The 57,020-nt window shown below is 62.8% G+C and carries 57 protein-coding genes and 1 pseudogene (1 of these 58 only partly in view); 47 read left to right on the top strand and 11 right to left on the bottom strand.

Annotated features, from left to right (window positions below; all coding sequences use genetic code 11):
- Nucleotides 1–3: 3 nt before the first annotated feature.
- The 15 genes from QWI75_RS16790 to QWI75_RS16720 all read left to right on the top strand — a co-directional run bounded on the left by QWI75_RS16790 (nt 4) and on the right by QWI75_RS16720 (nt 16,877).
- Complete coding sequence (locus QWI75_RS16790; protein ID WP_289269910.1) at nt 4–384, top strand: response regulator; 381 nt, start codon at nt 4–6, stop codon at nt 382–384.
- Between the two features lie 161 nt (nt 385–545).
- On the top strand, nt 546–2,504 hold the full coding sequence (locus QWI75_RS16785) for a hybrid sensor histidine kinase/response regulator (RefSeq protein ID WP_289269908.1): 1,959 nt from the start codon (nt 546–548) through the stop codon (nt 2,502–2,504).
- Nucleotides 2,505–2,771: 267 nt separating this feature from the next.
- Nucleotides 2,772–4,241 carry a sigma-54-dependent transcriptional regulator gene (locus tag QWI75_RS16780; protein ID WP_289269906.1) on the top strand — a complete coding sequence of 490 codons (1,470 nt, stop codon included), beginning with the start codon at nt 2,772–2,774 and terminating at the stop codon, nt 4,239–4,241.
- Between the two features lie 104 nt (nt 4,242–4,345).
- Complete coding sequence (locus tag QWI75_RS16775) at nt 4,346–6,565, top strand: tetratricopeptide repeat protein (protein WP_289269904.1); 2,220 nt, start codon at nt 4,346–4,348, stop codon at nt 6,563–6,565.
- Nucleotides 6,528–7,826 (top strand): two-component system sensor histidine kinase NtrB, encoded by a 1,299-nt coding sequence (locus tag QWI75_RS16770; protein WP_289269902.1) that lies wholly within the window; start codon nt 6,528–6,530, stop codon nt 7,824–7,826. Before QWI75_RS16775 ends, QWI75_RS16770 begins: the two co-directional genes overlap by 38 nt.
- The gene (locus QWI75_RS16765; protein ID WP_289269901.1) at nt 7,820–9,253 is read left to right on the top strand and encodes a sigma-54-dependent transcriptional regulator; all 1,434 of its coding nucleotides are present in this window, start codon (nt 7,820–7,822) and stop codon (nt 9,251–9,253) included. Before QWI75_RS16770 ends, QWI75_RS16765 begins: the two co-directional genes overlap by 7 nt.
- Nucleotides 9,254–9,423: 170 nt before the next feature.
- On the top strand, nt 9,424–9,831 hold the full coding sequence (flgB, locus tag QWI75_RS16760; RefSeq protein WP_289269899.1) for a flagellar basal body rod protein FlgB: 408 nt from the start codon (nt 9,424–9,426) through the stop codon (nt 9,829–9,831).
- A gap of 245 nt (nt 9,832–10,076) precedes the next feature.
- On the top strand, nt 10,077–10,526 hold the full coding sequence (flgC, locus tag QWI75_RS16755) for a flagellar basal body rod protein FlgC (protein ID WP_289269897.1): 450 nt from the start codon (nt 10,077–10,079) through the stop codon (nt 10,524–10,526).
- Nucleotides 10,527–10,542: 16 nt separating this feature from the next.
- The gene (gene fliE, locus QWI75_RS16750; protein WP_289269894.1) at nt 10,543–10,845 is read left to right on the top strand and encodes a flagellar hook-basal body complex protein FliE; all 303 of its coding nucleotides are present in this window, start codon (nt 10,543–10,545) and stop codon (nt 10,843–10,845) included.
- A gap of 22 nt (nt 10,846–10,867) precedes the next feature.
- Nucleotides 10,868–12,268, top strand: coding sequence for a flagellar basal-body MS-ring/collar protein FliF (gene fliF / locus QWI75_RS16745; protein ID WP_289269892.1), 1,401 nt, complete (start codon nt 10,868–10,870; stop codon nt 12,266–12,268).
- Nucleotides 12,265–13,260, top strand: coding sequence for a flagellar motor switch protein FliG (gene fliG, locus QWI75_RS16740; RefSeq protein ID WP_289269890.1), 996 nt, complete (start codon nt 12,265–12,267; stop codon nt 13,258–13,260). Before fliF ends, fliG begins: the two co-directional genes overlap by 4 nt.
- A 44-nt stretch (nt 13,261–13,304) precedes the next feature.
- Entirely contained in the window at nt 13,305–14,396 is a 1,092-nt protein-coding gene (locus tag QWI75_RS16735) for a response regulator (protein ID WP_289269888.1), read from the top strand.
- Complete coding sequence (locus QWI75_RS16730) at nt 14,393–15,700, top strand: FliI/YscN family ATPase (protein WP_289269886.1); 1,308 nt, start codon at nt 14,393–14,395, stop codon at nt 15,698–15,700. The genes QWI75_RS16735 and QWI75_RS16730 overlap by 4 nt, the downstream gene beginning before the upstream one ends.
- Nucleotides 15,697–16,128, top strand: a complete 432-nt coding sequence (locus tag QWI75_RS16725; RefSeq protein ID WP_289269884.1) for a flagellar export protein FliJ — start codon at nt 15,697–15,699, stop codon at nt 16,126–16,128. Before QWI75_RS16730 ends, QWI75_RS16725 begins: the two co-directional genes overlap by 4 nt.
- Nucleotides 16,128–16,877 carry a MotE family protein gene (locus QWI75_RS16720; protein WP_289269882.1) on the top strand — a complete coding sequence of 250 codons (750 nt, stop codon included), beginning with the start codon at nt 16,128–16,130 and terminating at the stop codon, nt 16,875–16,877. Before QWI75_RS16725 ends, QWI75_RS16720 begins: the two co-directional genes overlap by 1 nt.
- Before the next feature lie 21 nt (nt 16,878–16,898).
- On the opposite strand, the gene QWI75_RS16715 is transcribed toward QWI75_RS16720, so the two are convergent.
- The 11 genes from QWI75_RS16715 to cheY form a co-directional block, all read right to left on the bottom strand.
- Nucleotides 16,899–17,966 carry a protein-glutamate methylesterase/protein-glutamine glutaminase gene (locus QWI75_RS16715; RefSeq protein ID WP_289269880.1) on the bottom strand — a complete coding sequence of 356 codons (1,068 nt, stop codon included), beginning with the start codon at nt 17,964–17,966 and terminating at the stop codon, nt 16,899–16,901.
- A 176-nt stretch (nt 17,967–18,142) separates the two neighbouring features.
- On the bottom strand, nt 18,143–18,751 hold the full coding sequence (cheD, locus tag QWI75_RS16710; RefSeq protein WP_289271658.1) for a chemoreceptor glutamine deamidase CheD: 609 nt from the start codon (nt 18,749–18,751) through the stop codon (nt 18,143–18,145).
- Between the two features lie 4 nt (nt 18,752–18,755).
- Complete coding sequence (locus tag QWI75_RS16705; protein ID WP_289269878.1) at nt 18,756–19,574, bottom strand: CheR family methyltransferase; 819 nt, start codon at nt 19,572–19,574, stop codon at nt 18,756–18,758.
- A gap of 146 nt (nt 19,575–19,720) precedes the next feature.
- Nucleotides 19,721–22,027 carry a methyl-accepting chemotaxis protein gene (locus QWI75_RS16700; protein ID WP_289269876.1) on the bottom strand — a complete coding sequence of 769 codons (2,307 nt, stop codon included), beginning with the start codon at nt 22,025–22,027 and terminating at the stop codon, nt 19,721–19,723.
- A gap of 111 nt (nt 22,028–22,138) precedes the next feature.
- Nucleotides 22,139–22,630 (bottom strand): chemotaxis protein CheW, encoded by a 492-nt coding sequence (locus QWI75_RS16695; RefSeq protein WP_289269875.1) that lies wholly within the window; start codon nt 22,628–22,630, stop codon nt 22,139–22,141.
- A gap of 106 nt (nt 22,631–22,736) precedes the next feature.
- The gene (locus QWI75_RS16690; protein ID WP_289269873.1) at nt 22,737–24,938 is read right to left on the bottom strand and encodes a chemotaxis protein CheA; all 2,202 of its coding nucleotides are present in this window, start codon (nt 24,936–24,938) and stop codon (nt 22,737–22,739) included.
- The gene (locus tag QWI75_RS16685) at nt 24,935–25,306 is read right to left on the bottom strand and encodes a response regulator (protein ID WP_289269872.1); all 372 of its coding nucleotides are present in this window, start codon (nt 25,304–25,306) and stop codon (nt 24,935–24,937) included. The genes QWI75_RS16690 and QWI75_RS16685 overlap by 4 nt, the downstream gene beginning before the upstream one ends.
- A 34-nt stretch (nt 25,307–25,340) precedes the next feature.
- A complete protein-coding gene (locus tag QWI75_RS16680; RefSeq protein ID WP_289269870.1) occupies nt 25,341–26,051 on the bottom strand; it encodes a hypothetical protein in 711 nt (236 codons plus the stop codon).
- Nucleotides 26,052–26,167: 116 nt separating this feature from the next.
- Nucleotides 26,168–26,473, bottom strand: a complete 306-nt coding sequence (locus QWI75_RS16675; RefSeq protein WP_289269868.1) for an STAS domain-containing protein — start codon at nt 26,471–26,473, stop codon at nt 26,168–26,170.
- 54 nt (nt 26,474–26,527) lie between these two features.
- Entirely contained in the window at nt 26,528–27,118 is a 591-nt protein-coding gene (locus tag QWI75_RS16670) for a protein phosphatase CheZ (protein WP_289269866.1), read from the bottom strand.
- A gap of 55 nt (nt 27,119–27,173) precedes the next feature.
- Entirely contained in the window at nt 27,174–27,554 is a 381-nt protein-coding gene (cheY, locus tag QWI75_RS16665) for a chemotaxis response regulator CheY (protein WP_289269864.1), read from the bottom strand.
- Nucleotides 27,555–27,914: 360 nt separating this feature from the next.
- Here cheY and fliK point away from each other — a divergent pair, with 360 nt between their 5' ends.
- From fliK to QWI75_RS16505, 32 genes and pseudogenes are all read left to right on the top strand, one after another.
- Complete coding sequence (gene fliK, locus QWI75_RS16660) at nt 27,915–29,384, top strand: flagellar hook-length control protein FliK (protein ID WP_289269862.1); 1,470 nt, start codon at nt 27,915–27,917, stop codon at nt 29,382–29,384.
- 43 nt (nt 29,385–29,427) lie between these two features.
- Nucleotides 29,428–29,769, top strand: a complete 342-nt coding sequence (locus QWI75_RS16655) for a flagellar hook assembly protein FlgD (protein WP_289269860.1) — start codon at nt 29,428–29,430, stop codon at nt 29,767–29,769.
- 134 nt (nt 29,770–29,903) lie between these two features.
- Nucleotides 29,904–31,130: a flagellar hook protein FlgE gene (gene flgE, locus QWI75_RS16650; protein ID WP_289269849.1), complete on the top strand. Its 1,227-nt coding sequence runs from the start codon at nt 29,904–29,906 to the stop codon at nt 31,128–31,130.
- A 313-nt stretch (nt 31,131–31,443) separates the two neighbouring features.
- Nucleotides 31,444–31,989 (top strand): flagellar basal body-associated FliL family protein, encoded by a 546-nt coding sequence (locus QWI75_RS16645; protein ID WP_289269848.1) that lies wholly within the window; start codon nt 31,444–31,446, stop codon nt 31,987–31,989.
- 64 nt (nt 31,990–32,053) lie between these two features.
- Nucleotides 32,054–33,037: a flagellar motor switch protein FliM gene (fliM, locus tag QWI75_RS16640; RefSeq protein WP_289269847.1), complete on the top strand. Its 984-nt coding sequence runs from the start codon at nt 32,054–32,056 to the stop codon at nt 33,035–33,037.
- Between the two features lie 124 nt (nt 33,038–33,161).
- Nucleotides 33,162–33,413: pseudogene (fliN, locus tag QWI75_RS16635) on the top strand (flagellar motor switch protein FliN); the annotation flags it as partial.
- Nucleotides 33,414–33,455: 42 nt separating this feature from the next.
- Entirely contained in the window at nt 33,456–33,794 is a 339-nt protein-coding gene (locus QWI75_RS16630; RefSeq protein ID WP_289269845.1) for a FliO/MopB family protein, read from the top strand.
- Between the two features lie 92 nt (nt 33,795–33,886).
- A complete protein-coding gene (gene fliP / locus QWI75_RS16625) occupies nt 33,887–34,609 on the top strand; it encodes a flagellar type III secretion system pore protein FliP (RefSeq protein ID WP_370693648.1) in 723 nt (240 codons plus the stop codon).
- A gap of 134 nt (nt 34,610–34,743) precedes the next feature.
- Nucleotides 34,744–35,013: a flagellar biosynthesis protein FliQ gene (gene fliQ, locus QWI75_RS16620; RefSeq protein ID WP_370693582.1), complete on the top strand. Its 270-nt coding sequence runs from the start codon at nt 34,744–34,746 to the stop codon at nt 35,011–35,013.
- A 12-nt stretch (nt 35,014–35,025) separates the two neighbouring features.
- A complete protein-coding gene (gene fliR, locus QWI75_RS16615) occupies nt 35,026–35,808 on the top strand; it encodes a flagellar biosynthetic protein FliR (RefSeq protein WP_289269843.1) in 783 nt (260 codons plus the stop codon).
- Nucleotides 35,801–36,886, top strand: coding sequence for a flagellar biosynthesis protein FlhB (flhB, locus tag QWI75_RS16610; protein ID WP_289269842.1), 1,086 nt, complete (start codon nt 35,801–35,803; stop codon nt 36,884–36,886). The genes fliR and flhB overlap by 8 nt, the downstream gene beginning before the upstream one ends.
- 92 nt (nt 36,887–36,978) lie before the next feature.
- Entirely contained in the window at nt 36,979–39,006 is a 2,028-nt protein-coding gene (flhA, locus tag QWI75_RS16605) for a flagellar biosynthesis protein FlhA (RefSeq protein WP_370693647.1), read from the top strand.
- Between the two features lie 12 nt (nt 39,007–39,018).
- Nucleotides 39,019–40,425, top strand: a complete 1,407-nt coding sequence (locus tag QWI75_RS16600) for a flagellar biosynthesis protein FlhF (protein ID WP_289269838.1) — start codon at nt 39,019–39,021, stop codon at nt 40,423–40,425.
- Nucleotides 40,410–41,267, top strand: a complete 858-nt coding sequence (locus tag QWI75_RS16595) for a MinD/ParA family protein (RefSeq protein ID WP_289269836.1) — start codon at nt 40,410–40,412, stop codon at nt 41,265–41,267. The genes QWI75_RS16600 and QWI75_RS16595 overlap by 16 nt, the downstream gene beginning before the upstream one ends.
- Nucleotides 41,268–41,284: 17 nt before the next feature.
- Entirely contained in the window at nt 41,285–42,058 is a 774-nt protein-coding gene (locus QWI75_RS16590; protein ID WP_289269834.1) for a sigma-70 family RNA polymerase sigma factor, read from the top strand.
- Between the two features lie 208 nt (nt 42,059–42,266).
- Entirely contained in the window at nt 42,267–43,037 is a 771-nt protein-coding gene (locus tag QWI75_RS16585) for a flagellar hook-basal body protein (RefSeq protein ID WP_289269832.1), read from the top strand.
- A gap of 309 nt (nt 43,038–43,346) precedes the next feature.
- Nucleotides 43,347–44,138 (top strand): flagellar basal-body rod protein FlgG, encoded by a 792-nt coding sequence (flgG, locus tag QWI75_RS16580; protein ID WP_289269830.1) that lies wholly within the window; start codon nt 43,347–43,349, stop codon nt 44,136–44,138.
- Between the two features lie 5 nt (nt 44,139–44,143).
- The gene (gene flgA, locus QWI75_RS16575; RefSeq protein WP_289269828.1) at nt 44,144–44,968 is read left to right on the top strand and encodes a flagellar basal body P-ring formation chaperone FlgA; all 825 of its coding nucleotides are present in this window, start codon (nt 44,144–44,146) and stop codon (nt 44,966–44,968) included.
- Between the two features lie 12 nt (nt 44,969–44,980).
- Entirely contained in the window at nt 44,981–45,730 is a 750-nt protein-coding gene (locus tag QWI75_RS16570) for a flagellar basal body L-ring protein FlgH (protein ID WP_289269827.1), read from the top strand.
- Between the two features lie 60 nt (nt 45,731–45,790).
- On the top strand, nt 45,791–45,997 hold the full coding sequence (locus QWI75_RS16565; protein WP_289269825.1) for a hypothetical protein: 207 nt from the start codon (nt 45,791–45,793) through the stop codon (nt 45,995–45,997).
- A gap of 39 nt (nt 45,998–46,036) precedes the next feature.
- On the top strand, nt 46,037–47,185 hold the full coding sequence (locus tag QWI75_RS16560; RefSeq protein WP_289269823.1) for a flagellar basal body P-ring protein FlgI: 1,149 nt from the start codon (nt 46,037–46,039) through the stop codon (nt 47,183–47,185).
- Between the two features lie 210 nt (nt 47,186–47,395).
- Nucleotides 47,396–47,842 (top strand): rod-binding protein, encoded by a 447-nt coding sequence (locus tag QWI75_RS16555; protein WP_289269822.1) that lies wholly within the window; start codon nt 47,396–47,398, stop codon nt 47,840–47,842.
- Between the two features lie 149 nt (nt 47,843–47,991).
- On the top strand, nt 47,992–48,294 hold the full coding sequence (flgM, locus tag QWI75_RS16550) for a flagellar biosynthesis anti-sigma factor FlgM (protein ID WP_289269820.1): 303 nt from the start codon (nt 47,992–47,994) through the stop codon (nt 48,292–48,294).
- 41 nt (nt 48,295–48,335) lie between these two features.
- Nucleotides 48,336–48,848: a flagellar export chaperone FlgN gene (gene flgN, locus QWI75_RS16545; RefSeq protein ID WP_289269818.1), complete on the top strand. Its 513-nt coding sequence runs from the start codon at nt 48,336–48,338 to the stop codon at nt 48,846–48,848.
- 2 nt (nt 48,849–48,850) lie between these two features.
- The gene (gene flgK / locus QWI75_RS16540) at nt 48,851–50,242 is read left to right on the top strand and encodes a flagellar hook-associated protein FlgK (protein WP_289269816.1); all 1,392 of its coding nucleotides are present in this window, start codon (nt 48,851–48,853) and stop codon (nt 50,240–50,242) included.
- Between the two features lie 41 nt (nt 50,243–50,283).
- Nucleotides 50,284–51,174, top strand: a complete 891-nt coding sequence (flgL, locus tag QWI75_RS16535; RefSeq protein WP_289269814.1) for a flagellar hook-associated protein FlgL — start codon at nt 50,284–50,286, stop codon at nt 51,172–51,174.
- A 67-nt stretch (nt 51,175–51,241) separates the two neighbouring features.
- Entirely contained in the window at nt 51,242–51,583 is a 342-nt protein-coding gene (gene csrA, locus QWI75_RS22535; RefSeq protein WP_370693581.1) for a carbon storage regulator CsrA, read from the top strand.
- Nucleotides 51,537–52,025 carry a flagellar assembly protein FliW gene (gene fliW / locus QWI75_RS16525; RefSeq protein ID WP_289269812.1) on the top strand — a complete coding sequence of 163 codons (489 nt, stop codon included), beginning with the start codon at nt 51,537–51,539 and terminating at the stop codon, nt 52,023–52,025. Before csrA ends, fliW begins: the two co-directional genes overlap by 47 nt.
- An 86-nt stretch (nt 52,026–52,111) precedes the next feature.
- Nucleotides 52,112–53,533 (top strand): cyclic di-GMP phosphodiesterase, encoded by a 1,422-nt coding sequence (locus QWI75_RS16520; RefSeq protein WP_289269810.1) that lies wholly within the window; start codon nt 52,112–52,114, stop codon nt 53,531–53,533.
- A 200-nt stretch (nt 53,534–53,733) separates the two neighbouring features.
- On the top strand, nt 53,734–54,807 hold the full coding sequence (locus QWI75_RS16515) for an NAD-dependent epimerase/dehydratase family protein (RefSeq protein WP_289269808.1): 1,074 nt from the start codon (nt 53,734–53,736) through the stop codon (nt 54,805–54,807).
- Nucleotides 54,792–56,117, top strand: coding sequence for a B12-binding domain-containing radical SAM protein (locus QWI75_RS16510; RefSeq protein ID WP_289269806.1), 1,326 nt, complete (start codon nt 54,792–54,794; stop codon nt 56,115–56,117). Before QWI75_RS16515 ends, QWI75_RS16510 begins: the two co-directional genes overlap by 16 nt.
- Nucleotides 56,118–56,270: 153 nt before the next feature.
- On the top strand, nt 56,271–57,020 hold the 5' end (the start) of the coding sequence (locus QWI75_RS16505; RefSeq protein ID WP_289269803.1) for a glycosyltransferase. The gene runs 3,453 nt beyond the window's last position; the window shows 750 of its 4,203 coding nt (coding positions 1–750); the start codon lies at nt 56,271–56,273; its stop codon lies off the right edge, out of view.

Here is a 57,020-nt window from a genome sequence, read left to right as displayed (position 1 = left end):
AGTATGGCCAAAGTCCTGGTGATCGATGATGAGCCGTTCGTCCTCGAACTCTTAAAAACAGTGTTGAAACGCAAGGGACATCAGGTCCTCTTAGCCACTGCCGCGCAGCGTGGCATCGAATCGTTCGTCCAGGAGTCGCCGCAGGTGACCATCCTGGATCTCAATCTCCCCGATATGGACGGGATTTCCGTGCTCAAGCAGATTCGGACCGTCAACCCGGCGGCCCCCGTGATCATTCTGACCGGTGGCGGAACGGAAACCGCACAGGATGAGGCGAGGGAACTGGGCGTCGTCGATTTTTTGCCGAAAGAATTCTCTCTGCATCGGCTGGGAGATGCGCTGACTCGCGCATTGGCTCAGGGCAAGCAGGCCAGGCCGGCGTGAATCGGTTTTGCAGGCGAGGCCGGCTCACGGTCTCGTGCCTTCCACTGCATACTCGCGACGATCGTAACCGGACCAGAAGAACGGCGCAGGCTTAATCTGCGCTGCGGGAACCCACGCGTCGTCGCTCGACGCACTGATGCTTAGCCAGGCTTGAACGAACGATGCCCTTATTTGGCGCCGCCGATTGTGAACTGGCTACGGCCCTGCTGGACCGGCATCCGGCCAAGCTGTTCGTTCTGGCAGGAAACGGGAGCCTGTTGTATGCCAACCCTGCCTTCCTGTTGAAATTCGGGCGACTGGTTGTCGCCAGCGCCGGTCACGGAACGCCGGAACCTTCTCCGCAGCTTCAGGCCTGGTGGAAACATGTCCAGGCGCAGGCTGCGCAGATAGTGGCGGAGGGCGCTTCCGAAAAGACGATCGCCCCTTTGTACCTTCCGGACGGCACCGAGCTCGCTCCGACCGTCAAGGTCTTCCCGGTCCGCCTGTCCACGGCGCCGCTCCTGGTGGGAGGCTTGATCGCCGATGGCGATCCGTGCCGGGATCACGTTGGAGTCCACGGCCAGGGATACGAATGGTACCGGCGTCTGCTGGACCTGTTTCCCGATGCCATCGTGTTAGTGCAGAAAGGGCGTGTCGTCTCCGCCAATCGCGAGGCCGCCAATCTATTCGGCGCGGCGAACGCCGAGATGCTCGTCGGACGATCCCTCTGGGATTTTGTGCATCCCGACTATGATCGAAGCAAGCTCGACCAGATCCGTGGCAGCCTGGAACGGAGCGAACCGGTCGGCGGAGCCACCGTCAAATGCCTTCGCCTGGACGGCAAGGGGGTGGATGTGGAACTGCGGGCCGCCCCCTCGGCTGGCACAGGCGATGAGGTCGCGCAAGTCCTCCTTCGCAATCTCAGCAAGCAACAACAACTGGAAGAGCAAGTCCGGCAATCTCAGAAGATGGAGGCGGTCGGCAAGCTGGCCGGCGGCGTCGCGCACGATTTCAACAACATGCTGACGGTCATCAACGGTCACGGTTGCTTGTTGGCCGAAGACGGCACCTTGACGGAGGACCAGCGCCAGAGCGTCGATCAGATCCTGCAAGCCGGCGAGCGAGCGGCGGGCTTGACCTCGCAACTGCTCGCGTTCAGCCGCCGCCAGGTTCTGCAGCCGAAGGTCATTGACGTGAACCAGGTGCTGCAGGGAATGATGCAGATGTTGCGCACGCTGGCCGGGGATAACATCGAACTGCTTGTCCGTTCCTGTCCCGGCCTCGGGACGATTCGAGTTGATCCCGGCCAGCTTGAGCAGGTGATCCTGAATCTGGCCGTGAACGCGCGCGATGCCATGCCGGAAGGCGGCCGGATCATGATCGAGCCTGGCAACATCGATCTTGGGCCGCAGGAGCTCGGCGAGCGGCAACTCGACGCGGCTCCCGGCCGGTATGTGCAGGTCGTCGTGGCGGATACCGGGACCGGGATCGATCCCGGCGTGCTCTCCCATATCTTCGAGCCGTTTTTCACGACCAAGCCGAAGGGCAAGGGAACCGGATTGGGGCTCTCCACGGTGTACGGCGTCGTCAAGCAAAGCGGCGGGCTCATTACCGTGGCCAGCGAACCGGGGCGGGGGACGACCTTCACCATGTACTTCCCTCGCATTGAAGGACCGGTGACGTCGGACCATACCGAAGATCACGACGTGTCCAAGCAACGGGGGACCGAAATCATTCTCGTGGTCGAGGACGAGCCGGCCGTCCGGGCCCTGGTGCGCGATACGCTTCGATCGCGAGGGTATCGCGTGCTGGAGGCCAATGATGGAATGGAAGCGCTCTTGCTTGTCAGCCAGTATCGGGATGCGATCGATCTGCTTTTGACGGACATCGTGATGCCGCAGATGGGCGGGCGTGAGCTCGCGGAACATCTGCGCGGCCAGTCTCCCGATCTCAAGGTCATGTTCATGTCTGGCTATACGGATGACGAAATTCTCAAACACGGGGTGGTCGCTGCGCGAGTGGAATTCCTGCAGAAGCCCTTTACGCCTCACGCCCTGGCGAATCGGATTCGAAAAGTGCTGGACCAGCCGCATGGGATACAGGCCGACCTACAGGGTCAGACCATGGAAGCAAGTCCATAAGTCGGTATGAGTTTCGTATAGCAGTTCTACACACGATAGAATCATAAGTCCCTATCATATAGGGCCATATTCCTGCTAAAGGACCGTCCAAACGGTTCTTCTCAGCCATCCTCCGTCATCTATGCTTGTTCTTGTCCGTTGATTCACACATTCGCTTCAGCGACGACGTCCCCCTCGTGAGCCGCGGCTTCCTGACAGGCGCCCCGCGCGCCCAGGGGGTGGAGTGTGGAGCCGCAATGCCCGTTCACCGACTGACAAGGGAGTGTTATGGGACCACTGCATGTGTTGGTTGTGGAAGACGACCCCGCCGTTCGGACCTTGATTCAAGCCACGCTCAGCGAGGAAGGATGGACGGTTGCCGCCGCAGCCGACGGACGGTCGGCGATTCAGCGGGCGCAGGACCAAGCCGTCGATGTGCTGTTGATCGACCTTCAACTCCCGGACATGGACGGCGTGGCCGTGATCGAACGGGTCGCCGCGCTGGAGCGGGGGATCTGCAGCATAGCGATGACCGGAGACGGCACCGTCGAGCGGGCCGTGCGCGCGATGCGCGCCGGCGCGATGGACTTCATCACAAAGCCTTTCGACCCGGCGCTGCTCTCGCAGACCTTGGAGCGGGCGGCGCGCTCTCGCCAAGGCCGGCGCGGCGAGGCCGGTGCCGGCCTGCGTCCCGGTGAACCGCCGGCTTATGACGCCCCGATCGGCACCAGTGCATCGATGCAGGCGGTCATGCAGGTGGTCAAGCGCGTCGCCGACAGCGACAGCACAGTCTTGATCCAGGGCGAAAGCGGAACAGGCAAGGAGGTCTTGGCGAGGATGCTCCATGCCCGGAGTTCACGACGTCATGGCCCCTGGATTCCGATCAATTGCGGGGCGATTCCGGAACAGCTCTTGGAATCCGAACTGTTTGGGCACGAGAAGGGGGCCTTCAGCGGCGCGCACAGCGCCCGGCCGGGACGTTTCGAGCTGGCCCATCGAGGGACGATCTTCTTGGACGAAATCGGGGAACTGAGCCTGCCGTTGCAGGTCAAGTTGCTGCGGGTGATTCAGGAACGCCGTTTCGAGCGGGTGGGGGGGACCCGCTCGATCGCCGTCGATGTGCGTCTTGTCGCGGCGACCAACCAGGATCTGGAGCAGGCGGTCCGCCAGGGCCGCTTTCGTAAAGATCTCTACTACCGACTCAACGTCATTCCCATCATGATCCCTCCCTTGCGCGAACGGCGGAATGACCTGCCGTTGTTGGTGGCGCATTTCGTGGACCGCTTCAACCGGCTGAAGCGCGCCTCCATCACCGGGCTGACGCCGGACGCGCTGCGGGCTCTGACGCGGTACGATTGGCCTGGCAACATCCGAGAGCTGGAAAATCTCATCGAGCGGCTTATCGTGCTGAAGCGGGAAGGCCTGATCGGGATCGAGGATATTCCCGAGCCAGTGGTTCAGCGGGCCGAACGACCAACGGGACCTGCCACAGGACTGGAAGCCGAGACCTTCTCATTCGCCGAAGGCGGCATCGATCTCGTGCGGGAAGTCGAACGGTATGAGAATCGATTGATCGCGGAGGCTCTGGTCCAAGCTAAGGGCATCACTAGCAAAGCCGCCAAACTCCTTCGCCTCAATCGCACCACGCTCGTCGAGAAGCTCAAGCGCAAAAGACTCGGGGGAAAGCCCGCGCTCACGGCTTACGAACCCGTCCGTCGCGACGAGTCCTGCCCGTTGACGGGGCCGTCAATGATTTGACCGTCTCCCACGTCCGCCTGTCTGCATTCTGACAGGACATCGAGAATTCCTACGCCATCGCGCCAATTGTGATGGGGCACAGAAGTTGCTGGATGGTACTTCTGATGCGAATGCCACTGACCATTGCCTCCCTGTCGGTCCTCCTCATCGCAATCGTCCCGTTCCCTTATGTCTGTGTCCGCTCCGCCTCTGCCGCTGGGTCGGACGGTTTGGCTGATCAGGTTCGACCCGAACCGGTCCAGAAATCCGGAAGCCGGACAGCCCTAGCTTGGTCCGACCTGCCCGATCCAGGCCCGTGTGCGGAACCTCATCTGACAGAGGCGGCCGACCTGCACCTGGCCCGCGCCCTGTCATTTTTTGACCGCGGCGAGTGGGATGCCGCGCATCTGGCCTTCCGTCAAGCTGCGGAACAGTTTCCCGGTCCGACAGTCGTCCCGATGGCGCGCGCGTTTCTTGCGGAGATCCTCGTCCGTCAAGATCGGACAACCCAACGTCGGCTGGACGCGGTTCAGGCCTATGTCGAATTGATCCGTGACTTTCCGGAATCCGCCAATGCCCAGCGGGCCCGTTGGCGGATCGGCGATCTTTACCGGGAGCTGGGATGGACAGCCGAATCGCAAGCGGCCTACCAGCGCGCGGTGGCGGAATCGATGAATGCCAGGGATGCGGCGCGGGCCTTCCTGGGATTGGGCATGACATGGCTGGCGGCGCAGGAATGGAAACAGGCCCTCCATGCGTTTCAGCAGGTCCGTGCCGGCACCGAACAGGAAATGCTCGTGCAATGGGCGACGCTCGGCGCGGCGGCGGCGCAGTATGGGGCTGGCCGCTTGCCGGAAGCGGCGTCGCTGTATGAGTCCGCCATGAGGCGGTGGCCGGATCTGGTCAGAGCCTGCCCATCCTGTCTGCTGGAACTGGCCGACATCGAACAGGGACAGGGACGGGCAGCAACAGCGCGGCAACTCTGGTCGTCGTTTGTCAATCTGTATCCACGAGACGAGCGGGCGCCGTCTGCCCTGCTGCAATGGGCGGACAGTCTGCATCAGAGCCGCCGGTTCTCGGCGAGCGAAATGCTGTATCGGACGGTGATTGCCCGGTTCCCCGATGCACCGGAAGCGGACCGAGCGCGGTTGCGTCTGACGGAGGCGGGCAAGGCTCTGGCCATGCAGGCCGGTGATCGCGCGCTCGCCTTGGAAGTGCAATCGGGCTTTGGAGTGCATCCGCCGCTGCCGGTGGCGCCCGAAGAGCGGGCCCAGATCCTGAGAGCCATTTCTCAGCAGCAGCCGCTCGACTCGCTCGGAAGCGAGGCATTGGTTCGGCTGGGAGAGCATTTCCAGGCGCAAGGCAAGGAGGAGGAAGCGGTTCGCCATTTCCTATCGGCCTGCCGGCGTGACGGCGTCGTCTCCGGAGATCCCTGGCCGGGGGCGGCGCGCCGGCGCCTGGCCGAGCTGGCACAGCCGGCGCTGGAAGAAGCCCTTCGCTCCGCAGACGATTGGCGCGTCGTGGTGGCCTTTCATCGAGCGGACGGCTGCGTCGATTGGCTGGCCTTGGAGGAGGACCTCGTGCTGCGGGGGGCCGACGCGCACCGTCGTCTGGGTTTCAGCGCTGGGGCGGTTGAACTCTATCAACAGGTGCTGCATCGGCAAGCCGGCTCGCGCCGGCGGCAGGAGGCGCTGATCGGCCTCGGGCGGGCTTATCTCGACCAGGACGATCCGGGCGCCGCCCGGCGAGTTTTTGAGCGATACCAATTGGAGAATCCGCTCGGGCCCTACCGGATGGAAGCGTTGCGGTATCTGGCCGAAGCCTGGACTCGGCTGGGCAACGCCCGCAGTGTCGTCAAGGTCTGCCGACGCTGGCTCAAGCTGCACGACGCCCAGCCGACGCAAGACGCCCAGTACAATGAGATGTTGCTCCAATTGGCCGACGCGCAGGCCTCGCTCGGAGCCCATGCGGAGGCGGCGGCGACCTTGGATCTGGCGGAGCGGGTCGGAGCGATTGCCGACCTCACGACAGTCCTGCAATTCGCGCGCGTGCTGGCGCAAGCCGGCCGCATCACGGCCGCAGCGGCCCGCTATGGCGATGTCGTGCGCCTGGCCCCCGCGTCCGATGAGGCGGATCTCGCCAGGTTCCAACTATCCAGATTGTGGCTGACGCAACGGCAATATGCCGAGGCCGTCTTGATTGCGGACAAGGGCAGGACTGCGGTCAGAAACAAAATCGTCAGGCGGGCGATGGCGCTGGTCACTGCCACCGCCAAAACCGAACAGGGACGAAAAGGAGAGACGCATCATGGATCAGGCGGTCTCGACAGAGCCGGTCGGAGCTGAGCTGCTTCAAGAAGCCTTCCGCAGTTTCGGAGCGGCTACCGCGGCGCTGGAACAGTCCTATCGGGCGCTCCAGGCCAAGGTCGAGCGATTGGATCTCGAACTGGCCGATCGAAACGAAGCGTTACGCCTCAACCTCCTCAAGAACGAGGCCATGTGCGGCGAACTTCAGGCCATTCTGGAATCGTTGTCCACCGGCGTGCTGGTCGCGAACCAGCAGGGGACGATTCATCGCTGCAATCGGGCGACGACGCGGCTGTTGGGCATTGGGCCGGACGGGATTCTCGGGCGCGAGTTGGAGCCGTTCCTCGCGGAGCAAGGGCTCGATGGACATCGGGACGTCTTGCAGCATCCTTTTCAGGGCGCCTCGCCGTATCCCTTGGTCACGAAGACGGGAGCGTTGATCACGATCGCGCGAACCTCGGCCCACCGGGACGGCGGGCAGGCGGCGGGCACGGTGGTTCTGCTGCACGACATCACGGACCTGCATCGGCTGGAGGAACGGTTGCATCGGCGGGACCGGCTGGCCTCCATGGGGGAGATGGTCGGCCGGATCGCGCACGAGATCCGCAACCCGCTGGGGAGCGTCGAATTGTTTGCCTCGATGTTGCGGCAGGACCTGGAGCAGGATCCGATCCTGCGCTCCTATACGGAGCATATCTCCCTCGCGGTGCAGGCCATGGATCGGCTGTTGTCCAATCTCTTGACCTACACCAGGCCGGCGAAGCCGAACAAGGCCTGGCAGGCGACCGACGGGCTGGTGGGCGAGTCGCTGACCTTGGCGGCGCATGTCCTGAACCGGTCGCACGTGACGACGGCCGTGGATCTGAAGGAAGCGCCGCCCAATCTCTGGTGCGACGCGATGCAGATGCGCCAGGTGCTCGTGAATCTGATTCTGAACGCAGTCGAGGCCATGCCGGACGGGGGCACCCTGACGATCACGGTGAGCGAGCATGCCCGCTCATCGCGGGACCAACCGGTGGTCCACCTGGCGGTCAGGGATACGGGGACGGGCATCGAGCCCACGCACCTCTCCCGGTTGTTCGATCCCTTTTTTACGACCCGCGAGGACGGCACCGGTCTGGGGCTGGCCATCGTGCACGCTCTGGTGGAAGGGCATGGAGGACGGGTGGAAGTGGAGAGCGAGCCCAAGCAGGGCACCGTCTTCACCGTTGTGCTGCCGCAAGAGATTCGGGCATTGAGTGCGCAGGCCCGTCGCAGCATCAGGCCGATCGGCCTGCGGGAGGCCTCGCGCACATGTTGACAAGTCCCGCCGAAGAGGCTGCGCTCACAGCCACCCGCACGGTCCTGGTCGTGGACGACGAACCGGCGATGCGGACCGCGCTGACGGAATCCCTGCGCCGTCGAGGCTATGTGGTGTTGCAGGCTGTGGACGGGCGCGACGCGCTGGACCGGTTGGACGACGCCAAGCCCTGGCTGGTCCTCACCGATATGAAGATGCCGAAGCTGGGCGGCATCGCCCTGGTGCGGGAGATCAAGAAGCGGACGCCGCAGACGCACGTGGTGGTCATGACCGCCTTCGGGTCCGTGGAAACGGCGGTCGAGGCGATCAAGTTGGGCGCCAGCGATTTCTTGTTGAAGCCCTTTGCAACGGACGTGCTGGAGCGGGTGGTGTCGGGGCTTCCGGGAGCGGGACGGGACGTGACGGCGCCGGAGGGGTCACGGTTGGCCTCTGCGCGGCCGATCCTGAGCGACGATCCGGCAATGCGGCGGTTGTTGAAGCAAGTGGAGAGCGTGGCGCTCTCCCAGGCGACGATCCTGATCGCGGGAGAGAGTGGAACAGGCAAGGAACTTCTCGCCCGATTCATTCATAGCCGCAGCCCCCGCGCGCAGCGGCCGTTCGTGGCGGTGAATTGCGCGGCCCTGCCGGACGGGCTCTTGGAGAGCGAACTCTTCGGCCATGAACGGGGCGCGTTTACAGGGGCGATCATTCGGAAGCTCGGGAAGTTCGAACTGGCTCATCAGGGGACGATCCTGCTCGATGAAATCAGCGAAATGGCCCTGCCGTTGCAGGCCAAGCTGTTGCGCGTGTTGCAGGAACGGGAGGTCGATCGCATCGGCGGGATCGCTCCCGTGTCGGTCAACATCCGCGTGATTGCGACCACGAACCGCCCGCTGGATCGGGAGGTCGAGCAGGGACGATTCAGGGAAGATCTCTACTATCGGTTGAATGTGTTCCCCGTCACGTTGCCGCCGTTGCGGGAACGGCGCGCCGACATTCCCTTGCTGGCCCGGCACTTCGTGCAATTGGCCGCGTCGCGCAACGGCGTGCCCGCGCCGTTGTTGTCAGAGGCGGCGGAACAAGAACTGGTCAAGCGGACGTGGAAAGGCAATATCCGCGAGCTTGAGAACGTGGTCGAACGGGCCGTGCTGCTGGCGGTCGATAGAGTGATCGAGCCCATGCACATTCCGATTGAGCCGAATTCACTGTCCAGCCCCGCTCAAGCACCGGCTGTTCATCCGGTCAGCCGGGTGGAGATCGCGCCCGCCGGGTCCCTTCGCGACATGGAGCGGGAATTGATCGTCGGCACGCTGGCCCAAGTGAATCACAACCGGACCAAGGCCGCCAGGCAGTTGGGGATCAGTGTCAGGACCCTGCGCAACAAGCTGCGGGAGTATCGAGAGACCGGGGGAGAGTTCTGCGGGAATAGGATAGTTGGCGGCCGGTAGGAAAAATGTTCCCTCTGTGGCAAGCCCTGCCGGGGGAGAATGTATGTGGCCCCTTACCGGCCGGTTGAACCGGTGAATGGCTGCGCAGGACCGTGCATCAGGCGCCGGGTCTGAGGATCGTCAGAGGAACGGCCCTTGCTAAGGCCGATGGGGATGAACCGGTACGAGCCATGACCATTTTCGACAAGACCATGCGGTTGATCGAGCGGACCTTGGATTTGCGGGCGGCCCGACATCAGGTCATCGTCTCCAATATCGCGAATGAGGAAACGCCGGGCTATCGGTCGAAAGACATGCGGTTTCAGGATGCCCTCGCGTCGGCGGTCCAAGGCCGGCCGGGAGTCTCCCTGATTGCCACCCACGGGCGGCACCTCGGTGTCCGCGGCGACGCGATGGCCCGCACGGCCGGCCGGGTGGTGGAAACCGGCGAAGGCGATCTACCGCTCGATGCCAACACGGTCAATTTGGAAATCGAGATGGCCAAGCTGTCGGATAATGCCATGCATTACAACACTGCGGCGACGATCATGGGTGCACGGTTACGGCAACTGCTGGGGGCCATCAGGGAAGGACGCTGAGGCCCCCGGGGCGGAGGCACGATCTGACCGCAAACCACGCGAACAGGAGATGAGGAAGAGAATCACTTGAGGCGTGTTGTCTCCGGCTGCCAAGAGCAATCTGAAGGGCAGCCGGCTCAAGCGAAGCTTGGTATGGAAAGAGACGAAAAGAAATCACTGGTGGTGCTTCTCCGGCGGCGACAATGAAGAAGGGCTTCGCCCGAAGAGCCGCCGGTTCAACCGAAGGTTGGTATGGAGGTGGAGTCATGGACATTTCTGAAAGCCTTGCTCCTTCCGTCTCGGCGCTCGATGCGCAGCGCCGGCGCATCAACGTCATCGCGAGCAATCTCGCCAACGCGCAGTCGACCCGGTCGGCGAACGGCGGCCCCTACCGCCGGCGGGATGTCCTGTTCCAGGCGACGCCGGTCACCCCTCCGTTCCAGCGGGCGCTGAATCGGGCGTTCGCCGGCGGACAGGGCGGCAATCCCCAAGGCGTGAGGGTCGCGCGCGTCATTGAGGACTACAAGCCCGGTCAATCGATCTACGATCCCAAGCATCCGGACGCGAACGACAAAGGGTACGTCATCATGCCGAACGTGAATGTCATGGAAGAGATGGTCAACATGATCGGAGCGTCCCGGGCCTACGAGGCGAACGTGCAGGCGATTAACGCGACGCGCGCAATGTGGAACCGGGCGCTTGATATTGGTCGATAACGGCGAGGAGGAACATATGGATCCGACCACGATTCACGGCATCGCTCCGTCGAACCTCCAAGAGGTGGCCACGCCGTCTGGACAGGCCGGCCGGGGAGGAAGCCAGTTTCTGGATTCTTTGAAATCGGCGATCAGCCAGGTGAACGACGTGCAACTGGAGGCCGGCCGCGCGGTCGACGCCCTGATGACGGGCCAGACCGAGAATGTCCATCAAACGATGGTCGCCTTGCAGAAGGCCGATGCCTCGTTCCAGTTGATGATGCAGGTCCGCAATAAATTGGTGGCCGCCTACGAAGAAATCAACCGGATGCAGATTTAACCCGTCGCAGGTCGCCTGATCTATGCTTGCGAAGTTCGCCACGCTCCCCCTTACGCAGCGGTTCGCCGTCATGGTCGCCCTGGCGGCGGCCATCGCCGGCCTCGCCGCGGTCGCCCTCTGGACCCAACAGCCGGACATGCAGGTGCTGTTCACGAACCTTGCCGCCGATGACGCCGGCTCGATCGTAGACCGACTCAAAGAGATGAAGGTGCCCTACGAACTCGGCGCGGGAGGCACGTCCATCCTGGTGCCCAGCGCGCAGGTCCATGATCTCCGCCTCCGATTGGCCGGGCAGGGCCTGCCTCACGGCGGCGGATTCGGATTCGAGATTTTCGATCGGACATCGTTGGGCGTGTCGGAGTTTGTGCAGAAGGTGAATTACCGGCGGGCGTTGCAGGGGGAATTAGCCCGCACGATCGCCCAGATGCCGGAGGTCGAGCGGGCGCGCGTCCACCTCTCGATTCCCGAGCGGCGCTTGTTCAACGCGAATCAAGAACGGTCCCGCGCGTCCGTGGTGCTGAGCCTGCGTGGCGGGCAGTCTCTGGGCAAAGCGCAGATCCAGGGGATCGTGCATCTGGTGGCGAGCAGCGTGGAGGGGCTCCAACCTCAGGACGTCACGATTGTCGACGGGCATGGGCGGTTGTTGTCCGGATCCTCGCAGGACGAGGGGGCGCGCCTGACGGATTCGCAACTGGAGTATCAGCGGACTCTTGAAAAGGACATCGAAGGCCGAATTCAAACCATGTTGGAGCATATCGTTGGCGCGAATAAAGCGGTGGTCCGCGTCTCCAGCCTGTTGAACTTCCGCCAGGTCGAAACGACGGAGGAGCGGTACGACCCCAACGGACAGGTCGTGCGAAGCGAACAGCGATCCCAGGAGAAGTCAGCGGGCACGAGCGGCCTATCCGGCGGCGTCCCCGGGGTGGCCTCGAATGTGCCGCCCGGAAAGGATGCGGAACCGGCCCAGACCAGCACGAACACGAGCCAGAACAAGAACGAAACCGTCAACTATGAGATCAGCCGGACGGTCTCCAAGATCGTGGAGCCGATCGGCACCGTCAAGAAACTGTCCGCCGCCGTGCTTGTGGACGGCCGCTATGAAATCGTCAAGGGCGATGCCGGCCAGGCTGCGGCCGAAGGGGAGGCGCCGAGGAAATACATCCCGCGCTCCGAAGAGGAGATGAAGCAGATCGAGGAGATCGTGAAGAAAGCAATGGGGTACAACGCGGAACGGGGCGACGAGGTGCAGGTGGTGAACGCGCAGTTCGGGTTCGGCCAGGAGGAGGACGGGGGCGCCAGCGTCGAGGCCTCCCCGGATCGTCCAACCATGCTCAGATTCTCGACATGGCCAAGAACAATCCCGAATCCACCGCGTTGGTCGTCAAACAGTGGCTCAACAATAACGCATAGGATCGCCCCATGACGAATCGGCTGACGGGCGAGCAAAAGGCCGCGATTCTGCTGTTGACGATCGGCGAGGACGCCGCTGCGGCGGTGATGAAACACTTATCGCCAACGGAAATCCGCAAGCTCGGCGCCCACCTTGCCGCCCTGTCGTCGATTTCCAAGGAGCAAGAGATCGAGGTGATTCAGGAATTCAAGTCGGCGGCCTCCGGCGGCGAGATCGGCGTCGAGGGCAGGAAATACGTGAAAACCGTGCTCGATAAGGCCCTGGGCAGCGGCAAGGCGACGCAACTCATGCGTTCGTTGACGACGGAGACCTATCCGGGCATCGACACGCTGAAATGGATGGACGCCAAGGCGGTGGCCAATCTGTTGCGGGTCGAGCATCCGCAGACCATCGCGGTGGTCTTGGCCCACCTGGACCCGGAACATGCGAGCCAGGTGATTGCGCTGCTGCCGGAGGGGCTGCGGAGCGACACCCTGCATCGATTGGCCACGATGGACGAAGTCCAGCCGGACACGTTGCAGCATCTGAGCGAGGTGTTGGAAGAGGTGCTGCAAGACCGGTCTCGTCCGCAATCCATGAGCATCGGCGGCACGAAGGTGACAGCGGACATCCTGAACCGGTTGGACAAGAGCAACGGCGGGACCATCATGGCCAAGCTGGCCGAACGGGATGCGGCGCTGGCCGATACGATTCGGTCGCTGATGTTTGTGTTCGATGACCTGGTCAAGATCGACGATCGCGGCATTCAGGAATTGCTGAAAGATGTGGGGAAGGAAGAACTGACCCTCGCGCTCAGGGCCGCGAATAATCCGGTCAAGGACAAGATTTTCAAGAACATGTCGAGCCGGGCGGCGGAAGGTTTGCGAGAGGATATGGAGGCGAAGGGGCCGGCGAAGTTGACGGACATCGAGCGGGCGCAACAGAAAATCCTCCAGACGGTCCGCCGATTGGAAGAGGAAGGCAAGATCGTCGTCGGCGGCGCCGGCGCCGAGGCGATGGTGTAACGCCCCATGGCACAACAGGTGACGGGCATCGCGCAGGCGAGCGGATGGTGACGGCTTCATCCGGGCGGCATGATTCCTTCCAGTCGTTCGGGACCGGCGGGGAGCCGGTTCCCCGGGAGGAGCCCCTTCCTTGGAGTGGCGGGCCGACGCAGGTCCTCGTCATTGAAGATGAGGAGAGTGTGCGAGCACTCCTGACCCGCCTGCTGGCGCAGAACGGGTTCGCCGTCAGATCGGCCGAAACCGGACAGGCCGGCCTTCGGGCCATCGCCGACCACCCGGCATCCGTCCTGCTGGTGGACTACCAGTTGCCCGATATGGACGGGCTCTCGCTGCTCGAACAGGCGACCCTCAAGGACCCCAAGGCGGTCGCGATCATAATTACCGGACACGGCACGGTCGAGTTGGCGGTGAAGGCGATGAGGGTGGGCGCGGCCGACATGCTCACCAAGCCGTTCAAACCCAACGACGTGCTGATAGCGATCCGGCGCGTGCTTGAGATGCAACGACTCCGCCAGGAGAACCGGGTCTTGAAGCAGACCGTCTGCAAGATGCAGGGACTGCACGTGAATGCCTTTCGCCTGGCGGATTTGGACGAGCGGGGAGAAGCCGTCCAGACGGGATCACATCGCGCTTCCTCAACGCGCGCACAGGAATACGAGCGGGGCCTAGCAGAGGGGCTACGCCGGGCCGACGAGCAGATCGTGTTGGCCAAACAGCAGGAACAGTATCTGGTCGAGGCTGTTCGCCGGTTGGCGGAGGCCTGTGCCGACGTACCCAAGCTGGTTGAATCGGAGGCGGCCCAGTTGGCCTTCGAGATCGCCCGCAAGGTGGTGCATGCCTGCGCCGAGGAGAAGCGCGACCTGATCGTCGAACAGGCCAGGCAGGCCGTGCAGCGGGTACGGGAGAGCCCGCTCATCAGAATTCTTGCGCATCCTCGCGATCTGCCCACGTTGGAAGCGGCGCACGATCGGTTGGCCGCCGTCTGCGACGGACCCGTGACGGTCCGGTTGGAGGCCGATCCGGCCATTGCGCCGGGCGGCTGTCTGGTCCAGACGCCGACGCACTGTGTCGATGCGACGCTCGACGGACAGTTGGCCAGGATTGCAGAGGCCTTAAGGAAGGGCCAGGGCGCGTGAAGCGGCTCGACTTGTTTGAAGGGCTTGATCCCTTGACCGTGCACGGGCGGATCGCCCAGGCAGCCGGGATCGTGCTCGAAGGATACGGCACGGCCACGACCATCGGGGAGCTGTGCGAAGTCACGCGCGAGGACGGCACGGCGCCGCTCACGGCCGAAGTGGTCGGATTCCGCGGCGATCGCATCATGCTCATGCCGTTGGGTGACATGCGCGGCATCGGTCCGGCCAGCCGACTGATGACCAAAGGGCGGCAGGCGTCCGTCACGGTCGGGCCCAAACTGCTCGGGCGTGTGTTGGACGGGCTGGGCCAGCCGCTTGATGAAAAGGGGTCGATCGAGGCGGAAAGCGAATACCCGCTCTATCAATCGCCGCTTAATCCGCTTCATCGCCGGCGTATCACCCAACCGCTCGACCTTGGGGTGCGGGCCATCAACGGTCTCCTGACCTGCGGCCTGGGGCAGAAGATCGGCATCTTCGCCGGGGCCGGCGTGGGGAAGAGTATTTTGTTGGGGATGTTGAGCCGGAACGTGGTGGCGGACGTGAGCGTGATCGCGCTGATCGGCGAGCGGGGCCGCGAGGTGAAGGAGTTTCTCGAACGCGATCTCCGGCCGGACGGGATGCAGCGCACCGTGGTCGTCGCCTCCACCTCGGACCAGCCCCCGCTCGTGCGGATTCGCGGGGCCTTCCTGGCGACCGCCATCGCCGAATACTTCCGGGATCAGGGGCGGCACGTGCTGTTACTCATGGATTCGCTCACGAGGTTCGCGCAGGGGCAGCGCGAGGTCGGCCTGGCGATCGGGGAGCCGCCGACGAGCAAAGGCTACACGCCTTCCGTGTTCTCCCTGCTGCCGAGACTGCTGGAGCGCGTCGGGACCTGCGAGGGCAGCGGAACCCTGACCGGGCTCTATACGATTCTCGTCGAGGGGGACGATCTGAACGATCCGATCGCCGATTCCGCCCGCTCGATCCTCGACGGACATATCGTGCTGTCCCGTGATCTGGCCTCGCGGAATCACTATCCGGCCATTGATATTCTCCAGAGCACGAGCCGGGTCATGCACGGGATCATCACGCCTGCTCACCATGCAGCCGCGCGCACCGTCGTCGAGTTGATGGCCACTTATCAGCGGGCCGAAGACCTGATCACCGTGGGGGCCTATAAGCCGGGCGTCAATCCGAAACTGGACCGCGCGGTCGGCATGATCGAGGCGATCCATGCCTATCTGAGGCAGGAGAAGGACGAGCGCGCGAGCTTTCCCGCCTCCGTCGAGGCGTTGATCAAATTGGCCGGGCAGGCGGGATGAGCTGGGCGCGGCTGTACCGGTACCGGGTGCAGGTCGAGGAGGCTTTGCGGATGGAGCTGGCGGAACTCGACCGGGCCGTGCAGAAGGTCCACGAGGTCCGCGCACAATGGCAACGGATCTCGGATGACGACGCGGATCGGCTCTTGACGGAAGCCCGACGGGGGGTCGAGGCGGGACTGGCGCACGGATGGTTGGGCGAGTGGAACGCCATCCAGATGACCGTGACGAACGTCGATCGGGCGGTTGCCGCGGCGATGGATCGACGAACCAAGAAGCAGGCAGAGCTGATGGAGGCCGTCCGCGATCGCAGGAAGATCGAGTTGGTGATGAAACGGGCGGCCGACCGGAAGCAGCAGATACAGCGACGTCTCGAACAACGAATGCTCGACGACTTGGCCGGTCACCGGTGGGCGAGGGACTCCTCGTGATGCGCGAGCAGGAGCAAGCACTGACCCAGGTCCGTCCGGTCCGCCGAGATGTCCTTCGATTGATCCTCTGGTCCGTCTTGGCCGCGAGCGTTCCGGGGATGGCCGTTTCGGTTCAGCATATCGCGTCGGTCTCTGCCGGCCAATTGGAGGCGGTTCCCGAGTCGCCCCGCGACGCGCCGCCCGCAAGAGGTTCGGACGACAGGGAGACGGGGAGGGGGCGCGAAGAGACAAGAGAAAGCGAGCCGCAGGACCTGCGCCTACAGGGACCGGCCGTTGACGTGCCTCGCGAGGTGCTCGATCTCTTGGATCAGCGGAAGCGCCATCTCGATCGCCGGGAGGAATCGCTGCGGGCGGAAATAGAACGGCTTGAGAACCTCAAGAGCGACCTCGAAGACCTCTTGGCCCGTTACGAAGCCTCGGTCCAAGCCTTCGAGGAGAAGCAGCGCCAGGCTCAACAGGCGAAGGAGGAGCGGGACAAGAAGACCCGCGGGCAGCAGGCGGCGGAGGTTCAGGCGAAGCTGGACGTGGTTGCCAAGATGTACGAGGGCATGCCGGCCGAAGAGGCCGCGGCCAGAATCGAAAAGATGCCGGCTCCGATGGCGGTGCAGGTGCTGCGGACCGTGAAGAGCAAGACGGCGGGCGCGATCCTCGCCCAGGTGAGACCCGACAAGGCTGCCAAATTGACCGAGCAGATTGTCAACGCCGCGGCAGCGCCGGCTTCCTCCGTGCCAAGCAAAGCGACCCGCTGAGCAGGCTCTCTCAATATCCCGCTATTTCTTGCTGATCCGGTCGAGCACGGCCTGGGCGATCTGTGAGAGCGGCAGCACCTGATCCACGCCGCCCAGCTTGATCGCTTCCTTAGGCATCCCGAACACCACACAGGTGGCTTCATCCTGGGCGATCGTGATCGCGCCGGCCTGTTTCATGGCCAGGAGTCCTTTCGCCCCGTCGTTTCCCATGCCGGTCAGGATGACTCCCACGCTGTTGGCGCCGGCCGTGCGGGCGACAGAATCGAACATCACGTCCACGGAGGGGCGGTGCCGGTTCACCGGCTCTTCCTGCGTCAGCCTCACGCTGTAGCGGGCGCCGCTTCGGACCAGGACCATGTGGTAGTTGCCGGGCGCCAGGAGCGCGTGGCCGGGGAGCACGCTGTCGCCGTCCTCGGCTTCCTTGACCGAAATGCGGCAGAGCTGGTTCAACCGGTCCGCAAAGGTTTTGGTGAACTTTTCCGGCATATGTTGGGTCATGATGATGGGCGGCGTGTTCGGCGGCAGGGCTTCAAGGACTTCCTTAAGCGCTTCCGTGCCGCCGGTCGAGGCTCCGATGGCGATGATCGTATCGGTGGTCTTGATCATGGCGCCCGAAGACGCGAGACGCGCGGCCTGGGGAGTCGGAGACGGCTCTCCTCCCTTGACTTTCCAGGCGGTGCGCTTCACGTTGGCACAGGCCGCCGCCTTGATCTTTCCCACCAGATCCCGAGCCAACTCGGTCATGCCTTCTCGGACGTCGATCTTGGGCTTGGTGACAAAATCGACCGCGCCGAGCTCGAGCGCGCGTAACGTGGTCTGGCAACCGGTTTCCGTCAGCGAGCTCACCATGACCACCGGCATCGGGCGCGCGGCCATCAGCTTTTCCAGAAACGTCAACCCGTCCATCCGGGGCATCTCGACATCGAGGGTGATCACGTCGGGGTTCATGGCCTTGATCTTCTCGCGCGCAACGAACGGGTCCTGCGCCGTGCCGATGACCTCGATCTCCTGGTCGCGGGAGAGGAGTTCGGTGAGGATCTGCCGGATCAGGGCCGAATCATCGACGATCAACGTGCGGATCTTGCCCATAGCCTTCCCCTTCAGCCTATATGGTTCATACGATTCGTGACGGAACTGTTCCCTCAAGACACGTCATTCGTCAACCGTCATTCGTCAGGCGCGACCTGGTCTCCTCGGTTGACGGTTGACGCAATTGCATGCCCAATCTTTGCGGGTACAGCCCGGCTGTTCATGAGTAATGCGGGTTAGAAGAGCGTGACGTCGCTCGCCTCGGCCTCGCGTTGCAGGCGTTGTTGATATTCCGCCTCGCGTGCGAAGATCGTGTCGTTTTTGACCCGCTCGATCTTCTTCACCAATACTCGCCCGGTCTGGGCGAAGAAGTACACCTTGCGGGGGTGCACGTCGCCGAGGTCCGCCTTGGCCGGCACGAAGCCCTCCCGTTTCATGAAATCGAGGACCCAGCGCGCGTTGTTGGCTCCGACGTCCATGGCCCCGTCATAGATCTTCCCGCCGCCGAACAGCTTGATCTCGAGACGATGCTTGACGCCTCCCAGCTTCAGAATCTCGTTGATCACCCGCTCCATGGCGTAGGAGCCGTAGCGCGTGGATTCGCCCCAGGTGTCGGTGCGGCTGTCTCCCTTTGGAGCCGGCAGCATGAAATGGTTCATCCCGCCCACGCCGGCAATCGGATCGCGAATGCAGGCCGAGACGCAGGAGCCAAGCACGGTGTAGATGATCATGGGCTCCCGTGTGACGAAGAATTCTCCCGGCAGGATGGCCGCGATCTCTTCCGAAAACCGGGGATCGCGCATGCGCCGGATATGGGCGAAGGCAGTCTGGTCGGGTGTCGGCATCACGTCAGTCCGCCTTTCGGTAAATGGTGGGCGCCAGAGAGAGAAAGGAATGGCGGATCCATTGCAGGCTCTCGGAATGGCCGATGAAGAGGTAGCCGCCCGGACGCAGATACCGGTGAAATTTGGCGATCAGGGTTTCCTGGGTCGGCCGGTCGAAGTAGATCATCACGTTGCGGCAGAAGATCACGTCCAGCGGGCTCCTAATGGGAAAGGAGGCGTCCATAAGATTGAGCCGGCGGAACGAGATCATCCGTCCGAGATGCGGCTTGATCTTGACGCAGCCTTCATGCGCCCCTCGCCCTTGGAGGAAATGCCGGCGCAGCATCTCGGCATCAAGATCCCGGATCCGCTCCCGGTCGTAGATGCCGGAGGCCGCCTTGGCCAAGACCCGCGTGGAAAGGTCCGAGGCGAGGATGCGGAAGTCCCATTGGCCTGGTTCCTCCACTCCGTCGTATAGGGTCATGGCGATGGAATAGGGCTCCTCGCCCGTCGAGCAGGCAGACGACCAAACGCGCAGGCTTCGGGACCGGCGTTGTTCGGGCAGAATCTGCTCGCGTAGAAACTCGAAATGTTTGGGTTCCCGGAAGAAGTCCGTCTTGTTCGTGGAAATCAGGTCGAGCATCCGGGTGAATTCTTCCCCCTCGGGGTCCTGCGCGACCAGTTCGTAGTAGGCCTGAAAGCCGGGCATGCCCAGATCGCGCAGTCGTTTGGAGAGGCGGGAGATGACCAAGGACTTCTTGTTGTCGCCGAGGGCGATGCCGCTCTTGCCGTAAATCAACGCTCGAAACTGCGCATACTCCCGATCGCTCAGATTGTATTCCATAGGGCAGGGTGTCTGTTCGCGTTGGGGTGGGAAGCCATACGAGCATCAGCTACGCCAAGCAGGCCGCTCCGGGTCTTCAATGTGGGAGGAGGGCGTCTGTGAAGGCCGCGCCTCCTCCCTTCTCACTCTTCACTCCTCACTATTCCCTAGAACTCTTCAAAGTCGTCGTCCTTGCGGCGACGATCATGGCCGTTGCCGGCACCCACAGCGGCGGTCGCCGGCTCGGACTTCGAGGCCGCTTTCGGCTTGGCGGCGGTCGGTTTTGTTGCCGGGCGCGGGACAGGGGCGGCCACCGGGCTTCGCCCGCTGTCCGTCCCCTGGATCTTGAACCCGTTCACCTGGCGCATCAGCTCCTGCGCCTGCTCCTTCATCGACTGGCTGGCGCTGGTCGTCTCCTCCACCAAGGCCGCGTTCTGTTGCGTGGTCTCGTCCATCTGGCTGACGGCCTTCGTGACCTGATCGATCCCTTGGGCCTGCTCTTGCGAGGCCGCGGCGATCTCGGCGATGATGTCCGTCACCCGCTTGACCGAGCCCACGATCTCATCGAGCGTCTTGCCCGACTGATTGACCAGCTCGCTCCCGTCCGTCACTCGCTGGATCGACTCATTGATCAACCCCTTGATCTCCTTGGCCGCGGTGGCCGAGCGCTGCGCGAGATTTCGCACCTCCGCCGCCACGACCGCAAACCCGCGGCCATGCTCCCCGGCCCGGGCCGCCTCCACCGCCGCGTTCAAGGCCAGCAGGTTGGTCTGGAAGGCGATCTCGTCGATCACCGTGATGATGTCGGCGATCTTCTTGCTGCTCTTGTTGATCTCCTCCATGGCGCTGACGGCGCGGGTCGTGATGGCTCCGCCCTTATCGGCGATGTCGCGGGCGGCGATGGCCAACTGGTTGGCCTGCTTGGCGTTGTCCGCGTTCTGCTTCACCGTCGAGGTCATTTGTTCCATGGAGGCGGAGGTCTCCTCCAGCGCGCTGGCTTGCTCGGCCGTCCGCTGGGAGAGGTCCTCGTTGCCGCGGGTGATCTGCTCGGCGCCGGTGCTGACGCTCTCGGCGGCGGCCCGGACCGTGGTGAGGGTGGTCAGCAGGGTGGCGATGGCGGTATTGACGCTGACTTTCAATTTTTCCAATTCGCCCTGATAGGCCCCGGCCATGTGCTGCGTCAGATCGCCTTGGGCCAGGGCGCCCAAGACCGTCTGCGCTTCCGTGACCAGGTGCTCTTGCTCCAGTTGCGCCTTTTTCTGCGCGGTGATGTCGGAGGCGAAGTTGACGACCTTATAGGGCTTCCCGGCGGCATCCAGGATCGGGTTATAAGAGGCCTGGAGCCAGACTTCCTTGCCGCCCTTGCCGAGGAAGCGATAGGTGCCGACCTCGAACTCACCCCGGGCGAGCTTGGCCCAGAAGGCCTGGTAGTCGCCGGAGGCGGCGTAGGCGGGCTCGCAGAACAGGCGATGATGCTGGCCTTGGATTTCGGCCAGTTGGTAGCCGAGGGCGGCGAGGAAATTGTCGTTGGCGGTGAGGATCGTGCCGTCCAGATTGAACTCGACGGCGGCTTGGGCCTTGTTGACCGCATTGGTGATGCCCTTGACCTCGGCCATCGCCTTCTTCTGCTCTTCCAGAGACCTGTGCAGTTGTTCGGCCATCTGGTTGAAGGCGCGGCCGGTCTCGCCGATTTCGTCCCGATTGGTCACGGCGACGCGGGCGCCGTAGTTGCCTTTGGTGAGCTGTTCCACGACCGAACTGAGGCGTTGGATGGGAACCAGGACCTGGCTGCGCAACAGGACGAACAGCACGCCGGCGAGGATGACGGCGGAAATGCCCGATGCCGTATACAGGATGTTCACGCTGTGGTCGATCTGGGCGAGGGCCTTGGTCATGGGGATCTGAATGGAAATCGCTCCCACCATCTCGCCCATCTTCTTCCCGGCGTGGCAACTGATGCAGGCTTCGTTCTTGATGATGTCCGGCGTCAGACGGCGGAACATCATGATCCCGTCGACCGGTTCCACGCGGGTCACTTCCTTCTCGCCCGCCTCCAGCGCCTTGATCGCGTCCTCCTCGAATGATCCCTGGGGACTGTTGGCCGGATTCAAGGGGGTGCGGCTGATCACGCGGGCCGAATAGAATCCGTCTTTGCTCAGTTCCTCCGACATTTCCCTGGTGGCGGTGGCGGGCAGGGGAACCGTATCCGGCGCGGTATGGTCCTGTGAGATCTTGATCTTGCCGTCGCCGGCGTTCTTGATCTTGGCGATATACTGGCCCGCGATGTACGCGCGGGTCACCTCAATCTGCTTCTGAATGACCAGACTGCGCTCCTGCAGCCGGTCACGTACGCTGCTTCGCATCTGATCGCCGATCCAATAAGCCAGACAGCTCAACACGATGAGCACTGTCGAGACGGTTCCGATCAGGATCTTTGTCGTCAGGCTTCGTGACTCCCACCAGTTTGTCATCATCTCCTCCTGCAATAAGTAGGTCGTATAGAACTTTGGAATCGCGCACAAAGCATATGTTAGAAACGAGCACGATTCGGATGCACACCCCGCTCGGGCCGAGCCGCTCCGCCGTCAGGCCGGCAGTTCCGTGTCGGCCAAGAGGCGGTCGATGTCCAGGATGGCGACGAGCTTGTCTCCCGCCTTGCCGATCCCGCTCAAGAAACCGATGTCGATCTTCTGGCCGAACGCGGGCGGCTCTTGGATGTCCTGCGCGCCGATGTTCAACACGTCGGACACGGCGTCCACGATCAACCCGACCACCTTCTCCCGCACCACCACCACCACGATGACCGTGAACATCGTGTACTTCGTTTCTTCCATATTAAACTTGCTGCGCAGATCGACGATCGGCACGATGGTGCCCCGGAGGTTCAGGACTCCCTTGATGTATCCAGGGGTGTTTGGGATGCGGGTGACCGCCGTGTAGCCCTTGATTTCCTGGACCCGAAGGATGTCCACTCCGTAGAGTTCCTCGCCCAGTTGAAACGTCAGGTACTGGCTGCCGTCCGTGGCGAGGCCGATCTGCTGATGGCTGTCTTTGGAGATTTCAAGCGTGGAATCCATTTATCCCTCCCTGTTATTCGGCAATCGTCATGCGTCATTCGCCAATCGTCTGCCGGCTTGGGATCGAACCGTTTGACGGATGACGGTTGACGCCCCGCCACTCTCTCTAGGCCGCCACGGGCTCGAGCCGTCTGGTCAAGTCCAGCAGGCCGCGCACGTCCAGGATGAAGCCGACCGTCCCGTCCCCCAGGATCGTAGCGCCGGCGATGCCCTGCACCTTCCGGAAATTCTTCTCCAGGCTCTTGATCACGACCTGCTGTTGCCCGACCAACTCGTCCACCATCACGGCCACCCGCTCTCCTTCGGTTTCGACGATCACCAGGATGCTGTCCAGTAGATCCGTGTGTTCCGGTTCGATATGGAACGCCTGGTGCAGTCGTAGGATCGGATGGTAAGCGCCGCGCACGTTGATCAGCTCGGCCTGTCCGATGATCGTGCGGATCGTGTCGGGACAAGGTTGGATCGACTCGACGATCGACACCAGCGGGATGATGTACAGTTCTTTGCCCACCCGCACGGTCATGCCGTCGATGATGGCGAGCGTGAGCGGCAGTTTCAGCGTGAACAGGGTGCCCTTGCCCGGCGTCGTCTTGATCCCGACGGTGCCGCCCAGCGCCTCGATGTTGCGCTTGACGACATCCATGCCCACGCCGCGGCCGGACACATCCGTGATTTTCTCCGCGGTCGAGAAGCCGGGTTTGAAGATCAGTTGCCAGATTTGGTCGTCGGGGAGCTTCTCGCCTTCCAGGACCAAGCCCTGCTTGACGGCCTTCGCGAGGATGCGATCGCGGTTGAGGCCGCGCCCGTCGTCCTCGACCGTGATGCAGATGTTCCCGCCCTCGTGGAAGGCGTTCAGCTTGATCGTGCCCTGTTCGGGCTTGCCGGCCGCCAGCCGTTCATCGGGAGGCTCCAGGCCGTGGTCCGCCGAGTTGCGGATCAAATGGGTCAAGGGGTCGCCGATGCTCTCGATGACGCTCTTGTCCAGTTCGGTTTCCTCGCCGGCGGTGACAAGCTGAATCTTTTTGCCGCTCTTTTGCGCGAGGTCCCGGACCAACCTGGGGAATCGCTGGAACGCGGTGCCGATCTGCAGCATTCGGATGCCCATGACGCGCTCCTGGATCTCGCGGGTATTCCGCTCGAGCTGCGCCATGCGTTCGAGGAGCAGGGGCATCTTGGCCAGAGAAAAATGTTTGCCCAGATCGGTCAACATGGATTGGGTGATGACGAGCTCGCCGACCAGATTGATCAGCCGGTCGATCTTGGCCGTATCCACCCGGATCGTGGTGGTGTCGGCCTTCTTGGCCTGCGCCGCGGCCTCCGCCTGCTTCTGCGTCTCCAGCGCCTGCGCGACCTGCTGGGGTGTGACGACCTGCTGTTCGACCAGGATCTCGCCGACTTTCTTCTGCTGCGATAAGGCCCGGTGCAAATCCTCCTGCGTGACGGCGCCGCTCTCGACGAGGATCTCTCCCAAGGGCTTCACGTGCGCGCCTGGGCTCTCGGACGGCGAAGGCGGCAGGGAAGCGATCGCCGCCGGCTCATCCGGCGTCGTATCGAGGATGCTGAGGATGCTGTCCTCCTTGACGAACTCAAACACCGACTCGACGACTTCTTGCGTCTTGGCCGTGTCCAACACCAGAGACCAGGACAGGTAACAACGTTCCGGGTCCATCGCGGCGAGGTCTGGCAGGCGTCCGGCATCGACCTTGAGACGAGACACCGTTCCAAGGTTCCGCAGGTCCTTGATCACCTGGATCGGGTCGAGGCCGATCTGAAAAATATTGCCCGGCGGCGTCCAGCCGATGGTGAATTGGTAGTGCGCTGTTCCGGCCGGCGATGAAGCTGGCCCGGACTGAACCGGGGCCGTGTCTTTCGGCGGGGTTGCGACAGACGCTGGATCGGCAGAGGCTGTCGAAGGCACCTTCCCGGCCGCATAGTCGGCCAATTGCTGTTCGAGGCCCGCCACCAGCCTCTGGTCCGGATGGTCTCCTCCCTTTGCGGCTCCGATGAGCGCCTTGAGGCAATCCGTGCACTTGAGCAGCAGATCGGCCACCGGCGGAGTCACACCCAGCCTGTTGGTGCGGAGCTGATCGAGCAGCGTCTCCATCTTATGGGTGAATTGCGCGACCGCCGAGAAGCCCAACATGCCGGCGACGCCCTTGATGGAATGGGCCGAGCGGAAGATCGTATTGAGCAGGTCCAGGTCGGTCGGGCGCTGCTCCAGTTGAAGCAGGCCGTCCTCGATGTTGGTCATGTGCTCCGAGGCTTCTTCGAAAAACGCGTCGTTGAATTGGGAGAGTTCGCCGCTCATGCCGGCAACACCTTCTGCACGACCTTCATGAATTGGTCGGGGTTGAACGGTTTGACGATCCAGCCCGTGGCCCCGGCGGACCGCCCTTCGGCTTTCTTGTCCGCGGACGATTCGGTGGTCAGGATGAGGATGGGCACGAATTTCATCGCCGGGAGCTTGCGGAGTTCGCGGATCAGGCTCAGTCCGTCCATGCCCGGCATGTTCAAGTCGGTCACGACCAGGGCCGGCTGCGGCGACGCCTCCAGTTTCGCCAAGGCCTCCTGGCCGTTGCCCGCCTCGACCACCTGGAAGCCGGCATTGGCAAGGGTGAAGGCCACCATCTGGCGCATGGTCGGCGAGTCGTCGATGACAAAGACGGTCTGTTCCATATCTCGGTTCCTCCGGGCCCGCCGCAGGGGCCGGTCACAATGCGAACAGGGTCACGTGTCCTTCCCGGTCGCCGTCGGGCGAACCGGTTCCTGCCGACGAAGCGGCCTGTCCCGTGAGACTGTGCGCCATGACCGCTCGTTCGCTTTCCATGGTGTAGCTCTGGTGCAGTGCCTGGAGCAGGTTGCTGGCCTTGTCGTCTTCCAGTCCGTCTCCCCGCACCAGGGCTTCGATCGAGGCCCGGAGCTGTTCCAACGGCGTGACCACATGCTGGAGTTGTTGCTTGGTGATGTCCTGGAATTGAAGCGCCATGACGATGCGCGTCACGTCCGAGGACAGCTCTCTGGCAGAAGCGGTCAGGGTCTCGGTGGCGGCCGCCAGTGTCTCGATCGGGAATGCGGGGTGGGCAGGCCTGGCCTTCAAGGATTCAAGCAGGGTCCTGATGCGAGCTACCTGAGATTCCGCCCGTGCCGCGATGGCGAGGATGCCGGTATTGATCCGAATCGTGGCCGTTTCCGTTTGTTCCATGACCCCTTCGATTTGCCTCGTCAAAATCGGAATGAGCGGGACGGCGTCCGCCGCCAACTGCCGCCAGGCTCGCTGTTGCGCCGTATCGCGATTCGCCGCCGACGGCTGGGTGTTCCGGCTCGTCAAGCCCCACCGCGCCACCCACCAGACGCCGGCGCCCAAACCGAGCCCCAGCCCAAGGATGAAGCCCCAGGCCATGGTTGCGAATCCGGCACTCACTGCTTTCCCTCCCGGGACGTGCAAAGGCGTCAACAGTCAATCGTCAATCGTGGAACTGTCTCTTGCGGTTGACGTTTGACAAATGACGGTTGACGACTTGTTCTGTCGTTTGACGCTCAGCGGCCAAGTAGTCCAAGGCAGCCTGCCTGGTCGAGTTTCGTCCGGATGCCCTCGGGAAGCTCCGCCACCGTACAGCGTCCCGTCTGAACCGCGGCGATGAGAATTTGCAGCGCGGCGCTGTCGAGCCGTTCCACCTGCCGGAGATCCACCGTGATCCGCCGGTTCCCGGCAGTCCATTCGAGCATCTCGCTCTTGAAACGCCGCGCTTCTGCGACGGTCAGGTTCCCCTCCGGTCGCATGATGGCCGGGGCCGGCGCATCGACAGGCGCCGGCGGAGATTCCTGGGACGGATTCGCATCCATGACATTCCTTGTTCGGATGTCGCGCGGAGTTTCTTGAGCGATGGCCGTGGTGAGTCAACCGAATCCCAACTGCTCCAACACGTCGTCCACGAGGTCCTGTTTCAGCGCGGTGGTCTTCGAGGCCTCCAGCCACTTCAACATGTCGCCGGTCTTACCCTGGTCGCGTTGTTGGCCATTGGGGTGTTGCGAGCCGAAGATCACGAGCAGCTCCAGCAGCTTATGTTCGACATCGGTCAGCACGGTCACCAATTTGTTGACGCGCTGGGCCAGGAGATCCTGAAACGACAGGGCGGTGAAGATTTCGATCAGCCGCTTCTCGTCGTCGTTCAACAGTTGCCGTATGGCCTCCAAGTCATCCAGAAGCGGCCCGCCGATGCCGGCGTGGCTCAGCCTGGCGAGGATGCCGTTCAAGGCTGTCAGCAGGCGGCCGTGGTTGTCTTGAATGGCCTCGGTTTGCCCCATCACGTTGTGGGTGGCCTCCTCGCTCATCTTGCGGAGGTCCGACAGGTGTTCTGTCGCCTGGGGGAGCTGGTGCGAAGCCGCCTCGATCGGCTGTTGCAGGTTCTGAAAGCCGTGCATCGTCTGCTCGATATAACGGGCCAGGTCGCCGAGTTCTTCATACAATTTCCGATTCTGATCGCTCACCGGAGCCTCCACGTCGGTCTGGGCAGGGCTGTCGCGGATGGACCAGCCCCGCGTCTCACTTGAAGATCTTGTTCATCTTGTCTTGCAGGGTCTCGGCCGTGAAGGGTTTGACGATATAATTGCTGACCCCCGCCTGCGCGGCTTCGACGATATTGTCCTTTTGGGCTTCGGCCGTGACCATCAGAACGGGAAGCGTTTTCAGTTTCTCATCCGCCCGGATCGCCCGCAGCATTTCAATGCCGGTCATGACGGGCATGTTCCAGTCCGAGACGACAAAGCCGTAGCTCTCGGCGCGGAGCTTGGCGAGGCCGTCCTGTCCGTTCTCCGCCTCTTCGACGTTGTTGAACCCCAGTTGCTTCAGAAAGTTCTTGGTGATGCGGCGCATGGTGGACATGTCGTCCACGACCAGAATCTTCATGTTCGGATCGGCTGGCATAGGGGCTCCTCCTCTGGTTCCTTCCGAAGATCGATTCGAAATAGCAGGACACAGGCCGTGCCGGCAGCGGCAAGACGCGACGGATCGGCGCCGCTTGGGCATCGTGACCATCTCACTATCGGCAGCTTGGATGGCGGACTTGACCGGTTGTTGGCGATTGACAGCGGTTCATCTCTGCCTCGCGGGAGGAGCAAACTGCCCCGCCTGTGAGGAAAGAATTGCCGGGGTTGCCGAACGGGGATGGGGTGACTCGGCGGAAGGTGTTGATTTGGCGGGAGACCGTGATCGGGCGGTGCATGGCATCGGACTTGAGATAGTGCCGATCGGATTGCCGGAGCAGTTTGATGAGATCCACGCACCATGAGTGAGATCAGTCCTGTCCCGACTGCGGCTGTGGGCTCGTCCGCCGAGAGCGGAGTGCGTCCCTCCCTTGGAGCGACCGAAGGGCCGTCGGGGGATGGCGGAGCATTCTCCCGGATGCTTCAGGATGTGGCCGGCGGCAGACCAACAGTTCCCGAAGCATCCGGCGAAGGCTCTTCGGCCGGTCTTCAACCGGAGGAAGCACCGTCGGACGACCAACCATCGGAGGAGTCGGCGACGGTGCATGCAGTCGTCGATCACCTTCTGATTGAGTTCGCTGACGTGGATTCCGGAGGCCAGGCCGATGCGACGCCGGTGGATGAAAAGGCGGCATCAGCAGCCTCTCCTGTCGAAACGTTGTTAGAGACGGCGCCGGCTGTCGGGCCGCAGGTCCAAACGGCGCCGGTGCAGAATGGCGATGGAGCAAGAACAACGAAGGAAGTGGACCCAGACCAGGCTCAGGCGATTTCGCAGCCGGCGACGACGCCGGGAAACAAGCCTCCGAACCTTGTCCCGGCGTTTTCCACCAGCGTTGGAGAAGCTTCCCTGGATGTTCGCGAGACGCAGATGGACTCCGGACTGGCAACGGGAAGGCCGCGAACGGATGGGGACGTGATGCTTTCCCCGGACCGGCAGCCGGCCGTCGCCGCGACGCCTATGGGAACCGATGCCTCGCTGAGTGGGCCAGCCGGGCCGACGGAGCCACGCTTGATGGGACCGCAAGGAGATCTGCCGCCTGCTGCCGTTGCCGCCAAAGGGCCGCCGTCCATTCTCTACGGCGGGCAGCAGGTAGGAGGGGCGCCCATCAGCGACAACCAGCTGCTGTTTTCAAGCCCAGTCGGTCTGGGAGGCGACCAAACTGAATGGGCGATGTCGGTCAAACCACTCGGTGATCCCGCTTCCGGCGCCAGGACGCCACAGGATCAATGGAGCGGGAACGGAGAGCCTGCCGGTTCAGGCTCGAGTTTTCATGGAGATCCGGTTCAGGGAACTGCGTTGGGCGGCCAGACGCCCTCCGGAGGCCAGGGTCCCGAGACGAGATCGGCTGCTCCTGTCTCGGAGCCGGTTCGTCCGGCGCCACAACCGGGAACTGTCTGGGATATGTCGGCTCCCCGGACCATGAGGTTGGAGCTTCAGTCTCCGGACGGCCCCCCGCTTCGGCTGCACGTCTCGCTGGTCGAGCAGACCGTCTATGCCAAAGTCGTCACGGATCAACCAGAAGTACAGGACTTCCTGCTGAAGAATCAATCGCGCCTGGAATCTCAGCTACAGAGTCACGGATTGGAGATGGGGCAGTTCTCCGTCTCGGTGGATCGACAGGGGCAGGAGCCGTTGTCATATGGATGGGAGAAGACCTGGCAACAGTCGGACCGGCGGAGCCAGGGGATTCCGTCTCCGATGGAAGCGGACGCGGCGGTCTCGGCCGGCTTCGAAGCAGGCGAGCAGCGGCGCGTGAATCTGTTTGCCTAGAGCTGTTGAACAGCAGGCTGATGAGTAAGAACAGGGGGATTGGATGGAACTTTCGCCGGGCATACAAGTCGTTCAGGCTGCGTTGAACAACTCGACTCCGGCCGGGGCTCCTTCGGTCGGCGGCGCAACGGCCGGGGCGGCGTCCGCCATCGCCGGGCATGCTCAATTGGGGAAGGACGACTTTCTCAAGTTGCTGGTCGCTCAGCTTGAAAACCAAGATCCGTTGAATCCGACCAACAATGAACAGATGGTCGCCCAGACCGCGCAATTCAGCCAGATCGAGCAACTGACCAAGGTCGTGACGCTCTTGGAACGAATGGTGGAACTGCAGGAGGCGCAGGCCTCGTCGGTTGCGCCAGCGGCCCCGAGCACTCAGCAGGCGTGAAACGTGGAAACGAAGACACTCAGCACTCAGCACTCAGCACTCAGCACTGAAGAAGATTCCCTTTAATACCTGATAACTGACAGTGGTTCCACGTCGGTCAGGATAGAGCACACGACACACCAGGAGGAGCGAACATGGGGATTCTCACGTCGATGTTCACGGCAGTCAGCGGGCTCAGCGCGTACGGCAACGCGATGGGAGTGATCGGGAACAACATCGCCAATGTGGGGACAATCGGGTTTAAGGGCAGCCGGGCCTCGTTCGCGGATCTCGTGTCAAGCAATCTAGTGGGAGGGGCCGGAACGGATCAGGTGGGCCTGGGGGTCTTTCTGAACGACCTCCAGGGGGATTTTTCGCAAGGCGCGTTGACGACGACGGGATCGGTGCTGGATCTCGCCATCGATGGGAACGGGTTCTTCATGGTCCAGAGTGCCGCGGGACAGAATATGTTTACCCGCAACGGTCAGTTCCGCCTCGACAACCAGGGCCGCATCGTCGATGCGAACAACTATCTCTTGCAGGGCTATCAGGCCAACTCGGCCGGTGTGATCACCACCGCGATCGGCAACATCTCGATGAGCACCACCAACCGCGCCCCGCAGGCCACCACGACCGCGAACCTCCGGGCCAACTTGGATGCGGCCGCCACGGTTCCGGCCGGCGCGTTCAATGTCTCCGATCCCACGACCTATAATTTCTCGACCGGGTTGACCATCTATGACTCCCTGGGGCAGTCCCATCAGCTCCAGTTCTATTTTGTGAAAACCGCGACCGCCAACACCTGGAACCTCTACTCTCAGTTGAACAGCGGTGCGGCAACCGTCGGCGCCAATCTTGTGTTCAATTCGACCGGGGCACTCACGTCCGGAGGGACGCAAAACCTGTCTCTCGCGATCGGGGGCGGCGCAGCCACCCCACAGAACGTGGCCGTGGATTTCACCCGCTTGACCCAATATGGCGCCAACTCCGCATTGCTGGACCAGACCCAGAATGGATTCGCCGCGGGCTCGTTGACCGAGTTCTCCATCGATTCCAACGGGCAACTCCTGGCGCAATACAGCAACGGCCAATCCCAACTGCTTGCGCAACTCGTCCTGACCCGCTTCCCGAATCCGCAGGGGCTTGCCCGTCTCGGCAATAACGTGTTCTCCCCGACGGCGGAATCGGGGACGGCGATCCAGGGCTCGCCGAGCAGCAACGGCCTGGGGCGGATCATCTCCGGCGCGATCGAACAGTCCAACGTCGATCTGGGCGAGGAGTTCGTCGACATGATCATCACGCAGCGGGCGTTCCAGGCCAACTCGCGCGCCATCACGACCAGCGACGAGATGCTGCAGGAACTTGTGAACCTGAAGCGGTAAAGCACAGTCATTCGTCATCCGTCACTCGTCAATCGTGATGTGGCCGGTCCGGGCGCGTGGCGGTTGACGATTGACGTTTGACGCATTGTTCTTCCTCTTTTCCACTCTTCCTCAACAGGCGTCAGGATTCTGACGATGTCAAGGTCCTGGCTGGCCGGCCGACCGTCACCGGAGGATCCCTCATTACGCTGATCGGCGCGAACCCAAGCGGGGCGTGCAGTTGGCCGCGCTGCTGGCCATGGCAGAAGCCGGTTTACCATGGCATATCCATTGCAAAAACACCGGCCCGATCACTCCACCAAAGGGGACTGCCATGGCGGAAGTTGCGGAAGAAGCCAAAGCGCCGGCGCTCGCGCCGGGGCTGCCCATGAAAATGGTCATCATGATCGCGGTGGGCATGTTGCTGCTGGGGCTGGGCGGGGCGGCCTTGCTATTTCACTTCATGAAGGGAGCCGGCCCATCGGCGAAAAACGAGGAGCAGGCCTCGGAGGCCCCGGTCCCAGCCAAGGAAGGGCATGACATCGGCTCGAAGCCGCAAACAGGAGCCACGGCCCAGGTCGGGGTCATCTACGATTTGGATCCCTTCATCGTCAACCTCGCCGATACGCCGGAGATTCACTATCTCAAGGTCACGGTCAAGTTCGAGCTGGAACGACCGGACGTGACCGAAGAGCTGAACAAGCGGCTCCCCCAGACGAGAGACGCGATCCTCGTGTTGCTCTCCAGCAAGGAAGCCGCAGCCGTGCGCAGCACACAGGGGAAACTCCAACTGCGCGAGGAGATTCTGCAACGGGTGAACGCGCTCTTGCCCAAGGGCGGCGCGCGGGGCGTGTATTTCACGGATTTCATCGTGCAGTGAACCAAGGGAGTGGGCGGCGCCATATGGGAGGCCTGCCTGCTCGTTTGAACAGGGGTGATTCCGGATGGCCGATAAAATTCTGAGCCAGGACGAAGTCGATGCATTGCTCCGCGGCATGGACGCGGGCGACGTCGACACGACGCCGAAGGAAGAAGAGACCGGCGGCATCCGCACGTTGGACCTGTCCGCGCAAGAGCGGATGGTGCGCGGCAAGATGCCGACCTTCGAGATGATCAACGACCGGTTTTGCCGCATGCAGACCGTGTCCTGGGCGGCCGCCCTCCGCCGGCCCGTGGAATTCTCGATGGGCGCCACCGACATCATGAAGTTCGGGGAGATGCTGAAGAAGGTGCCCGTGCCCGCGTCGCTGAGCCTGTTTCAACTCAAGCCGCTGCGGGGCCACGGCTTGGTCATCATGGGCGCGCCGCTCGTCTATGCCCTCGTGGATAATTTTTTCGGCGGGCACGGCCAGACGCACGTGAAGACCGAAGGGCGGGATTTTACGCCGGTCCAGCAGCGCGTGATCAAGACCATGCTGGAACGGCTGCTGACCGACCTCGAAAAGGCATGGCACGCCGTTCTTCCGGCCAAAATCCATTTCGTCCGCTCGGAAAGCAACCCCCAGTTCGCGATGGTCGTGTCGATTCCGGAGATCGTGGTGTCCGTCTCCTTCCATGTCGATCTGGCGGGGATCTCGCACAAGGTCATGGTGATGTATCCCTATTCGATGATCGAGCCGATCAAAGAAAAACTGTCGGCTGGCTTCTTCGCCGATCAGATGGAAGAGGATCAGAGCTGGATGAACCGGTTCAGAGAGCAACTGCTGGATTGTCCGGTGGAACTGACGGTGCAACTGGGCGTCACCGCGGTGCCGATGAAGGACGTGTTGCAGTTCGGAGTGGGCGACGTCGTGCTGTTGGATCAAAGCCCTGGGGACCTGATGACGGGGTTTGTCGAGGGCGTTCCGAAACTGCTCGGCGCGGCGGGCGTGGTCAAGGGAGCCAATGCGTACCGGGTCGTCAAGTCGATCTCGGGACCGGTTGGGTGAGGAGGCGGAAATGGAGGGACGTGAAGCCAGCCAGGGAGCGATGGACGCAACGGGAGCGGAGGCGGGGACGCAACCAACGACGATTCCCGCGCAAGAAGCGAAGCCGCTGGCGGGAGCCAAGAATCTCGATGTGCTGCTGGATATCCCCATGCAGGTGTCGGTGCAACTGGGCACGACCCGCATGATCATCAGGGAACTCCTGCAATTGGGGCAGGGGTCCGTCGTGGAATTGGACAAGCTGGCGGGCGAACCGCTGGAAGTCCTGGTGAATCATCGCTTGGTGGCGCGGGGCGAAGTGGTCGTGGTCAACGAGAAGTTCGGCGTCCGCTTGACCGACGTCGTGAGCCCCGTCGAACGCGTACAGAAGCTAGGGTAACACTTCTCGCATCATCTCCATTGCCTCAACGCGGATAACCCGGTGGAACTGTACGATAGCGTGGTTCGCATGATCGCAGCCCTGACGGTGGTCTTGAGCCTGATGGCCGCCTTGGCCTGGAGCGCCCGGCGCTTCTTGGGCAAACCGTTGATGCCGGGAGCGGTCCCCGCCATCCGAGTGCTGGCCACCGCGCATTTGGGCGGCCGCAAGAGCATTCTGCTGGTCTCCGTGGCAGACCAGACGCTGATTATCGGCGCCACCGCCACCGAACTGGTGCGTCTGGGAACGGTGCATGCCCGCCAAGCAGCCGTTCGTAAACAGATAGAAGAGTCTGTCGAAACGGCCTCGCTCGCGGAGGCCGATGCCGGGGTCATGGAATGAGGACGGTGTCTCGGTCGACTGTCGCGCCGTTGCTTCAGCGACTCGGGCGACCGACTCGGTTTGGCCGACTCCCCCTGTTCGGCTCGCTGGCCGTGGTCCTTCTGCTGGTGAGTGTGTGTGGTTCGGCCGATGCTGTGGCGGGAGACGGTCCCTCGTTGACCATCGATCTCGGCCGAAGCGGGCAGGGTCAGGTCGCGGTCGTCCTCCAGGTTCTCGCCCTCCTGACCGTTCTGTCGCTGGTTCCCGCGTTGTTCATCATGGCCACCTCGTTCACGCGCATCGTCATCGTCCTGTCCTTTCTCCGGCAGGCGATGGGGACCCAGCAGGTGCCGCCGAATCAGGTCCTTATCAGCCTGGCGCTGTTTCTGACCTCGTTCGTGATGGCGCCGGTGGGGAAGGCGGTCTATGAGGACGCCGTGCAGCCGCTAATGGCCGAACGGATCGGCTACGAAGAGGCCTGGACCAAGGCTTCGGCTCCGCTCCGGACCTTCATGCTGAACCAGGTGCGCGAGAAGGACCTCGAATTGTTCATCGACTTGGCGAAACTGCCGCGCGTGTCTTCACCGGCGGAGTTGCCGATGCAGGTCGTGCTGCCGGCCTTCATGCTGAGCGAGCTCCGGATCGCGTTTCAGATCGGGTTTTTGATCTATATCCCGTTCCTGATCATCGACATGGTCGTCGCCAGCGTCTTGATGTCGATGGGCATGATGCTCCTGCCACCGGTCATGATTTCACTGCCGTTCAAATTGATCCTGTTCGTGCTGGCCGACGGCTGGTATCTCGTGGTCGGCTCGATGGTCAAGAGTTTTCAGTAGCGGCAGAGATGTCAATCGTCAAGCGTCAACCGAAACGCAGAGGAAGCGGCAGGCAGCTCTTCCTACGAATGACGATTGACGTTTGACGGATGACGGGCAGCGACTAGCGCGGTGAACCACAGGAGCACAGAACGATGACGCCGGACATGGTGGTGGAGATCGGACGCGGGGCGGTGGAGACCACGTTGCTGGTGGCGGCGCCCATGCTCGGGATGAGTCTCGTGATCGGCTTGCTGGTGAGCCTCTTTCAGGCCTTGACGCAGATCAACGAAGCCACGCTCTCGTTTGTGCCGAAGATCCTTGGCGTCTTTCTCGCGACGATGCTGTTCTTTCCCTGGATGATCCGGGTGCTGACCGGGTTCATGACGCATCTGCTCATCACGATCCCGCAATATGCACGGTAGGGCTCTCACTCGATGACGCAAACGATTCAGCTCGGCCTGCCGCACTTTCAGACCTTTGTGGTGGTGCTGATCCGCATCGGGACGATCCTGGCGGCGATGCCGATGCTCGGCAGCCGGTCGTTGCCGGGTCAGGTCAAGGCGGGACTGGCGGTCGCGCTGGCGTTGGTTCTGGTGCCCTTCGTCGGCGCGGCCTCGTGGCCTGCCGATACGTCGCTGTTCCTGCTCGGTCTGATCGCGGAGTTTCTGATCGGGCTGGTGATCGGCCTGGCCGTGCGGAGTCTGTTCGCGAGCTTCGAGGTGGCCGGGGAACTTGTCGGCAGCCAGATGGGATTCAGCATCGTCCAACTCTTCGACCCTGTCATGTCGCACAACGTTCCGCTCATCGGGCAATTGCACACGGTGCTGGCTTCGCTGATCTTCCTGTCCCTGAACGCGCATGTGCTGGTCGTCCATGCGATCGGCGAGAGCTTCCGGTTGATTCCTCCATTCGGCGCGAGACTGTCAGAGACCATGGGCGACGAGGTCGTGCGGCTCTTCGAGGGCGGGTTTCTCGTCGCTCTCAAGCTGGCGGCGCCGGTATTGGTGGTGACGTTGGTGGTCAATCTCGTGCTGGCCTTGCTGGGGAGGACCGTCCCGCAACTGAACGTGTTCGTGCTGAGTTTTCCCCTGACAATTCTCTGCGGGCTGTTCGTCCTCGGCCTGGCCCTGCCGGCGATCGCGAGCCTGTGCGAAACGGAATTTCTGAAGCTGCATGAGAGCATCCTGGACCTGATGAGGGCCATGGGACATGGCTGAGCAGGCGGGCGCGCGAACGGAACCGGCGAGCGCACGGCGCAAAGCCGAGGCGCGGCGCAAGGGACAGGTCCCGTTCAGCCGGGACCTGTCGATGGCGCTGGTTCTCATGGCGGCCTTGGGCGTGTTGTCGTTGACTTCGGAAGCGACCATTCAGGCCCTCCTCCGCATCCTGCGCGAATGGTGGAGCATGGCCGCCGATCCGCGGTCCTGGTCCGCCGCCACTGCCGAAATGCTCCAGGCTGCGATGCTCAAGATGGGGTCCGATTCGCTGATCATCCTCCTGCCGGTCCTGGCCTGCGTGCTCGTCATGGCCACCGGGGCGACGGTGGCGCAAACCGGCCTGCTCTGGAAACAGGATGCGTTCGGCTTCGATCTCAGCCGCATCAGCCCGATCGCAGGCTTGCAACGGCTGTGCTCGCTGCGCGCAGTCGTGGAGTTGGCCAAGGCGGGCCTCAAGGTCGTGGTCGTGGCGGTCGCCGGGTATCTGGCGATCCGTACCGACGTGGAGTCCTTGCCCTTGTGGGTTCAGCGGGGTGTCGATCACCTGCTCGGCGCCACGGGATGGCTATTGTTGAGCGTGTCGCTCTGGGTCGGGCTCGCGCTGACGGCGTTGGCGGTGGCGGACTACGGCTATCAGCGCTTCGAATGGAGCCGCAATCTCAGAATGACGCGCCAGGAAGTCAAAGACGAGACACGCGAATCGGAAGGCGATCCGCTGGTCCGCTCGCGGATCAAGACCCTCCAGCGCCAGATGGCCCGGCAGCGGATGATGGCGGCGGTGCCCCAGGCGGATGTCGTGGTGACCAACCCGACGCATATCGCGGTGGCCTTGCGGTACGACCAGCGGGCCATGAAGGCGCCGGTGGTGGTGGCGAAGGGGGCCGAACTGCTCGCCGAGCGGATCAAGGAGGTGGCGCGCGAGCACGGAATCATGATCGTGGAGCAACCGATGGTCGCCCGCAGCCTGTACAAGCTGGTCCGGATCGGACAGGAAATCCCGGCCGACCTCTATCGCGCGGTGGCGGAAATCCTGGCGCTGGTCTACCGGGCCAAAGGCCTGCGGGTCGGGACCACATGATGGGCGGGCTGGATCGCGCCTGAAGAGACGATGTCGTGACGGAATCCCCGAATCAATCCCTGCTCCAGCTCTTGCGACACTCCGACGTCCTGATGTCGCTCTGCGTCGTCGGCGTGCTGATGATCATGCTGCTTCCGCTGCCGCGGGTCATCCTGGACCTGCTGCTGGCCTTCAACATCGCGCTGTCGATCATCGTGCTGTTGGTCGGCATGCAGGTGCGGCGGCCGTTGGAGTTTTCCGTGTTCCCGTCGATCCTGCTCATGGTGACCCTCTTCCGCCTGTCGCTCAACATCGCCTCGACGCGCTTGATCCTCCTGCATGGCAACGAGGGGCCGGGGGCGGCCGGCGAAGTCATCCGCTCGTTCGGCAATTTCGTGGTGGGCGGCAATTACACGGTCGGGCTCGTGGTCTTCGCCATTCTCGTGGTGATCAACTTCGTGGTGGTGACCAAAGGCGCCGGCCGGGTGGCGGAGGTCGCCGCCCGGTTCACGTTGGACGCCATGCCCGGGAAACAGATGAGCATCGACGCGGACCTGAACGCCGGCTTGATCAACGACACGGAAGCCCGCCGCCGCCGCCGCCAGGTGTCGGAAGAAGCGGACTTCTACGGGGCGATGGACGGGGCCAGCAAGTTCGTGCGAGGGGACGCGATCGCGGCGGTCGTTATCATCCTGGTGAACATCGTCGGCGGGCTGACCATCGGCGTCTGGCAACAGGGGATGGGCCTGGCCGCGGCGGCGCAAAACTACACCCTGCTCACGATCGGGGAAGGCCTCGTTGCGCAGGTGCCGGCCCTGATCGTCTCGACCGCCGCCGGTATCGTAGTCACCAGGGCGGCGACGGACACGAACCTGGGCGAAGAGATCACCAAACAGATGTTGATTTCGCCCAAGGCGCTGGCGGCGGCCTCCGGCATCTTGATGGCCTTGGGGCTGGTCCCCGGACTCCCGCACGTGGCCTTTCTGACGCTCGGAGCAGTGGCCGGATGGGTGGCCTACGAGATGTTGAAGAAGGAACGGGGAGACGGCGCCGCCCAGGCCGAGCCGGCGGCGCCGGCGAAGCAGGAGGACCTGTCGCCTCGTATCACCCCGCTCGATCTGATGGAGCTTCAGGTCGGCTACGGCCTCATCGGCCTGGTGGACGGAAAGGACGGCGGCCTGTTGCTCGACCGGATCAAAGGACTGCGCCGCCAGATCGCCAACGAGTTGGGGTTTCTCGTCCCCTCCATCCACATCCGGGATAATCTCCAGTTGCGGCCCAACGAGTATGCCGTGCTGCTGAAGGGGGTCGAACTGGTTCGAACCGAAGCGCTGCCCGGGCATCTGCTGGCGATCGATCCCGGAACAGCCCAGAAGCATATCGTGCAGGGCATTCCCACCAAGGAACCGGCCTTCGGCTTGCCGGCTCTATGGGTGCCGGAGGGCTCGCGCGATCAGGCCCAGGTGGCCGGCTACACGGTGGTCGACGCGGGATCGGCCATCGCCACGCATCTGTCTGAAATCATCAAGCGCCATGCCCATGAGCTGTTGGGGCGGCAAGAGGTACAAGCGCTGTTGGATGAATTGGCCAAGACGGCCCCGAAACTCGTCGAGGAGGTGGTGCCGGCCCAAGTGTCGCTCGGGGTTCTGGTCCGGATCTTGGCGAATCTGCTTCAAGAGCAGGTGCCGATTCGAGACCTGCGGACGATTCTCGAAGTGGTGGCCGACCATGCGGCTTCGACCAAGGATCCGGATGCGTTGACCGAAATCGTCCGGCAGGCGCTGGGGCGGTTGATCACCCACCAATTCACAGCCCCCGACGGGTCGCTGCCGGTGATCAATCTCGATCCCCGGCTCGATCGGACTCTCGTCGAGCACATGACCGCGGTGCAGGGCGCGCCGTGGGGGCTTGAGCCGGGACTGACGCAGCGTCTCCTGACGTCGCTCAAGCAGGCGGCCGAACGGGTGGCCGCCAAGGGCCAGCAACCGATTGTCCTCTGTTCGCCGGCCTTGCGACGGCACCTGCGGCGGCTGACCCAACGGATGCTGCATTCCGTGCCGGTGCTGTCTGTCGGAGAAATCGACGGCATGACCAAGGTGATCGCGTTTGAGACTGTGCGGTTGACGGAGGATGCGGGGTAAGGGGGCGTTTGAATGAAGATCAAAACCTTCGTTGCGGACAACATCCCGGAGGCGTTCCGCGCGATCAAGGCGGAATTGGGGCCGGACGCGGTCATTCTCAGCACCAAGTATGTGCGGACCGGATGGAGTTGGCGGCATCCGATCGGGCACCAGCAGGTTCACGTGGTTGCTGCGGTGGACCGAAATGCGCCGGCCGCGCCCCCGAGCGCCGCAACCGCGAGCCGGGCTTCTGCCGCCGGCAAGACCGATACGACGGGACAGGCTGCCGGCTTTGTGACGTTCCGGTCCTGGCTCGAAGCCTCGCTGGGACGGGATGAGGCCGAGCCGCACCCCCAAGTATCCGACGAGCCGGCTCGCACCGGGTCGTTCGCCCAACGCAAGGCTCAAGAGCGGTACCGCGCGTCCGGCCATGCCTTCAAGTCCGAGTCGGTGGATCGGGAGACTGGGCCCTCTCCTGTGGAGGATCAGGAACCGGGGCAAGTCGATCGGCTGACCGTCCGGTTGAGCCAGGAATTGGTGACGAGGGGTTGTGATCTCTGGACGGCCGCGAGACTCGCGAATGAGGCGCTAGCCCGGGCGGCTGCGCGCGGGTTGCCGACGGAGCCGCGGGCGCGCCAAGCCCTGCGCGGCGTGGTGATGGAGCAGGTGCGGGTCGGCGGACCCCTGTTCTCCGGGCAGAAACGGTTGAAGGCCATTGCCGTGATCGGTTCGACCGGTGTGGGCAAGACCAGTGCGGTGTGCAAGCTTGCCGCCTATTACAAGCTGAAGGAAGGGCGAAGCGTGGCTGTGGCCAAGGTCGACCGGGAGTCGTCCGGCGGAGCCGATCCGCTGCGCATCTTTGCCGGCTCCATCGGCCTGAACGTCAAGACGGTGCGCGAAAAACGCGAATTGACCGATCTGGTTTCGACCAACTTCGGAGCCGAGCTGTTGCTGATCGACCAGCCCGGGCACAGCCTGTTGGATTGGGAAGCGATGGATTGGCTGAGGGGCTTGTTCTCGGGCGACCTTCCGATCGAAGTGCACCTGGCGTTGCCGGCCAATACGGACCTCCAGGATTTCCTCGACGTGACGAACCGCTATACAGGCCTGCCGATCCACCGATTGTTGTTCACCAAACTCGATGAGACCACGCGCTTCGGACGGCTGTTCGAGATCCTGCGCCGGAGCCGGTTGCCCCTGTCCTACCTCACGGCCGGCCAGAGGCTGACGGAGGATCTCGAGATTGCGAGGCCGGAACGGCTGGCCGATCTGCTTTGCCGCGGTCCGTCCGATGTCGGGGACTGTGATCGGCGCAATCGCGTCGCCGGGGGAGACATGACGGCCTCTGAAGGCCGGACGTCGCCATCGGAGGCCGAGCCACCGATGGCGTTGATGGAAGCCTATTGTTCGGAAGGAGGACAGAGATGGATGAGGCGCTGATCGTCGCGAACCCTTGCGAGGCTGATGGGAATCCGCCGCCGTCGTTTCGGGTGATCGCCGTGACGAGCGGGAAGGGCGGGGTCGGCAAGACCAACGTGGTGCTCAACCTCGCCCTTGCGCTGGCCCGGTCTGGACAGCGCGTGCTGGTGTTCGACGCCGATCTCGGTCTGGGCAACGTGGACGTGCTGCTCGGGATCGTGCCGCGCTATACGCTCTCGGATGTGTTGGCCGGTGAGCGAAGGTTGCGCGAGATCATGATCCAAGGCCCCGAGGGGATCATGATTTTACCGGCCGGCTCCGCGGAATGGGATCTCACCGCCCTCTCTCCCGAACAACAGGTGCTGATCCAGGAGGAGTTGGAGAGGCTGTCTCCCTCGATCGACGTCCTGTTGATCGACACCGGAGCCGGCATCTCATCCAATGTCCTGTTTTTTGCGGCTGCCTCGCAGGAGATTGTGGTGGTCGCCGCTCCCGAGCCGACGTCGATGGCCGATGCCTACGCGCTGATGAAGGTCCTGGCCCAACGGCACCGCGAAACTCGGTTTCGGTTGCTGGTGAACATGGCCAAGACCCGGCGCGAGGCCCTGGAGGTCTACCGCCGGCTGCTGCTCGTCTCAGGCCGTTTCCTGAACATTTCGATCGACTATGCGGGGATGATTCCCGCGGACGACTATCTTCCCATGGCCGTGCAGCGCCAGCAGGCCGTGCTGACCGCTTTTCCCCATGCGCCCTCCAGCGCAGCCTTTCGGCGTCTGGCCGAGGTCGTGTTGGAGTGGGAACCCGCCCGCCATCTCAAAGGCGGGGTTCAATTCTTTTGGAACCGGCTCGTCACGCAAGCCTGACGACAGGACGAGGGATCATGAAACACGAGCACGCGGCGCCTCTGGGGCGGACGAGGGCGATCCCCAAGGTAATGGGATCCCCGATGACCTCGGATCGGGAGCGCGTCATTCAGGAGTTCGCTCCCCTGATCAGGGTCATGGCCCATCGGCTGGCCTTTCGCCTGCCGGCCTACATGGACGTCGAGGACCTGATCTCGGTCGGCGTGATCGGGCTGATGGACGCGATGACCAAATACGATCCAACCCGCGAGGCGAACTTCAAGACCTATGCGGAGTTTCGGATTCGAGGGGCGATGCTGGACGAGATCCGATCGATGGACTGGATTCCGCGGTCCGTTCACGAGCGCATCACGCTCTTGCACAAGACCGAGACGGAGTTGACGCGCCGGTACGGCCGGTCGCCGACCGAGGAGGAACTGGCCTCGGCGCTGCAGATGTCCGCCGGCGAGTTGTCCGACTTCCTGACCCAGGCGCAGGGCGCCATCGTCATGAGCTTGGAGGATCTGGCGGTGCAGGATTCGGATGGGGACAAGATCCTCCGCATGCTGGTGGATACGCAGCACCCCGATCCACTCTCCCACGTCGTGGCCGAGGATGTCCGCCGCGCCCTGGAACGGGCGATCGAGGAGCTACCCGAGAAGGAGCGGCTGGTGCTTACGCTTTATTATTGCGAAGAGCTGACCATGAAGGAGATCGGCGGGATTCTGTCGATCACGGAATCGCGCGTCTGCCAGATCCATGCGAAAACGATCCTCCGCCTGAAGGCCAAGCTCCAAATGCTCCAGAGCTGAACGCCGATGCAGGAGCGAGCCGGAGAGAGGCGAATGGGAAATTGTTTCCTGATCGGGAGGAAACGACCAGGCAAAAGGTTGCCGGCGATGGCCGGCCTGCCGGTCATGCTCCATCGAACCAGCAGAATCATGTCGTTCGACAGGGCCGGCGATGGCATAGGGGTTGCTATCAAGGCGTGAAGACCGTGGAGACGATGGAGAGACAACAATGAATCGAGGCATCTATCCGATCCTGTCCGGAGCACTGGCGCAGGAGCAACGGACTCAAGTCTTCGCCCACAACATCGCCAACGTGAATACCAAGGGGTTCAAGCAGGAAGAACCGCTGTTTCAGGCCCTGCTGCCTCATCGCCGGCTTACCGGTTCGCCAGATTCTCACGCCCGTCTGGTCTCCGGAATGCCGCCGCCGATCTTCGGAGCGGCCGAGCGGGTCTTCGTCGGACCGCACGGGAACCATACGCAGTTTGATTCAGGGCGGTTGCGAACGACGGGCAATCCCTTCGACTTGGCGATCGACGGGCCGGGATTCTTCGAAGTCCGCGCGCCGGAGGGGCTGCGCTATACCAGGAACGGGGTGTTTCACCTGGATGAGAAACGGCGGTTGGTGACGCAGGCCGGCCTTCCGGTCATGGGCACGAAGGGCGAATTGAAACTGCCGCCCGGCGAGGTCGTGATCGACGGGCGGGGTACCATCTCCGTCGGCGGCCATCCGGTCGGAACCGTGAAGGTCGTGGAGTTTCCTGAGCAGCAGATGCCGCGCAAGGTGGCGGAGAGCCTCTTCGCGGGGGAGGGTGGCACCGTGCAGAAGAATTCCACCGTCATGAGCGCGGCGGTGGAAGAGTCCAACGTGAATCCGCTCGATGAAATGGTAAAGCTGATTCAGGGGATGCGCTCGTACGAGTCCGCGCAAAAGATGATTCAAACGATCGACCGGATGGCCGAACTGGCGGTCAACGAACTCGGCCGAGTACAGGCCTAGCCCACATTATTCATGAACGCTTCTACTGCAACCGCCGATACGCCGCTGCGACAAGCCCGCATGCGCCTCTGGGGCATGCGGGCGGGCAGGCTCGCCCCTCACGGCCTCAACGTACTGTTTCAAGTACGCCTCCGCCGCAAGGGGCTCCGCGTGCCCGTCTCGCTTGGCGTCTCAGTGGTTTCGTGACGAACCGTCATGAATAATGTGGGTTAGCCTGAAAGGCGTGAAATGAGCGCACTCAGCACTCAGAATCAGTCGCTCGTGGTCTGTGATCGATAGAGGGTTCGGTACCGAGAGAAGGGGGATTCCATGATTCGCGCAATGTGGACGGCGGCGACGGGGATGACGGCGCAACAACTGAATGTCGATACGATTGCGCACAACCTGGCGAACGTGAACACGAACGCCTTCAAGCGCAGCCGGGCGGAATTCGCCGACCTGCTGTACCAAATTCAACGGATGCCCGGCACCAGCGCGTCGAGCGTCGGCGTGTTCCCGGCCGGCATCCAGGTGGGAGCGGGCGTCCGGCCTACGACCGTCGCGAAGGAATGGCAACAGGGCAATATGCGCCAAACCGGGAACGACATGGATGTCGCGATCGACGGGCCAGGGTTCTTCCAGGTGTCCCGTCCTGACGGCACGATCATGTACACCCGCAACGGGGCCTTCAAGCGGGACAACGTCGGCAACCTGGTGACGGGAGACGGCGATCTTCTGAATCCCGTCATCACGATTCCCTCCGGCGCCTTGAAGGTGGATATCGGCCAGGACGGCACGGTCTCGGTGTTGTTGCCGGGCGTCACGCAAGCGTCGCAGGTCGGGCAGATTCAGCTCGTGCGGTTCGACAATCCGTCCGGCCTGGTCTCAATGGGCAACAACCTCTACCTGGACAGTTTCGCGTCCGGACCGGCCATTCAGGGGATTCCGGGATTCTCGACCGGATTCGGGTTGATCCAGCAGGGATTCGTGGAAAGCTCGAACGTCAACCTGGCCGAAGAGATGGTCAACATGATCATCGCGCAGCGGAGTTATGAGATCAACTCGAAGACGATTCAAGCCTCGGACGAGATGATGGCGATCGCCAACAACATCCGGCGGTAATGACGATGCTGCACGATGACCATTTTCGACCGATTGTGCTGTTGATGGGTGCGTTCCTGTTGATCTGCCCCTCATTCGGGACCGTATCGGCCTCTGCCGGGTCCGGTCTCACGGCCGCGCCCAAAGCGACATCGGACCATGCGGACAAGACGAACGTGGGCAAGGCCTCGCAGGGGGCAAAACAGAGCGTTCAACAGGTCACGGTCGACCAGCTTCGGAAAGCCATCGTGGCCCATCTGGAGGCTCGCTTCGGCAGCCGGGTCGGAGAGGTCGAAGCGGAGATTCTGGATCCCTCCGAACCGGTCCTGCGTCCCGCCGGTCCCCTGAAATTAGAGGTAATCAATGCTGGCGGAGCGGATACGGCTGGGCGCCGCCGCTTTCGGATCGTTCCGGTGGTGGCCGGGCAGGAAACCGAATCACTCGACGTGATCGCCGACGTCTCGCTCTACGCGGACGTGGTTGCGCCGACACGAATGTTGAAGCCGGAGGAACTGATCGAGCCGGATGATGTGGGGATCGTCCGGGTCAAAGTCAACGGCGTGCCGCACCATTTTCTGGTGAATCCGGACGAGGCGGTCGGGAAGAGCCCCGGCAAGGTCCTCCAGCCGCAGATGCCCATTCGCGGATCGTCCCTGGTCAAGCCCTTCACGGTGCGCAAGGGAGACCGGGTCACGATCGAGGCCAGGCGGGGCGGGCTCTCGATTCAAGCCACGGGCATCACCAAGGCGGCGGCGCAGCTCGGGCAATATGTCACCGTGACGAATCAGGATTCGGGGAAGGACGTCCGCGGCCGCGTGGCCGGGCCAGGATTGGTCCGCGTCGAATTCTGACCAGGATGATGGATGGCTCCCGACTCGTCCCGGGCCTCGTTCGATCCCATGCGGCAACCCAAACCGCTCGACAGAAGGGTCCCCTGCGCCGGACTCGTGTGGTGCGCGGCCTGCTTGGCGCTATTGTCCGCTTGCAGTTCGGATTCGTCCAAGGCGCCGACCGTGACCGTGCAACCGTTGCCCCCTCCGAAAACCGTCGGGTCCTTGTGGCAGGAAGAGAACGGCCGCGCCTATCTCTATGAAGATCTCCGGGCGATGCGGGTGGGAGATATTTTGACTGTGAAGATCGTCGAAAACCACAAGGGATCGAAGAGCGCCGACACCACGGCCGAACGGGAATCCACGATCGATCACAGCATGGGCGGCACCGGCCGCGGATATCTCGGTATCCCCGGGGTGAGCCTGAGCGCGGGCGGACGCCAAAGCCTGGGGATCGAAGCCAGTGCCAAGAACAAGTTCGGCGGCAAGGGAGCAACCAGCCGGGCCGATACCTTGACCGGTACCCTGTCGGCGATGGTGATGGAAGTGTTGCCCAACGGCGACCTGCGGATCGAGGGTCATCGAGAAGTGACGGTCAACAGCGAACGGCAGCGGATGGTCTTGAGCGGGCACGTCCGGCGGGTGGACGTGGACACGAAAAACACCGTGCTGTCTTCCGCGATTGCCAATGCCAAGATTGAATATTCCGGGCTCGGGGTGGTGGACGATGTGCAGCGACCGGGATGGTTCACGCGGATCTTGGACTGGATCTATCCGTTCTAGTGAGGAATTGCGGAGATTGTGGGCCGGCCGGTGACCTGGCGGGTGGAGGGAGGAACTGCGATGGAGCAAGAGCGGGAATGGCAAAAGGTTCCGATGTGGCTTTTGGTGGCAAGCGGCGTGGTGCGACCCGCCGATTCGGCTCGATCTTTCATCGTGATGACTCGGGAAGCTGGAGAGGCCGAAGAAGCCGCGACGCCGGCGGCCAAAGGGGAATCGGTCCCCGCCGGCTGGTGGACCAGGGTATTTCATCGTCAGCCTGCCGCGTGATCATCGGAGGTCTGCAATGAACCAACGTGAGGGATCGCGATGAAGGCCACGTCCCGTCGCCGTGCGTGGCATGGCTCGTTGGTCCTGTCTCTCCTGCTGGCGGTGTTGGCGGAGCCGGCCTCGGCGGTTCGGATCAAGGATGTGGGTTCTATTGAAGGCGTCCGCGAGAACCAGCTCATCGGCTACGGTCTCGTGGTTGGATTGGATCGGACCGGCGATCAAGTCATCGGCGGGCAATTCACCGTCCAGGCCATGATGTCGATGTTGAACAAGATGGGCATCAACCTGGTGATCGATCCCATTCAATTGCTCACCCGCAACATCGCCTCGGTGATGGTGACGGCGAAGTTGCCGCCGTTCGCGAAGCCCGGCATGGCGATTGACGCGGTTGTCTCGTCCATGGCCAATGCCAAGAGCCTGCAAGGAGGCACCCTGTTGCTGACGCCGCTCAAGGCGCCGAACCAACAGGTCTATGCCGTGGCGCAGGGTCCGATTTCGATCGGCGGCTTTCTCGGCGGGGTCGGCGGTCCGGGAGGCAGCACGGTCGTCAAGAACCATCAGGCGGCGGGAGTGGTGCCGAGCGGCGCCCTCATCGAAAAGGAAGTCGTGGTGGATCTTGATGCCTGGGACTCGGTGTCCGTGCTCCTCCGGCATGCGGACTTTACGACCGCGATCCGCGTGGCCGAGGCCATCGATGGGGTCTTCGGGCCGGGCACCGCGACTCCGGTCAATGCGGGGTTGGTGCGGGCTGCGGTGCCGGCCGATTATCGCGGCCGTGTCGCCCATTACATTGCCGCGCTGGAAGGGCAGGATGTGGTCGTCGATACGCCGGCCAAGGTGGTGGTGAACGAGCGGACCGGGACGGTCGTCCTGGGCCAGCATGTGCGGATCTCGAATTGCGCAATCTCCCACGGCAACCTGATCGTGTCCGTGAAGAACACCTTGAACGTGTCGCAGCCGCCCGCCCCGATCGTCGGATCGACCGGCGGGCAGACAACCGTGACGCCCGATGTCCAAACCGAGGTCAAGGAACAGGAATCCAGGCTTGTCGTGATCGACGAGACCGTCACCTTGGGAGATGTGGTCCAGGCACTGAATGCGGTCGGCGTCACGCCTCGGGACCTGGTGGCCATTCTATCCGCGCTCAAATCGGCGGGGGCCTTGCAAGCCAATCTTGAGGTGATTTGACGGGCGGTCCGGCGGGCCAGCGTGCGAAAGGGGGAGCCTCCTTGAGGCGTATTCTGCGGCCGCCACGAGCCATCGAAGGGGCGATCGTTCAACCAAAGGTTGGTGTGGAGATTGAGAGAAGAATCACTTGAGGTGTTTCTCCGCGGGCGCCATATTCCAAGAGACGATAAATAGCCCGCGGTTCAACGAAGGTTGGTATGGAGGGTCGAGATGGACGGGTCCCAAGGTTCTCCGATGGCGTTGTCCCCCGAGTTTCTGCTTTCGTCCCAGCCGACAGTGGACAGTGGTTTAGCGGCGCGGTTATCCGCCGGTTCAATCAGTCCCAAGGAGGCGGCTCAGCAATTCGAGGGGTATTTCATCTCGCATCTTCTGACGGTCATGCGGCAGACCGTGCCGGCCGGTCCCTTCGAAAGCAAGTCGGCTCAGACTTGGTATTCGTTATACGACGCCGAAATCGGGCGACTGGCCGCCGAAGCCGGAGGGTTGGGATTAGCGCGATCCTTGGAGCAGATGCTGAATCCGGCTGGTTCCACTCAAACGAGCGGAAGCCCTCTCAAGTTTGAGATCCCGGCAGCCGATATACACAATGGGCAACCAGCGCGGCCGGAGCGGGAAGCCGACCAACCCCACTCGCCGCCTCAAACGCTGGCAAGATAGAGGAGGCGTTTCTCCGGCGGGGCAATGAAGCCATCTAGGGGGAAGCATAACCAAGCCAGAGAAGCACCAAATGTGCTTCTCCGCCCGCCTCATGCAATACAGCGAGAAAGAGCGGGCGGTTGAACCAAAGGTTGGTATGGGGGTGTTCCATGGAAATTTCCAGACATGGCCGTATCGATGATCTCGGCAAGCTGCTGCTGGGCGTGCAGGAAGCCGATCGTCCTGCCGGCAAAAAGCTCAAAGCGGCTCCCTCCTTAGGAGACCGGGTGGAAATTTCCAATGCGGCGAAGGAGATGCGTCAGGTCGGTGAGCTTGTCAGAACCGCTGATCCGGCCCGCGAGCAGCGGCTTGCTGAGCTAAAGCAGGCGGTGGAGACCGGGACCTATGACGTTCGAGGTCGGGCCGTGGCCGACCGCCTCATTCGCCACACCTTAATCGACAGCGTCCTGTAATTTCTGGTTCCGCCGGTTCACGGTCCTTGATGGAATGAGCCATGCCCTGCGCGTCCGCGAACGAATCCATCATGATGTTGCTCAGTTTGTTGGATCAGGAAATTACCGAGCTTGAAGTGCTGGCGGATCTGGTCCAGGAGGAACGGCGAGCCTTAAGTCGATGCTCGATCTTCTCGCTGGACGGCATTGCGCAGCGCCGGCTCCATACGGTCCATCAACTCGAACAGTTGGAAATCCGGCGCGCTCAACTCGCGGACCGGCTTGCTCAGGAGCAAGGATTCCGGCTTGGCCAAGAAGGTCTGCGGAGGTTGGCCGATCGATTGGGCGGGCAGATCGGAGACCGTCTGCATGCGGCTGGCTGGCGCTTGACGGATTTGGTGGAAGAGGTGCGCGGCGGAATGGCAATCAATCATCTAGCCCTGTCGGGGTTACGGGAGCATGCGGAGAATGCTCTCCGATTGTGGCAAGACGGCGGGGAGCTGTCTCTCTATTCGGCTTCCGGAGTTCGCAAGCCGGCTGTCTCTACAGCCCGTGTCGTCGCCCACAAAGGCTAACGATGAACCTGACGAGCCTATTCGACATCGGAAAAAGCGCCCTCTCCGCCGCCCAGCGGCGAACCATGGTCACCGGGCACAATATCGCCAACGTGAACACGCCCGGATACAGCCGGCAGGAAGCGATACTCCAGGAGAATCGCCCGCTGAATGATCAGCCGGGTCAGGTCGGGTCGGGCGTTCAGGTCGCGGAAATTCGCCAACAGATTGACCGAGTGGTGGAGGACTCGCTGCGCCGGTCCGGCAGCGCGCTCGGGACATTCGACGCCGCGCGGAGTTGGCTGCTGCGCATCCAGGACAGTGTAGGGACGTCCGGCGAGCAGGGGCTGGGGGCCGCCATCAACGAATTTTTCAGGGCCTGGCAGGACGTCTCGACCAACCCAGCCGATCTCACGGCCAGGACCGTGTTGCTCAGCCGCGCCAACACGCTGGCGCTGCATTTCAGCCGGATGGCGACCGATCTGGACCGCCAGCGCCAAGGCATCGACGCGGAGGTCGATCAGACGATCACGGACATCAATGGATTGGCGGCAAAAATTGCCGGCCTCAACCAGGAGATCAGTCTCGCCGAGAGTCGAGGGCAGCAGGCCAACGATCTCCGCGACCAGCGACGACAACTGCTCGGCGTCCTCTCCGAGCAGATCGGGATCTCGACCATCGAGGACGGCACGGGGCAGGTCACCGTGTTTGTCGGGAAAGGCCACTTGTTGGTGGATCGGGAGCGGGCCTACCAGTTGGCCGGCGTGGCCGACGCCGGCAACAGCGGGCTGCTGGACGTCCGCTACATCGGGAGCGGTGGCGCGACCGTCGATCTCACCTCGTTGATCGGGGAGGGGCGCCTCAAAGGGCTCCTCGACGTGCGCGATCAGCATATTCCGGCGGCGCAGGGTTCGTTGGACACGTTGGCGGCTGCGATGGTGACCCGGATCAACCAGCAGCATCGGGCCGGATTCGGGCTTGACGGATCGACGGGACAGGACTTCTTTGCGCCGACTGGAGTGACGGCCAGGACCATGGCTGTCACGCTGACGGACGGGCGAGCGGTCGCAGCGTCTGGCACCGCGGCCGGAGTTCCGGGCAATAATGCGAACGCGATCGCGCTTGCAGGGCTTCAGGGCCAGTCTGTCGCAACGCTCGGCAGTCAAACATTCAATCAATACTTTAACTCAACGGTCACAACAATTGGAACTGCCGCGCAATCAGCTCAACGTGATCTTGACGCGCAAGAGATCGTGCACGAACACCTCGAGGCGAGGCGCGCGGAGATCTCCGGGGTCTCGATCGACGAAGAATTGGTGCAGATGATCCAGTCCCAGCGGGCGTTTCAGGCCGCCTCGCGCGTCATCCTCGTGGCGGATGAAATGTTGCAAACGCTGCTGACCTTGAAGCGCTGATCGTCGGTCAGAGTTTCAGCGATTCGTGACGGAGACTTCGTATGAGAGTGGCGGACAGCCAAGTGTTCAATACGTTGTTCGGAAACATGCAGCGCACTCGGAGCCGGATCCTCGTCGCGCAGGAGCAGATTTCCTCGCAGAAGCGCCTGCTCAAGCCGTCGGATGACCCCAGTTCGTTCGGACAGGTTCTGGCCGGCCGGACGGAGTTGTCCCGCAACGAGCAGTGGAGCCGGAATATCACATTCGGCAGGCAACGACTGGAGCTCGCCGACGGGACGCTGACGCAAGTCACCACGCTGTTGATCCGCGTGAAGGAACTCACCGTCCAGGCGGCGAGCGGCACGACGACCGCGGAACAGCGCGTGACGATCGCCCAAGAGGTCAGACAGTTGCATCGCCATCTGATGCAGTTGGCCAACACCGAACTCAACGGCCAGCGGATTTTTTCCGGGACCAAGACGGACGTCGCGCCCTATGTCCTGACGGCCGGAGACACCGTCATCTATCAAGGCAACGGCGAGCGGCACGCGGTGGAAGTCGGAGAAGGGCAGACCATCGACGATACCATGCCCGGCAGCCAGGTCTTTTCGGGGCCCACGGCCAACCTGTTCGACTCCCTGCGGGACCTCCTGGCATCGTTGGAGGGGAACAACCAGGCGGGGATCGAGACGGGGGTCGGCGACGTGGACCGAGCCATGGCCCAGGTCAACAATGCCCAGGGACAGATCGGGGCGCTCGTGAATCGGATGGATGTCGCTGGTGAATGGATCGCGCGCGCGACCGAGCTGGTCACCAGGACCATCTCCGATCATGAGGACGCGGATCTGGCCGAGGCGATCTCGGATCTCAGCCGCCACGAACTGGCCCTTGAAGCGACCAACGCCACGCTGAGCCGCATGTTCACGACCAGTCTGCTGAATTTCCTCCGATAAGACGCCGGGCGAATCAAGCGAGGCCTTCAGCCAACCGATACGGTTCATCAGGCGGGCTAAGCCAGGGATGGCAACAGTGTTGGCGTTGACGCGCAAGGTGGGCGAGGCGATTACGATCGGCCCGGATATCCGAGTCGTCGTGCTTCACGTCAAGGGGGGCATCGTCCGCCTGGGGATCGACGCGCCGCGGTCCGTCGCGGTGCACCGCGATGAAGTGTATTCGCGTATTCGAGAGCAAAATCGGCTTGCCGCGTCTGCTGATCCGTTGACGACATTGGATCTGGAACGGCTGACGCCGAAACTGCCGCGCAGGACGCATGTGGGAATTACAATGCCGGCGCAGCCGGGAGAAGGATCGCCCAATGCCCATTCGTGTGACGACCGGCCGTTTCGGCGACATCGAAGTTGAGGAGCGGATCCTGTTGATGATGCCGGACGGCATCATTGGGTTTCCGCATGCCACCCGATACGTGATCCTGGATCATGATCGGCCGGCCCCATTTAAATGGCTGCAGGCGGTTGATGATCCCGAACTGGCGTTCGTGATCATGGACCCCGGCGATCTTCCTTGCGACTACCGCATCCTGTTGCAACCGCAGGATCTCGCCGATCTGGACTTGCAGGCTCCTTCCGACGCCGCGGTCTTCGTGATCGTCACGGTTCGGGGGCCGGATCCGGGAGGCATCACAGCGAATCTGCGCGGTCCCGTCGTCGTCAACGAGCGCACCCGCTTCGCCAAGCAACTGATTCTGTCCGACGATCTTCCCACCAGGTTCCCGGTGTGGGCGGAGCCGTCAACGATGCCGACCGAGCCGGGCCACGCCTGCGCGCCAGCCGGTCTGTCCGGGTAACGAGCTGCCACTCAAGTCCCCAACTCATCCGGCCGATAGAGAAGCGGGTGCAGCGACTCATTCGTCTTTCATGTAAAGGATGAGGGATGAAGACAAAAATCCCTGTCAATAAACTGTCTGTGGGTATGTTAATCACCGGCCTCGACAAGCCTTGGTATGCCACCCCGTTCGTTTCCCATCGAATGAGGATGACGACGCAGGCGGATGTCGACATGGTCAAGGCCTGCGGCGTGCAGGTCGTCGAAATCGAAGTTGAGGAGGCTGAACATGAAACGGCCGAGGCGAAGGGCGCTGGGGACAAGGAGGCCGCCGCCTCGTCTGTCGCGACGCCCCATTCCGAGGCGCCGCCGAATACGCCCAGCGCTGTCCGGTCGGGCAAAACGGGACAGAAAGAATGTTACTGGAACGGGACCGCATCGCCGCCTGGCTCGGGCAGAACGATGGCGCCCTCCGGCTCGGTCGTCGTTTCCGGGAAAAGCGGCGCCGCCGCGGTTTCCGATCCTGATTTGGGCGAGAGAACCTCCGCCTTGGCCGGCGGGCCGGCCGAGTTCGCTCCGACGCCGTTTGAGCAGGAGTTGGTAGTTGCGAAAGCCGGCTACCACCAGACCAAGCAGATCGTCCAGCAGGCGATGGCCGAGGCCAAGATGGGGCGCGCCTTCAACTCCGAAGCTGTGGTCACGGCCGTCGATTCGCTGGTTGGCAGCGTCCTTCGCAATCCGGATGCGCTGACGAGCTTGGTCCGGTTGAAGAGTTTCGACGAGTACACCTATTACCATTCGGTCAACACCTGCGTGCTGGCCCTGGCCGTGGGTCGGAATCTGCGCATGAACCGCGACGACCTGCAGCGGATCGCATTCGGCATGTTGCTGCACGACGTCGGAAAAATGCAGTTGTCCGCCGAGCTGCTGAATCGACCGGGTCGATTGGAAGGGGACGATCTGGCGCTGGTGAAACGGCACGTGGAGCAGGGAGCCGAGTATCTAAGCCGTCTCGTCAAGGTCGAGCCTCCGGTCCTGCTTCCGGTTCTGGAACACCATGAGCGGCTCGACGGGTCCGGCTATCCTTTCGGCAAGAAGCGCCATGAACTCTCGGAATTCGGGATGATTGCCGCCGTCGTGGATGTCTACGATGCGCTGACGAGCGACCGTCCGTATCGCAAGGCGGTGACCCCGCATCATGCCCTGCAGATGCTCTACGAGATGACGCGGCGCGGTCTCTTGGACGCGGCTTTCGTCGAGCGGCTGATCCGGTGCATCGGGATCTACCCGGTGGGGTCCTGTGTGCAGCTCAATACCGGCGAGGTCGCGATCGTCTCACGCATGAATCAGTCGCAAACCTTAAATCCCGTCGTGGTGGTCATACGCGAATCGACCGCGGGGCCGAATGTGCCGCCCAAGACGCTGGATCTCTCGATGCAGGCCACGAAGCCCATCAAGCGCATCACGGAAGTGCTGGATGCCGGCCGGCTTGGCGTGGTGCCGAACGCCGTGCTTGAAGCGGCGGCGTAGGCGATCTTCCATCAAGAACGATCCGGTCCGTTCTTGCCGGTCTGGTCCGGGAAATTCTTTCCCCCCGGTTCCTACAGAAGAGTCAGGCCCTCCGATCGCCGTTGCTAACCGATTGAAACATCGGGAGCCCATTGCGCAGCCCTCGTGGCCTAAGGTTTGCTCTCCTCCAAGGTCGGCGTTGCGACAACGAAGGAGCGCGCATGGAGCAGATCAGGCGACAGCAGTCATCGAACGTCCTCATGACAGGCGGCACAGGGTTCTTGGGATCGCACCTGGTTCGCAGGCTGCTGGGCGTCGGCTCGCGCGTGACACTGTTGGCCAGACGGACCGAGACACCGTCGGCCAGAGACCTGTCATCGCGAGGCGCGCTGGTCGTCTCCTGTGATCTCGGGCGGCCGAATGATGCGATCGACCCGTCCCAACAAGCCCAACTTGCCAAGATCGGCCGTCCGGATCTCATGCTGCACTTTGCGGCCGAGACAGCCCTGCATGCTCCGACGCTCCAGGCCAGCAATGTCGACGGGACGCAACGGGCGCTGGATCTCGCCGCGGCGCTCGATGTGCCATACTTCGTCTATGCCAGCAGCATCGAAGCGCAAGGCTTGACCTCCGATCAACAGGGCCCGCTCAAGGAAGAGGTCCCCTGTCGTCCGGTCTCGGCCTATGGGCGATCGAAACAGGCCGCTGAAGATCTGGTCAGCGTCTGGGGAATGCAGCCTGGGCGGGGGGCTCTCGTCTTGAGAATTGGCAACATCTATGGGCCTGGCAGCGCATGGATGTTGGAATCATCCTTGATGACGCTGTTGGGCGTGACCTCGTTCCACTCGGTTTGGCCTCAGCTCAGGCACCGGCGGTTCCAGCCGCTCTATGTGGACGACCTGGTGGAGGGAGTCCTGCGAGCCGTCGAGGCGCGACTGACCGGGTTGTACAACCTGACTGGCGACGCACCGGTTTCCGTTGAAGAATATCTTGAGCAGCTCACGGGCTTGCTGGGCCAGCGCGATCTGTGGGCCGCCCGTTTGGCGGGGCTGCTGGACCAATCGTCTCATGCGCCGGTTGCGCCGGATTTTGCCTACCTGTTGATGGGCGAGGCGGACCGCTGCCACCGCCTCTACGATAACACCAAGCTCAAGGGGGACATCGGCTCGTATGGACGATGGTCGCTCCGCCGCGGCCTGGCCGCCACGCTCCGGTGGTACCACGAGGCGGGCCGGCTGACCTCGCTTCTTCACTCGGTCCGTCAGCGAGAACTCCAACCATGCACGTCACATTGATCTTTCCGGGGGTGGCGCTCCCGGGATTCGACAGTTTCAAGAAGAAGCCGACGATCGAGGCGAATTTTATCGACCATGGCCTGGCCTCGCTCAGCGCGGCCGCCAAGGCCCAGGGCCATACCGTCGACCTGATCGACCTCCGCACCCTCAGCGGCTGGGGACAGTTTCGAGAGGAGGTGGCGCGGAGAACGACCAGAGTCTGGGGCGTCACCTCCTGGAGCCTGCACTATCCCGACGCGGCGCGGGCGATCCGGATCATCAAGGAAGAGAAGGAAGACGCCGTCGTCGTGTTCGGGGGCGTCCATGCCACGGTGCAGTTCCAACAGGTGTCCTCGAACCGGTTGATCGATCACATCCTCACCCAGGAGGGGGAAATCAGCTTCCCCAAGTTGCTCGCGAAACTGGAGCGGGGCGAACCAGTCGACCGGGTCATCGTCGGCGAACCGCCTGTGTTGGACGAAATCCCCTGGGTGGATCGCGATCTCTTCGACATGACGGGAGAGCTCCAGACTCCCATGGTCCCGAGCCTGCCCACGCCGTTCGTCACGACGAACGCAGGCCGAGGCTGCCCCTTCAAGTGCAACTTCTGCCAACCGGCCGAGCGCGCGGTCTTTGGCAACCGGGTGAAAATGCGCAGCCAGGAAAACGTCGTCAACGAGCTGCGCGTTCTCAAGCATCGCTTTCACTTTCGCAGTTGGATGGCCCACGATGATCTATTTTTCATCAACCACCGCTGGACCCGTGAATTCTGCCGGCAGTACCGGGCTGCCGGGTTCACCGAGCCCTATATCTGCCAGATGCGGGCCGATCTGATCTGCCGCTATCCGGATGTGGTCACCCAGATGGCCGAGACCGGCCTGGCTTGGGCGATGATCGGGTTTGAGAGCGGCAGCCAGAGAATCCTCGATCTGTTCGAGAAAGAAACCACGGTCGAAGAGAATCTGAAAGCGGCAGCCATCTGCAAGGAGGCCGGCGTCAGGGTCTGGGCGAACATCATGTTCGGCGCGCCGGGCGAGACCCGGTCCGAAACCGCGGACACCGTGCGCATGGTCTGGAAGATCAAGCCGGATCACCTGAGCACGAGCTTTTTCACGCCCACCCCGGGAAGCGGCATGGCGGCCGAATTGGAACAGCAAGGGCTGATCATGGTGGATCCCTACAACGGCTCCTGCCGCACGCCGAACGAAGCCAAGGTCAAGCACGTCGATTATGACTGGCTCAGCAAAGCCGTGGCGCTTGCCCATCAGGGCGGGCCGGAATCCCAACTGGCTGCGCTGGGCGGTCTGGCGCCCGGGAGAGAGAACCCTTGAGGGATGTTCTCCGTCCGCCGGGATCTGTTGAAGCGCGGCCGGATCAACCGAAGGTTGGTATGAAAAAGAGAAGAGAATCACTGATGGTGTTTATCCGGCTGCCAAGAACAATCTGAGGGCAGCCGGGTCCAGCAAGCTTGGTATGGAGGCCTCATGCACATCGCCTTGATCAACAGCCCATCGTTGGCGCGTCGCCCCGTCAGCCGGAGTATGGCCGGAGGCCTGGGGTTCGATGGAGGCGAACACCTGTTGTTGCCGCCTCTGGATCTGGCGACGATGGCGTCCTCCTTGCGCCATGCCGGGGAATCGGTGGAGCTGATTGACGCCGATCCGTTGCGCCTGGACGAGACCGGTGTCTGCCGGCGGTTGGAGGGCCGGACATGGGATGTCCTGCTGGCCACGGTCGCCCTGCCGACCCTTGAAGCCGATGCGGCGTTCCTTGTCGAACTGCGCCGCCGACATCCCGAGGCCAAGGTCTTTGGCAAGACCTTGATCCGCGATCACCGCACGCTCGAAACCTTGCTCGGACAAAGCGCCGCCGATTTAGTGATCCACGGTGAAGCGGACCTGTCGATCGTGGATCTGGTCGCCGGGCGGACGAGGAAAGGATGCGCCTGGCTGGAGCAGGGCGATGGTCCCAACAGCGTGATCCTCCGTTTCGAAGAGGGCGAGCCGGTATCCGATTTGAATCGGCTTCCCTTTCCCGCCAGGGATCTGCTGCCGAACCGGCAGTACGTCTATCCTCTGCTCGGATCGCCGGTCGCCACGCTCCAGACGAGCCGGGGCTGTCCCTACCCCTGCGGCTACTACTGTCCCTATCCTCTGGTCGAAGGCGTGAAGTGGCGGTCGCAGAGTCCCGAACGCATTGCAGCCGAGATCAAGGAGATCGTCGAGCATAACGGC

Source organism: Nitrospira tepida (assembly GCF_947241125.1).
In the GTDB taxonomy this organism is placed as follows: Bacteria; Nitrospirota; Nitrospiria; order Nitrospirales; family Nitrospiraceae; genus Nitrospira_G; species Nitrospira_G tepida.
This window is presented reverse-complemented; position numbering and strand designations above follow the sequence as displayed.

Coding starts and splice junctions, on each gene's coding strand:
- cheD (WP_289271658.1), bottom strand. CDS start 18,751: ATGCCGACACCCGACCAGACTGCCTTCGCCCATATCCGGCGCATGCGC.
- flgM (WP_289269820.1), top strand. CDS start 47,992: ATGGAAATTTCCAGACATGGCCGTATCGATGATCTCGGCAAGCTGCTG.
- QWI75_RS16720 (WP_289269882.1), top strand. CDS start 16,128: ATGCGCGAGCAGGAGCAAGCACTGACCCAGGTCCGTCCGGTCCGCCGA.
- fliG (WP_289269890.1), top strand. CDS start 12,265: ATGACGAATCGGCTGACGGGCGAGCAAAAGGCCGCGATTCTGCTGTTG.
- QWI75_RS16570 (WP_289269827.1), top strand. CDS start 44,981: ATGGCTCCCGACTCGTCCCGGGCCTCGTTCGATCCCATGCGGCAACCC.
- flhB (WP_289269842.1), top strand. CDS start 35,801: ATGGCTGAGCAGGCGGGCGCGCGAACGGAACCGGCGAGCGCACGGCGC.
- csrA (WP_370693581.1), top strand. CDS start 51,242: ATGGCAACAGTGTTGGCGTTGACGCGCAAGGTGGGCGAGGCGATTACG.
- flgC (WP_289269897.1), top strand. CDS start 10,077: ATGGACATTTCTGAAAGCCTTGCTCCTTCCGTCTCGGCGCTCGATGCG.
- QWI75_RS16700 (WP_289269876.1), bottom strand. CDS start 22,027: ATGATGACAAACTGGTGGGAGTCACGAAGCCTGACGACAAAGATCCTG.
- QWI75_RS16515 (WP_289269808.1), top strand. CDS start 53,734: ATGGAGCAGATCAGGCGACAGCAGTCATCGAACGTCCTCATGACAGGC.
- fliF (WP_289269892.1), top strand. CDS start 10,868: ATGCTTGCGAAGTTCGCCACGCTCCCCCTTACGCAGCGGTTCGCCGTC.
- QWI75_RS16585 (WP_289269832.1), top strand. CDS start 42,267: ATGAATCGAGGCATCTATCCGATCCTGTCCGGAGCACTGGCGCAGGAG.
- QWI75_RS16645 (WP_289269848.1), top strand. CDS start 31,444: ATGGCGGAAGTTGCGGAAGAAGCCAAAGCGCCGGCGCTCGCGCCGGGG.
- cheY (WP_289269864.1), bottom strand. CDS start 27,554: ATGCCAGCCGATCCGAACATGAAGATTCTGGTCGTGGACGACATGTCC.
- flhA (WP_370693647.1), top strand. CDS start 36,979: ATGTCGCTCTGCGTCGTCGGCGTGCTGATGATCATGCTGCTTCCGCTG.
- QWI75_RS16555 (WP_289269822.1), top strand. CDS start 47,396: ATGGACGGGTCCCAAGGTTCTCCGATGGCGTTGTCCCCCGAGTTTCTG.
- fliE (WP_289269894.1), top strand. CDS start 10,543: ATGGATCCGACCACGATTCACGGCATCGCTCCGTCGAACCTCCAAGAG.
- QWI75_RS16560 (WP_289269823.1), top strand. CDS start 46,037: ATGAAGGCCACGTCCCGTCGCCGTGCGTGGCATGGCTCGTTGGTCCTG.
- QWI75_RS16595 (WP_289269836.1), top strand. CDS start 40,410: ATGGATGAGGCGCTGATCGTCGCGAACCCTTGCGAGGCTGATGGGAAT.
- QWI75_RS16600 (WP_289269838.1), top strand. CDS start 39,019: ATGAAGATCAAAACCTTCGTTGCGGACAACATCCCGGAGGCGTTCCGC.
- QWI75_RS16520 (WP_289269810.1), top strand. CDS start 52,112: ATGAAGACAAAAATCCCTGTCAATAAACTGTCTGTGGGTATGTTAATC.
- QWI75_RS16765 (WP_289269901.1), top strand. CDS start 7,820: ATGTTGACAAGTCCCGCCGAAGAGGCTGCGCTCACAGCCACCCGCACG.
- QWI75_RS16590 (WP_289269834.1), top strand. CDS start 41,285: ATGAAACACGAGCACGCGGCGCCTCTGGGGCGGACGAGGGCGATCCCC.
- flgE (WP_289269849.1), top strand. CDS start 29,904: ATGGGGATTCTCACGTCGATGTTCACGGCAGTCAGCGGGCTCAGCGCG.
- flgB (WP_289269899.1), top strand. CDS start 9,424: ATGACCATTTTCGACAAGACCATGCGGTTGATCGAGCGGACCTTGGAT.
- QWI75_RS16690 (WP_289269873.1), bottom strand. CDS start 24,938: ATGAGCGGCGAACTCTCCCAATTCAACGACGCGTTTTTCGAAGAAGCC.
- fliM (WP_289269847.1), top strand. CDS start 32,054: ATGGCCGATAAAATTCTGAGCCAGGACGAAGTCGATGCATTGCTCCGC.
- flgG (WP_289269830.1), top strand. CDS start 43,347: ATGATTCGCGCAATGTGGACGGCGGCGACGGGGATGACGGCGCAACAA.
- QWI75_RS16705 (WP_289269878.1), bottom strand. CDS start 19,574: ATGGAATACAATCTGAGCGATCGGGAGTATGCGCAGTTTCGAGCGTTG.
- fliR (WP_289269843.1), top strand. CDS start 35,026: ATGACGCAAACGATTCAGCTCGGCCTGCCGCACTTTCAGACCTTTGTG.
- fliQ (WP_370693582.1), top strand. CDS start 34,744: ATGACGCCGGACATGGTGGTGGAGATCGGACGCGGGGCGGTGGAGACC.
- QWI75_RS16770 (WP_289269902.1), top strand. CDS start 6,528: ATGGATCAGGCGGTCTCGACAGAGCCGGTCGGAGCTGAGCTGCTTCAA.
- QWI75_RS16565 (WP_289269825.1), top strand. CDS start 45,791: ATGGAGCAAGAGCGGGAATGGCAAAAGGTTCCGATGTGGCTTTTGGTG.
- QWI75_RS16695 (WP_289269875.1), bottom strand. CDS start 22,630: ATGGATTCCACGCTTGAAATCTCCAAAGACAGCCATCAGCAGATCGGC.
- flgN (WP_289269818.1), top strand. CDS start 48,336: ATGCCCTGCGCGTCCGCGAACGAATCCATCATGATGTTGCTCAGTTTG.
- QWI75_RS16655 (WP_289269860.1), top strand. CDS start 29,428: ATGGAACTTTCGCCGGGCATACAAGTCGTTCAGGCTGCGTTGAACAAC.
- fliW (WP_289269812.1), top strand. CDS start 51,537: ATGCCCATTCGTGTGACGACCGGCCGTTTCGGCGACATCGAAGTTGAG.
- flgA (WP_289269828.1), top strand. CDS start 44,144: ATGCTGCACGATGACCATTTTCGACCGATTGTGCTGTTGATGGGTGCG.
- QWI75_RS16675 (WP_289269868.1), bottom strand. CDS start 26,473: ATGGATGCGAATCCGTCCCAGGAATCTCCGCCGGCGCCTGTCGATGCG.
- fliK (WP_289269862.1), top strand. CDS start 27,915: ATGAGTGAGATCAGTCCTGTCCCGACTGCGGCTGTGGGCTCGTCCGCC.
- QWI75_RS16715 (WP_289269880.1), bottom strand. CDS start 17,966: ATGGGCAAGATCCGCACGTTGATCGTCGATGATTCGGCCCTGATCCGG.
- QWI75_RS16735 (WP_289269888.1), top strand. CDS start 13,305: ATGGTGACGGCTTCATCCGGGCGGCATGATTCCTTCCAGTCGTTCGGG.
- QWI75_RS16775 (WP_289269904.1), top strand. CDS start 4,346: ATGCGAATGCCACTGACCATTGCCTCCCTGTCGGTCCTCCTCATCGCA.
- QWI75_RS16685 (WP_289269872.1), bottom strand. CDS start 25,306: ATGGAACAGACCGTCTTTGTCATCGACGACTCGCCGACCATGCGCCAG.
- QWI75_RS16725 (WP_289269884.1), top strand. CDS start 15,697: ATGAGCTGGGCGCGGCTGTACCGGTACCGGGTGCAGGTCGAGGAGGCT.
- QWI75_RS16790 (WP_289269910.1), top strand. CDS start 4: ATGGCCAAAGTCCTGGTGATCGATGATGAGCCGTTCGTCCTCGAACTC.
- QWI75_RS16785 (WP_289269908.1), top strand. CDS start 546: ATGCCCTTATTTGGCGCCGCCGATTGTGAACTGGCTACGGCCCTGCTG.
- QWI75_RS16510 (WP_289269806.1), top strand. CDS start 54,792: ATGCACGTCACATTGATCTTTCCGGGGGTGGCGCTCCCGGGATTCGAC.
- QWI75_RS16780 (WP_289269906.1), top strand. CDS start 2,772: ATGGGACCACTGCATGTGTTGGTTGTGGAAGACGACCCCGCCGTTCGG.
- flgK (WP_289269816.1), top strand. CDS start 48,851: ATGAACCTGACGAGCCTATTCGACATCGGAAAAAGCGCCCTCTCCGCC.
- flgL (WP_289269814.1), top strand. CDS start 50,284: ATGAGAGTGGCGGACAGCCAAGTGTTCAATACGTTGTTCGGAAACATG.